The sequence below is a fragment of the uncultured Bradyrhizobium sp. genome, from assembly GCF_936928535.1.
GTDB lineage: Bacteria > Pseudomonadota > Alphaproteobacteria > Rhizobiales > Xanthobacteraceae > Bradyrhizobium.
Genome location: NZ_CAKZHY010000057.1, coordinates 1 through 56,335 on the forward strand (window position 1 = coordinate 1; position 56,335 = coordinate 56,335).

Genomic DNA, 56,335 nt, shown 5'->3' on the forward strand with positions numbered 1-56,335 from the left:
GGTTGTTTTCAGTCGCACGGGCGCTGGCCCGGCGGAACGCATCGCCGCTGCCACCGCCAGCGCGGGCACCACCGCCGGGGCGCGAGGCCTCGCGGGCGCGCTGGGCGGCCTCCGATTCGACCTTGCGGACGGCCTCTTCCAGCGACAGCCGCTCGCGCGTGATCTCGGATTCGGAGAGCGGGGGCTGCACGCTGCGCAACTGCGCGATCAACGCCGTGCGCGCCCGTTCATAGAGCGCGCGCCGGCTCTCGCCGGGAGCGGTGGGGTCCAGGGCCGCAATAGCGCGGGCGATCAGCGGATAGTAATCAGCCATTTCAACTCAACTATACCCGCGTCCTGGTAAGAGATCGTTAAGCCTCAAACGGGTTTTGCACCAGGATAGTATCCTCGCGTTCGGGGCTGGTGGAAAGCAGTGCGACCGGGCACCCGACCAATTCCTCGATCCGCCGGACATATTTGATGGCCTGGGCCGGCAGGTCAGCCCAGGACCGCGCATGGGCGGTCGGCTCCTTCCAGCCCTCGATGGTCTCATAGATCGGCTCGACCCGCGCCTGAGCGCCCTCACCGGCCGGGAAATAATCGATCTCCTTGCCGTCGAGCTTGTAGCCGACGCAGACCTCGATCGTGTCGAAGCCGTCGAGGATGTCGAGCTTGGTGAGCGCCAGGCCGGTGATGCCGCAAGTCCGCACGGTCTGGCGGACCAGCACGGCGTCGAACCAGCCGCAGCGGCGCTTGCGCCCGGTATTGACCCCGAACTCGCGGCCCCTGCGGCCGATCTCCTCGCCGATCTCGTTCAGCAGTTCGGTCGGGAACGGCCCCTGGCCGACGCGGGTCGTATACGCCTTGCAGATGCCGAGCACGTAGCCGACCGCATTCGGGCCGAGGCCCGTTCCGGTCGCGGCCTGCGCCGCCACCGTGTTGGACGAGGTGACGTAAGGGTAAGTGCCGTGGTCGACGTCCAGCAGCGCGCCCTGCGCGCCTTCGAACAGGATGCGCTTGCCGGCACGCCGCTCGGTATCGAGCAGACGCCAGACGGTCTCCGCATAAGGCAGCAGCTGCGGCGCCAGCGCGGTGAGTTCCTTCAGGATCTCCTTGCCGTCGAACTCCGGCAGGTTGAGGCCGCGCCGCAGCGCGTTGTGGTGCGCCAGGAGGCGATCGATCTTGTGCGGCAGCGTGTCGAGATCGGCGAGGTCCATCAGGCGGATCGCGCGGCGGCCAACCTTGTCCTCGTAGGCAGGGCCGATGCCGCGGCGCGTGGTGCCGATCGCGGTCGCCGAATTGGAGGACTCACGAAGCGCATCGAGCTCGCGATGCAGCGGCAGGATCAGGGTGACGTTCTCCGCAACGCGCAGATTCTCCGGGCCGACCGCAACGCCCTGGCCCCGCAACTTGGTCACCTCGTCGAGGAAGGCCTGCGCATCGAACACCACGCCGTTGCCGATCACCGCCAGCTTCGAAGGGCGCAGGACGCCCGAGGGCAACAGCGCGAGCTTGTAGGTCTCGCCGTTGATGACCAGCGTGTGGCCGGCGTTATGGCCGCCCTGGAAGCGCGCGACGATGTCCGCCTGCTCCGACAACCAGTCGACGATCTTGCCCTTTCCTTCGTCGCCCCACTGGGCGCCGACGACGACAACATTGGCCATTCGCGGATAATCCTTCGAAGAATTCTCTGTAATAGGCACGACCCAAACGGAAAACCGGGACCCAGATGTCCGGGATCATGCCTGCGCCCAGCCCAAGTCCCGGCCCGAGGCCGTTCGCATGCGAGGCAGCCCCACCGGATAAAGGAAGCAGCCTCTCTAGGCAAGCAAGAACGGGACTTTTTTCAGGCCCAATACGCGATCCAAGCCTTTGATATCCCCTAAAAATCCGCCTTGCCGGACGCCTTCTACGACGTTAGGCGCGGATGCGGCCGTCGACCACTTCGATGATGCGGTCGCAGCGCCGCGCCAGATCCATATTATGGGTGACGAGCAGGAAGCTCGTGCCGCTGTCGCGGTTGACCTGCCGCATCAGCTCGAACACGGCATCGGCCGACTTGGTGTCGAGATTGCCGGTCGGCTCGTCCGCAAGCACGAGATCCGGGTTCATGGCCAGGGCGCGCGCCACGGCCACCCGCTGCTGCTGTCCGCCCGACATGTTGTTGGCGAGGTTGCCGGCGAATTTCTCCAGCCCGACCTGCGCCAGCAGCCGGTCCGCCCGCGCCTCGATCTCCGCCGACGGAAAGCCGCGGTCGGCCAGCATCGGCATCATGACATTCTCCCGCGCGGTAAAGGCCGAGATGAGAAGATGGTACTGGAAGACGAAGCCGATGGTGTGCCCGCGCAGGTGGGTGATCTCGGCGTCGCCGAGAGCAGCGATGTCCTGGCCCTTGATCAGCAGCCGGCCCGAGGTCGGCTGGTCGAGCAGCCCGACGATGTTGAGCAGCGTGCTCTTGCCCGAGCCGGATGGTCCGATCAGCGCAAGGAACTCGCCATGGTCGAGCTTGAGGTCGATGTCGTGCAGCACCTCGGTCTCGGTCGGCAGGCCGATATTATAGGCCTTGCACACTTTCTCGAGCTTCAGGATTTCCTCAGCCACGGATCGCCACCACCGGATCGAGTTTCGCGGCCCGCACCGCCGGCGCCATCGCCGCGAGCAGGCCGGTGATCGTGGCGAGCAGCGCCGTGTAGACGAACAGGCTCCGCTCCAGGATCAGCGGAAACAATTCCGTGCCGTCCGCCTGGCGCGCCACCGCATGCCAGTAGACCAGCGCAAACGCGCCCAACGCCGCGCCGAACAGCGAGCCGACGAAGCCGAGAACACCGCCCTGCACCAAGAATACGCGGAGGATCTGGCCGCGCGACGTGCCCATCGCGCGCAGGATGCCGATCTCCTTGGAACGCTGGATCACTGAGACGATCAGCACTGCGGCGATGCCGAAGGCCACCGAAAGGCCGACAAACAGACGGATCAGGGTGTTGGTGTAAGCCTGTGCCTGCACCGCGGTGAAGAACTGCGCATTGGTCGCGATCCAGCTATCGGCCTCGACTTCGGTCGCCGCCTGGATCTGCTGGGCGATATCCTCCGCCGCATAGATGTCCTTGATCGTCATGTCGATCGTGGTGACGCCGCCGATCATGCCGAGCAGCGACTGCCCGGTTCGCAGCGCGACGAAGGTCGTGCGCTGGTTGACGCCCTTGTTGCCGAAATCGACGAGCCCGGTGATGGTCAGCACCCGATTGGCACCGCCGGCCGCCTGAAGGTTGAGCTTGTCGCCGACGGTGGCGCCGAGATTCTTGGCGAGCTCGATGCCGATGATGATGTCCTCGCTTGTCAGGCGAGCTTCGCCAACCGTGATGTAGTCCGGGACTCTGACGATGTTGAAATAGGAGTCCGGCTCGATCCCGGTGAGCGTGACGGCGCGGCTGGCATCGCCGCGCACGGCCAGCACCGAGCCGGCGATGGTCGGCGAGACTGCGGTGACCTCGGACATCGCCAGCATCTGGCTCCTGATCTTCGGCCACTGATCGATCGAAATGACCCGCTGGCTCGGACGCTGCACCACTGCGTCCTCGACCTCATGGGCTCCGTTGCGAAGCGGACGCGCGATCTGGTCGCGCGTCAGCAGCTGGATCTGCGGCTGCGAGGTCAGCACGCGCTTGATGAAATTCGCCTCGAGGCCGGCGAGCATCGCGGACATGAAGACGATGACGCCGACGCCGATCGAGATGCCGCCGATGATGAAGATGGTCTGCAGCCGGCCTTCACGCAGGAAGCGCACGGCCGCGATCCATTCGAACGGTAGCCAGCGGTTCATGGCAAGACGGGCCGCAGACGCTGGCCGGTGAGGACACCGGAGCTCTGCGGGATCGCGACGTCGCCCGCGGCAAGACCTTCGGTGATTTCGATGTGGCTGTTGCCACGCAGGCCGAGCTTCACCGGGCGCTTGGTCGCGCGCCCGTCCTTGACGCCGAGCACCCAGGGCTGCCCCGAGAGGGCGTCATGCACCGAACGCACCGGAAGCACTAGGGCGCCATCCTTCGCCGCAACCTCGATATCCACGGACACCGTCATGTCCTGACGCAGATAGTCCGGCGGATCGGCCACCGTCAGCTTCACCTCGACGGTGGCGCGCGAGATATCGACGCCGGGATTGATGTAGGTGACGGTCGCTACGAAGCGCCGGTCCGGATAGGCATCCGCCGACGCCTGCGCCTTCTGCCCCAACACCAGCTTGCCGAGATTGCGTTCGTCGATCTGCAGGACGAGTTGCAGCTCGCCGGTCGGCGCGAGCACGAACAGCGCCTTGCCCGGCTGCACGACCGTGCCGCGCTCGACGCTGCGGCTGATCAGGACGCCGTCGCGGGGGGCGGCGACCGTCGCATAGCCGAGGCGGGAGTCCGCCGTGTCGAGATTGGCGCGCGCCTGATTGAGCTGGGTCTGCGCCATCACGTAGTCGCTGCCGCCGGGGCTTGCAGTATAGACTTGGAATTCCGCCGCGCGCTTCACAGCGCGCGCGACATCCAGAGTCTTCTGCGCATCGTCGAGCGCTGCGCGCGTCGCGTAGCCGTTGTGCTCGAGCTGGGCGGTACGGTCATAAGTCTGCTGGGCATTGAGCAGCGTCGCGTCCGCCTGCGTCAGAGCTTCCTTGGCCGACGGCAGCGTCAGTTCGTCGAGCTGTCTTATCCGCGCCTCCGCCTGCGCCACCGCGCCTTGCGCTTGAACAACGGTCGCCTTCAGCTCGCGCGACTCCAGCGAGATGAGCGGCTGGCCCTTGGTGACCCTTTCGCCCTCCTGCACCAGCACCTCTTCCACCGTGCCGATGATCTGGCTACCGATCTCGACCCGATAGGGCGTCTCGACATGGCCGCTGGCCACCACCGTCTCGATCAGACGGCCGCGCTTCGCCTGGTCGACGACGACCGCCGGTCCTAGAATCATGCGCACGCTCTGCCAGGCCCCGAAGGCCAGCAGAACAAAGACCGCGAGGATGAACCATTTGTGAGCGAGGAATCCCGACCATAGCGCCGCAGCGGAAAACCGGCTTTTATGCTGCGGCAGGATGATTGTTTGCTCGACCATGAAGACACCATGCAAATCGCGCCGCGCTAGCGGGCGGATTCACGTCTCGATTTCGATTGCTGGCCCGGCAACGCCGGGGTGATTGCTTGCGACGCTAACGTGCCGTCGGGATTCGAGATTGCTTTAGGTCAATAGGTTACGACGAATTTGGAGGCATCTGGCCGCCACAAGACGCCCTGAAACCGGGAGCTTCGCTTGCTGGACAGTCCCACCCGCGCCGACACCAATTTCTGGCGTCTGTCACCCCCTGAGCTCGGCAGTCGACTGGGCTGCGGGCTCGCCGGTTTGTCGGCGGCGCAGGCCCGCGAACGTCTCGACCGTTTCGGGCCGAACACCGATGCGCCGCCGCGGATCGAGGGCGCGGCGCGCGCGATCCTGCGTCGGTTGCTCGAACCATTGTCGCTGATCCTGCTGGTGGCCGGCGTCATCTCGATGATGACCGGCGACGAGATTGGCGGCCTCATCATCGTCCTGATCCTCGCGCTCTCGATCGGCCTCGACACCATCCAGGAGGGACACGCGGTCCGCGCCGCCGAGATTCTGCGCCGCTCGGTGGCCCTGAAGGCCGAGGTCAGCCGCGACGGCGCGTTTGTCGATATCGATGTCGAGCACGTCGTGCCCGGCGATCTCTTGCGCGTCCGCGCCGGCGACATCATCCCGGCCGATGCCCTGATCCTGGAGAGCACCGCCTTCACCGCGGGTGAAGCCGCGCTCACCGGCGAGCCCTATCCGGTGCAGAAGCGCGCCGGACCATGCGCCGGCCCCGAAGACACCTCGAATGCGCTGTTCCGTGGCGCCGTGGCGCAAACCGGCGAGGCGATCGCACTCGTGGTCAGGACCGGCCGCGACACCGTGTTCGGAGCGGCGGCCTCCGCGCTCGCCGAGACGCAGGCGCCCTCTCCGTTCGAACGGGACTTGCGCGAATTCGGCCTCGTAATCGCGCGCGCCACGCTGGCACTGGTGCTGGTCGTGCTCACCATCCGCGTCGTGTTCGGCCGCCCCGTGCTCGATTCGCTCCTGTTCGCCGTCGCGCTCGCGGTCGGGCTGACGCCGGAACTGCTGCCGATGATCACGACGGTGACGCTGTCGCGCGGTGCGCTGCGCATGGCCGGCCGCAAGGTGATCGTGAAGCGGCTCGCCGCCATCCACGACCTCGGCGCCATGACCGTGCTATGCACGGACAAGACGGGCACTCTGACATCGGCCGAGATCACGCTCGCCAGAAGCCTCGATGCCGCCGGCAAGGACGATGCGCGTGCCGCGCGGCTCGGCGCCATCGCGGCCTCGCTCGGCGGCGACCGTGGCGCACTCGATGCCGCCCTCGTCGCCGGCCGACCGGAGGCTGCCCAGGGCTGGACGCTCGCCGGACGGCAGGCTTTCGATTTCTCACGCCGGCTGGGATCGGTGCTCGCCACCGGCCCCGAAGGCGCGCAACTGATCGTCAAGGGCGCGCCGGAGGCCGTGCTGGAATTGTGCACGATGGACGAACATGCATGCGAGGCGACTATCGCCCGCGTCCACGCGCTCGCGACCGAGGGCTTGCGTACGGTCGCCATCGCCTCGCGGGCGTGGAGCGGCGCGCTGCGCGAGGTCGAGACCGAGGACGAAACCGACCTCGTCTTCGAGGGTCTATGCGCCTTCGCCGATCCGCCGAAGCCGACAGCCGCGGCCGCGATCGCCCGGCTCGCGGCGGGCGGCGTGAGCCTGAAGATCCTCTCGGGTGACGATCCGGTGGTGGTGAAGCGGCTCGCTGGCCTTGTCGGGCTCAACGCCGAGCGCGTGCTGTCGGGCGCCGACATTGCCGAGCTCAGCGACGAGGCGCTTGCCGTGCAGGTGCGCTCCGCCGATGCGTTCGGCCGGCTCGCGCCGGACCAGAAATCGCGCATCGTGAAGGCGCTTCAGGCCGGCGGCGAGGTGGTCGGCTTCCTCGGCGACGGCATCAACGATGCGCCGGCGCTGAAGGTTGCCGATGTCGGCCTTTCGGTCGACGGCGCCACCGGCGTGGCGCAGGCCGCTGCGGACATGATCCTGCTGGCGTCGGATCTCGAAGTCGTCGCTGACGGCGTCGAGGAAGGCCGGCGCACCTTCGCCAACATCCTCAAATATGTCCGCATGGGCGCGAGCTCGAATTTCGGCAACATGCTGTCGATGGCGGCGGCCTCGATCGCACTGCCGTTCCTGCCGATGCTGCCGACGCAGATCCTGCTCAACAACCTGCTCTACGATCTTTCCGAGCTCGGCATCCCCTTCGACCGGGTCTCGGCGCAGGCAACGGCGAAGCCGCAGGTGTGGAGCATGTCGCGCCTGGTGCGCTTTGCCGCGATCATGGGGCCGCTGTCGTCGGTATTCGACTTTCTCACCTTTGGCGCGCTGCTCTATTTGTTCAACGCCTCGCCGGACGAATTCCGCACGGCCTGGTTCGTCGAATCGATGGCAACGCAGATCCTGGTGATCTTCGTCATCCGCACCTATGGACGGCCCTGGCGCAACTGGCCCGATCCCGTGCTTGCGGCCTCTTCGCTGATCGCCCTGTTCGCCGCGATCGCTCTGCCGTTCACGCCGCTTGGGACCTGGTTCGGCTTCGTCGCGCCCCCGCCGGCCATGATGGCCGGCATCGCGCTGCTCGTCGTCGTCTATCTCGCCTGCGCTGAGCTGCTGAAGCCGTTCGCGATCCGCACGGGACCGACGGGCTGAGGTTCCTGTTGCACCGCCCCGCGCATGATGGCGATGCGCCGCGCGCCATTGATATCGGGCTCGTTTCCGTGTCTTTGGGCAGAGCCGGGCCGGGAGCCCTGGTGCATGACGCGGGGCCATAACAATCACGATGTCCGCTACCGGCCAGACCACGAGCGCCGAAACATCCAGCCACAGCTGGATCGCCAACCAGCCTTATCTCCTGCTCAGCATCACCGCGATGTGCTGGGCGGGCAATGCGGTCGTGGGGCGGCTCGCGGCCGGCCACATCCCGCCGGTGACGCTGTCCTTCCTGCGCTGGAGCTTCGCCTTCCTGCTGGTGCTGCCGTTCGCCTGGAAACACCTCGCCCAGGACTGGCCGGCCATCCGCGACAAGCTCGGCCTCATGATCGTGATCTCGATCACCGGCATCGGCGCCTTCAATACACTGCAATATTGGGCGCTGGAGCATACCCAGGCGCTCAATACGCTGCTGTTGCAGTCAGCCGCGCCCCTGATCGTGGCGCTCTGGTCGCTGGTCATCCTCGGAATCAGGCTCACCGGCGCGCAGGCCTTCGGCGTGCTGCTCTCGATGTGCGGCGTGCTGATCATCCTGCTGCACGGCGATCTTACCACGCTGTCTAACATCGCCTTCAACAAGGGCGATTTGATCTTCATCGTCGCGCTGATCATCTTCGCGCTCTATTCGGTGCTGACGCTGAAGCGACCCCCGATCCACGGCCTGTCGTTCCTCGCCTTCACCTTCGGCGCCGGCGCGGCCTGCCTCATTCCGCTGGAGATCTGGGAGCTATCCGCGCGCCCCGTCATGAAGCTCGACGGGCCGAACCTGCTCACCCTGTTCTACGTCTCGGTGTTTCCCTCGACACTCGCCTATCTCTGCTTCAACCGCGGCGTCCGCCTGATCGGCGCCAATCGCGCCGCACCGTTCTTCCACGTCGTGCCGGTGTTCGGCTCGATCATGGCCATGGTCTTCCTCGGCGAACTGCCGCAGGCCTTCCACTTCATCGGTTTCGCCCTGGTGCTGTCGGGCGTTTTCGTGGCGTCGCGGAAGCAGGCGAGTTAGGTCTTCCTTCTTCCCTTGTGGGAGAAGGGAAAAACTGGTCGTTTGAAGGAAATGCGCTACTTCGCCCCGATCTTGCTGTAGGCCTCGCTGGTCGCAATGATGACGTGCTCGGCACAGCCGTTGACACGATGCGGATCGGCATCGCGCTCGTAGGCTTGCGACGTCATCATGTCGAGGAACGCCGCGACGGACGGATAGTAGACCAGCGCGACGAAATCCCATTCGTTGCCCGCGTGCGGGCCGAGCGCGATCGCCTTCGCCTCGCCGGTCCACAACAGCGTGCCACCACGCGCCTTGATCATGGGCACGGTGATCGCGCTGTAGCGCAAATACGCATCCCAGCCGGATCCGCCGCCGTCGCGCGAACGGGCGTGGAAACGCATCAGGTTCAGCATCACCACCGGCGCATGCTGGTCGAGCCGTTCCAGGCCCTGGATGTTCAACATATTAACCGCCAATGGCACCTCCTCAGGTCATGCCTGCATTGTAGCATTGCGGCGGCGGGACTTGTGTCAAGACGACCATCCGCGCAAGGTCATGCGCGACGCCAATGACGATTGCATCGCCCGCGCCAGCGGCCTCGAATCCGGCCAGCTGGCTCAACAACCAGCCTTATCTGCTCCTCAGCCTGAGCTCGCTGTTCTGGGCCGGCAACATCGTGATCGCGCGCCATGTCGGCGCGCATGTGCCGCCGCTGACGGTGACGACGATCCGCTGGTTCGGCGTGTTCCTGATCCTGCTGCCGTTCTCCTGGCCGCATCTGAAGCGCGACTGGCCCGCCTTGCGCAAGAGCCTGCCGCTGATGCTGTTCCTGTCGCTGGTCGGCTTCGCCTTCAACAACGCGATCTCATACTGGGCCCTGCAGTACACCGAGGCGCTGAACGCGCTGCTGATCCAGTCGGCAGGTCCCCTGTTCGTGGCGCTATGGTCGCTGGTGTTGTTTGGCGTGCGGCTCACGGCTGGGCAGCTCGCCGGCATCGCAATCTCGCTGATCGGCGTGCTGATCATCATCCTGCGCGGCGATCTGGCGGCGCTGGCGAGCATCTCGTTCAACCGGGGCGACATCATGTTCGCCTCCTCACTGGTGGCGTTCGGACTCTATTCGGCCTTCATCCCGCGGCGACCGAAGGTTCATCAGCTGTCGTTCCTGTCGTTCACCACCTGTTGCGGCGCCATCATGCTGCTGCCGGCCGCGATCTGGGAGGGTTGGAGCGGCAGGGTGCTGCATTTCGACACCGTGACGCTGATGGCGTTCAGCTACATCCTGATCTTCCCCTCGACGCTCGCCTACCTCTTCTTCAACCGCGGGGTCGCACTGATCGGGCCAAACCGCGCCGCGCCGTTCTTCCATCTTGTGCCGGTGTTCGGCTCGGCGATGGCGATCGTACTGCTCGGTGAAAGGCTCCAGCCGTTTCACCTGATCGGCTATGCGCTGGTGCTCGCCGGCGTCGTCATCGCCTCGCGCCAGGGTTCGGCGGTGAAGTAGCCCGGCGCTTCAAAAAGAAAAGGTGGGCACGGCGCTGTCGCGCCTTTGCCCACCTTACACAACTCAACGCAAAAGCTTACGCCGCACGAACCTTGGCGAGGAAGCCGTCCACCGCGCTGCGCAGCGCGCCGGACTGGTGATCCAGCTCGCGGGCGTTGGTCAGCACGTCGCCGGCCGCGGTGCCGGTCGCTTCCGCGGCCGAGGTGACGCTGCCGATATGAGCGTTGATCTCGCTCGAGCCGGCCGCGACCGACTGGATGTTGCGCGCGATCTCGCGGGTCGCTTCGCCCTGCTGCTCGATCGAGGCCGAAATGCCGGCGGTGATCTCGCTCATCTCGGCGATGGTCTGGGTGATGCCGCCGATCGCTGCGACCGCATCGCTGGTCGAGGTCTGCATCGCCGCGACCTGGGCGGAGATTTCCTCGGTCGCCTTGGCGGTCTGGTTGGCCAGCGCCTTCACCTCGGAGGCGACGACGGCGAAGCCGCGGCCGGACTCACCGGCGCGCGCCGCCTCGATGGTGGCGTTGAGCGCAAGCAAATTGGTCTGCGCCGCGATCGAGTGAATGAGCTTGACGACCTCGCCGATCTTCTCGGCACCGGTCGAGAGCTCCTGCACCGTGGCGTTGGTACGCTCGGCGTCGCTGACCGCGCGGCTCGCGACTTCGGTCGAACGCGTCACCTGGCGGGAGATTTCCGCGACCGAGCTGGACAGCTCTTCGGCCGCGGCGGCAACCGTGCCGACATTGCCGGAGGCTTTCTGCGAGGCCGCGCCGACGGTCGCTGCGCGCGAGGAAGCGTCGCTGGCGGTCGAAGTCATCGACTGCGCCGTCGACTGCATGCCGGCTGCGGCCGAGGAGACCGAGCGGACGATGCCGTTGACGCTGCGTTCGAAGTCGTTGGCGATATCTTCCATCGCGCGGCGGCGATCCGCCATGGCCCGATCCTTTGCGTCCGCTTCGCTCTTCTCGATCTCGCGGATGCGGACCGCATTGTCCTTGAAGATCTGGACGGTCGAAGCCATCGCGCCGACCTCGTCGCCACGGCCGACGCCGGGAATCTCGCCGTCGAGCTTGCCATCGGCGAGGTCCTTCATGCGGACCCCGAGTTGCGTGAGCGGACCACTGATGCTGCGGCCGAGCAGCCAGGCGACGCCCCCAGAGACGATCAGGATGGCGAGCATGGCGAGGCCGAGCGACCAGAACACCGGGCTCATCTTGGCGTCGATGTCATCAAGATAGGCGCCTGTACCGAGATACATGTCGAGGCCGGGGACCGCGACGGCGTAGCCAATCTTGCGGATCAGTCCTTCCGCACCCGGCTTGGCATATTCGTAGTGCAACAGGATCGAGCCGTTGGTCTTCGCGCCGTCCATCAGCTCCTTGGAGAGCTTGCGGCCGTTGGTCTCGACCTCCATCCGATTGGTGCCGATCTGCTTCGGATCGGGCGCGAGTTGGGTGATGCCGTCATAAGACGTGCCGAAAAGATAGCCCGAACCGTTGTCATAGGTCATCGCATTGCCGTAGCGACGAAGATCGGCCATCGCCGCGTCCTTTGTCATCTCGCCGGCATCGACACGCTTCTTCAGCGTGAGCGCATAGTTGCGCCCCATCTCGACGATGGCCTTGGCCTGATCGATGCGCGCATTGACCATCTCGCGCTTCATCAGGTAGCCGGCAAGAAATCCGGCGACGCACAGGCCGAACAAGGTGACGCCCACAAGAATGCCTAGCTTGGGGGCGATCTTCAGATTGCTCAACTTCACGAGATGGACTCCGGAGAAAAGAGATACGGGCACGCGACAGAATCGATCGAAATTGAATTAACTTTTAGGGGGAGACCTCTTAGCAAGTTCCTTACAGGCCTCCGTAGAAGCCCGTACGATGCCGGGTAAAACGGCAAATAATCGCTGAGGCGACAACCGGGAATTGTACGCACTCCCGTCGATTTCGCGTAAAAGACGTAAAGGCCCGCCCGGAAGGTGCGGGTCGCAACAAGAACCGACAAGCTAAATCGGGAGCAGAAAATGCCGAAATACAGGGTGGTGACGCCAAAGGGCGCGAGCTTCACGGTCGCCGGCAGCGACTATTCGTACGAGCGCGAGGCGCTCGATCCGATCGATGCCGAGATCATCGAGGCGCCCGCCAATGAGGCCGAGTTCATCGCCGCCGCCAAGAATGCCGACGCGATCTACGCCAAGGGCATCCCGATCAGCAAGACCATCATCGACAGCCTGCAGAACTGCAAGGTCATCACGCTGGGCTCGGTCGGCGTCGACAGTGTCGATGTGAAGGCGGCAACCGCCCGCGGCATTCCCGTCACCAACATTCCCGATACCTTCATCGAGGAAGTCGCCGACCACGCCATGATGCTGCTGCTGTCGGGGTTCCGCCGCCTGGTCGAGCAGGACAAGATGGTGCGCAGCGGCCGCTGGGCCGAGGGCCGGCCGGCGCTCCTGAAGATTCCACGACTGATGGGCCAGACGCTCGGCTTCGTCTCGTTCGGCCGCGTCGCGCGTGCGGTTGCGAAGCGCGCAGCTCCCTTCGGCCTGCGCATGATGGCCTACGATCCCTTCATCCAGGAAACGCTGATGTGGGACCACGGCGTCATCCCGGCGACGCTGAACGAGGTGCTGTCGCAGTCCGACTTCGTCTCGATGCACGCCCCTGCCCGGCCCGAAGTGCATCACATGCTCACTGAAAAGCACTTCCGGCAGATGAAGAAGGGCTCGATCTTCATCAATACCGGGCGCGGCGCCACTGTCGACGAGGAAAGCCTGATCAAGGCGCTGCAGGAGGGCTGGATCGCGCATGCCGCCCTCGACGTGCTGGAGAAGGAACCCCCTTCGCACAACAACCCGCTTCTCGGCATGGAGAACGTGACCCTAACCGCCCACGTCGCCTCGGCCTCGGCACGGTTCGACGAGGCGCGCAAGCGCCGCGTAGGCTACGAATTGTCACTGGTGCTTCAGGGCATGTGGCCGGTAAGCTGCGTGAACCCGTCGGTGCTGCAAGACACCGCGCTCCGCCGCTGGCAACCTGTCGGCATGGACCGCGGCCCGAACAGCTAAGGCGGGCGGCGCAACACGCGCCGAGAGACGGCAAGAGAACGAAACGGCCCTTCACCGGCGATCAACGCCGGGAAGGGAGACATCATAGGGAGGAACCGATGAGGAACGACATCACGCGTCGTGATGCCTTGGCGCTGGGCCTGTCTGCTGCGACGTTCGCCGCCACGGGTGCTGCAGCGCAAACTTCGAACATCAAGGCCGCCGACGTCCCCGCGCCGAAACTGCCGATCGAGAAGGGCGCGACGCTTCGCATGCTGCGGCCGGTGCGCTTCGTCCAGGCCGACGAGGACGTGTTCCGCGCCAACGCGGCAAAATTCACCAAGGAGACCGGCGTCGAGGTCAAGGTCGACTTCGTCGGCTGGGAAGACATCAACCAGCAGACCGCGGTCACGGCCAATTCCGGCGCCGGGCCCGACATCATCATCGGCTTCGGCGATGCACCGCACATCTATATCGACAAACTGATCGAGCTGACCGACGTCGCCGACTATGTCGGCAAGCGTTACGGCGGCTGGCTCACGCTGGCACAGACCTATGGCAAACGTGCCAAATCCAACAACTGGATCGGCCTGCCATTCGGCGCCTCGGGCGGTCCCCTCGTCTACCGCAAATCGATTCTGCAGTCGGTTGGCTTCGACAAGGTGCCGGATGACCACGCTGGCGTGCTCGACGTCTGCCGGAAATTGCAGAAGGCGGGCAAGCCTGCCGGCTTCGCACTCGGCAATGCCGTCGGCGACGGCAATGGCTTTGCCCAGTGGCTGCTGTGGTCGCACGGCGCGGCCCTGCTCGACCCCGAAGGCAATCTCATCATCAACAGCAAGGAAACGGTGGCGGCACTCAAATATCTGAAGGAGCTCTACCCCACCTTCATCGCCGGCACGCCCTCGTGGAACGACGTTTCCAACAATCGCGCCTATTCCTCGCAGGAAATTGCGCTGACCGCCAACGGCGTCTCACTTTACTTCTCGCTGAAGAACGATCCCGCGACCAAGCCGATCGCCGACGACACCGAGCATCAGTTCCTGCCCAAGGGTGTCGCACCGATCTCTCCGATGTCGGGGCTTACGCTGAACGCGATGGTGTTCAAGCACAGCCCGTATCCGAATGCGGCAAAGGCCTTCCTGCAATTCATGCTGGAGAAGGAGCAGTATGAACCCTGGCTCAACGCCAATTCCGGCTACTGGGCGCAGCCGCTGGCAGCCTATGCCGACGCAGCCGTTTGGACAGGCGACCCCAAGGTGGCCATCTTCAAGGATACGATGAAGAGCTCCTACTATAACGGCTATAATGGCCCGATATCGACCGCGACAGGCGCCGTTAATGCCGATTATGTGCTGGTGCAGATGTGCGCCTCGGTCGCGACCGATGCTGCAACACCGGAGCAGGCAGCCGCCGAAGCGGAGCGTCGCGCGAAGCGGTATTTCCGCCGGTAGCAAACGCAACCACGGTCAGAGCAAGGAGCGGAGAAGCAATCCAGACTTTGTCAGCAGAGAAGGATTGGATTGCTTCACTTCCGCCGTTGCTCTTCGAGCTACGGCGGACAAGTCGCTCGCAATGACGGTGGAGTGAATCTTCAACGACAGGACAACGCCCTGATGTCCGTGACCACCCTCTCGTCCCCGACGCTGACCCAGCGGCAGCCGAACTGGCTGGTGCGGCTGTTCGACTACAAGCCGTTCCTGATCGTGATGTGCCTTGCGCCCGCGATCGGGCTGCTCGCGGTATTCCTGACCTATCCGCTCGGCCTCGGCATCTGGCTCGCCTTCACCGACGCCACGATCGGTCGAAGGGGCCAGTTCATCGGCTTCGAGAACTTCCAATATCTGCTCACCGATCCCCTGTGGTGGAACGCGGTGTTCTACAGCGTGGTCTACACGGGGATCGCGACCTTCGGAAAGTTCGCGCTCGGCTTCTGGCTCGCGCTGCTGCTCAACAATCATTTTCCGTTCAAGAGCCTGTTGCGCGCCATCGTGCTGCTGCCCTGGATCGTGCCGACGGTGCTCTCGGCGCTGGCGTTCTGGTGGATCTACGATCCGCAATTCTCGATCATCTCCTATCTGCTGGTCGACGTGCTGCACTGGCGCACCAGCAATATCGATTTTCTCGGCTCGCCCTGGCCGGCGCGGTTCTCGCTGATCGCGGCCAACATCTGGCGCGGCATTCCTTTCGTCGCGATCTCGCTGCTGGCGGGGCTGCAAACCATCTCGCCCTCGCTCTACGAGGCAGCCATGCTCGACGGCGCCAGCTCCTGGCAGCGCTTCCGCTACATCACCTTTCCGATGATGATGCCGATCCTCGCCATCGTCATGACGTTCTCGATCATCTTCACCTTCACGGACTTCCAGCTGGTCTACGCCATCACCCGCGGCGGCCCGGTGAACTCGACCCACCTGCTCGCAACGCTGGCGTTCCAGCGCGGCATCGCCGGTGGCGAGCTCGGCGAAGGCGCGGCGATCGCGGTGTCGATGATCCCGTTCCTGGTGTTCGCGACGCTGTTCTCCTATTTCGGCCTGGCGCGCCGCAAATGGCAGCAGGGAGAGGCCAATGACTGATACCGTCGCGCAAGCCTCCGTCGCCAACGCCAAAGCAGCGCCCGACACCATGGCCTGGGATTCCGGGCTGCGGCGGCTGATGATGATCTATTTGCCGCTCGGCTGCTTCGTGCTGATCCTGCTGTTTCCGTTCTACTGGATGGCGATCACCTCGTTCAAACCGAATGCGGAGCTGCTGAATTACCGGGAGCACAACCCGTTCTGGATCACCTCGCCGACGCTGGTACACATCAAGCACCTCTTGTTCGACACTGCCTATCCGCGCTGGCTGTGGACCACGATGCTGGTTGCGATCGGGGCCACCACGCTGTCGCTGGTCGCCAGCACGCTTGCCGCTTACGCGATCGAGCGCCTGCGCTTCCGCGGCAGTCCCTATGTCGGCCTCGGCATCTACCTCGCCTATCTGGTGCCGCCGTCGATCCTGTTCATTCCGCTCGCAACCGTCGTGGTGCAGTTCGGCCTGTTCGATTCTCCGCTGGCGCTGATCTTGGTCTATCCGACCTTCCTGGTGCCGTTCTGCACCTGGCTCCTGATCGGCTATTTCAAGTCGATCCCCTATGAGCTCGAGGAATGCGCGCTGGTCGATGGCGCGACGCGACTGCAGATCCTGCGCCGTATCACGCTGCCGCTCGCCGTGCCCGGCCTGATCTCCGCCGGCATCTTCTCGTTCACGCTGTCCTGGAACGAGTTCATCTACGCGCTCGCCTTCATCCAGAGCGGCGCCAACAAGACCGTGCCGGTCGCGATCCTGACCGAGCTCATCACCGGAGACGTCTACCAGTGGGGCGCACTGATGGCGGGCTCGCTGCTCGGCTCGCTGCCGGTTGCGATCTTCTACTCGCTGTTCGTGGATTACTACGTGTCCTCGCTCACCGGCGCGGTAAAGGAGTAGCTCGCCGCTCACAGGCGAATCGCGATCCGATCGTGCAATCCTGATAGATCACATGGCTCATTGATCCCACCTTCCGTACTGACGGTGGGACCAACCAGTTGGCGCCGTCAATCACCGCTTAAGAAAGCGAGAATTGCATGGATACGCCAAATCTTCGCTCAATGTCGCGACGCGGTTTTTGCCTCTGTTGCGTCGGCGGCGCGACCTTCGCAGCCACCGGGGGATGGCTCAGCCCTCGACAAGCCTACGCAGAAGCGCGCGGCCTCGTCAGCCTGATCAAGGACAGCGCGGCGGCATCGCCGATCAAGGTGTACAATCTGCGTAACAACATCAGCGTGCTCGAAGGATCGGGCGGCAACATTGCCGTCCTCACCGGACCTGACGGCAAGCTGCTCGTCGATGCCGGTATCGGCGTCTCGCGCCCGCAGCTGAGCAAGACGCTTGCCGAACTTGGCAGCGAGCCGATCGCGCATCTGATCAACACGCATTGGCACTTCGACCATGCGGACGGCAATGAATGGGTGGGCGCTGCGGGCGCGAAGATCATCGCTCACGAAAACACCCGCAAGCACCTCTCCGTTGTGCAGAGGGTCGAGGACTGGGACTACAATTTCCTGCCGCTGGCGGCCAAGGCTATTCCAACGGAGGTCTTCGCCAAGGACCATCATCTCAAGGTCAACGGCGCTTCCATTGCGTTGAAATATCATGGCCCGGCGCATACGGATGGCGACATCTCGGTCATGTTCACGGAGGCCAACATCCTTCATATGGGCGACACCTTCTGGAACGGCATCTATCCCTTCATCGACCATTCGACCGGCGGCAGTATCGACGGCATGATCGCGGTCTGCGGCGCCAATCTGGCGATGGCCAACAACGACACCATCATCATCCCCGGTCACGGCAAGCCGGTCAGCAACAAGGCCGAGCTGCAGCAATTCCGCGACATGCTGGTCGCCATCAGGGATAACGTCGGCAATCTTAAGAAACAGGGAAAGACACGCGACGAGACGGTTGCCGCCAAGCCGACGGCTGCGTTCGACGCGAAGTGGGGACAGTTCCTGGTCGACCCCGGCTACTTCACCAGACTAGTCTATGAAACCGCGTGAGCGGCGGCAAGCGGTGAAGGAGTAAGTACGCGGCGGCAGTCGTGTGATGCGGAAATGCCGCGCAGTACTGGGATGCCCCGCTTTCGCGGGGCATGACAGCGAGATTGATGCGGGAGCGGGGAAGAGCCAGCATCCTAGCCCGACGGCACGATCACCATGCTCTTGTCCTTCGGCCAGCGAACGCGCCAGGCGAAGTTGATGTCGCGGACCTCGCCGGGCTTGGCGTCGAACGACCATTCCAGCACGCCGCGCTTGTCGCGGATGTCCTTTGCCGTGGGCAGCGTGGTCGCGGGCAGCATCTCGACCACGATCTCGTCATTCTCGCTGACCGGCAGCTGGTCCTCGATCGCGACGTGAATCGGGAAGTCGTGGCCGTTTCAGACAGTGGTCTTGAAGGCGCGCTCGTCGGTCTTCGATGTCGTCACGATCAGGCCGGCCGAGCCTTCGTTGCGCTTCAGCACCGCACGCTCGATCTTGACCTTGTCATCAGCGCCGAAGCCGAGCCGCACGATGTCGTCCTTGACTGATGCCGAGAGCTTGCCGCGTCCGACGAAGACGCCGTCACGGTAGATCGCGACTTTGCCTGGCAGCAACGTCGCCTCGTCGGTCTGCCTGAAGCTGGCTTCGAGGAAGGCGGTGGGGTCCTGCACCGGTGCGGCGCGCACCGACAGATCAGCAGGCACGCTCATCGAGGCGATACGCAAGCTCTTGGCGCCCTCGGCGGCGCCAAGGCTGACGCGGCCGGGAATCCTGAAGGTGGCCTGGAAGCCGCCGATTTCGGCGGCCGCCTGCTGCTCTTCGGCACGCTGGATCTGTGAGGCAATATCCTCTCTGGCCCGTCCCCCGGCAGCCTGCTGCTGGGGCTCCATCTTTCGCAACAAAGGCGCCGATGCCGGCGCGGGCATCGCCAAGTCCATCTGCGGCTTCGGCACCTGGGGATATTGCGCCACCAGCGACCCCAGCTCCGGAGCGCTGCCGCCGCGAGCGATGCGCACGGTGGAAACGCCGAGCGAGACGTCGGACCAATCCTCGCCCGTCGACTGCGTGACCTCGGCGCGCCGGACCAGCTCGAGCTGCGGCTTGCGGTCCTTGGCGCCGCTGTCGAGCCGGGCGTCGTAGAGCGGCAGCCAGCGCGCGTTGCGGACGGCATAAGTCACGCGCAGCGTCGCCTTGGTCGCGGCAGCGGAGGCGACGTCGATGCGCACCTCGAGCTTGCTCGGTGGCTTGGCCGAACGATCGGCTTCGAGTTGCGCGATCTGGCGGTCGATCTCGCGCTGCTTTCGCGTGGCATCGCGGATCGCGGAATCTGCGGCCGCGACTTCCTCGGCCACGGCGGTGAAGGCCGCGCGCCACTCGGTGATCGGCCGCGCCTCGCCTTTTTCGCCGAGGCCGGCGGGTGAGGCTTCGGCAAAGCGTTCGGCGAATTTGCGCCGGGCGGTTGCCGCATCGATCGCGCCTTGCAGATCGGCTCGCTCGTCCTTGAGCGCCTCGATGCGCTTGTCGAGCTCGGGAAGATTGACCGGCGGCGCCGCGCGCGGCGGCCGCGCGTCGATGGTGCCGATGGTGAGCTTTGCGCCGGCCTCGCCCTCGACGCGCAAGGAGGATGGATCAAGCGAGAGCGGAAAATCCTTTGCGACCAGCGTGCTATCCCCGGAGGCGAGGTCGATCGCGATCACGCGCGTGACCGTCGCGCCATCAGGATAGACGGTGACGGTGTCGATCGCCGATGTGGCGTCCACATCGGCGGCCCATGAGGGCGCGGCGAGTGCCGTGGTCACCAGGACCAGGCTCGTCGTTGCCAGACATCTTGCGGTGATGCGCATCAAACTTCTCCCTGCCGATATCGCTGCGTCGCCAGCCGGACGCTGCGAAAACATGCCACGCCATCGTGGTGAGACGCGGCAGGGAAGGAACCGGTTCGATTGGGGTTTCCATTAGGCGCCGCTGCGGCGGCACCATGGCCGCGGAACGCGTCGTCGCGCCGCGGCACAAGCTCGTCGCAAGCGCCGAGCTCAGACCTGGCTGGGTGAACCCTGGCCGAAGATGCGACGGAGCAGATCGGTCACGTTCTTGGCGCCGGCCTTCTTCAGAATGCTGGCGCGATAGCCTTCGACCGTGCGCGCACTCAGATGCATGCGGCGGGCGACCTCCTTGTTGGTGAGGCCGGCGGCCAGATGCGTGAGCACGTCATTTTCGCGCGCGGTCAGGGGCTCGCAACCAGGCAACCACCAGTGCCTGGTCGGTTCCGGCTGAGCAAACTCGTCGATTGCGGCGTCGATCCGGCCGACGATATCGTGGGTGCGGAACGGCTTCTCGATGAAGTCAGCTGCGCCGCTCTTGATGGCATCCACCGCCATGGCGATGCTGCCGTTCGCTGACGTCACCAGCACCGGCGCCATGCAATTTTCCTCGCGCAGGCGCTTGAGCACGTCGAGGCCGGAGCGATCCTGCGGCATCTCCAGCAGCACACAGGCTGGCATTCGCGCTTTTGCTTCCGACAGCAGCGAAGCGCCGTCGGCGAAGCAGATCACGTCATAGGCGCTCTCTTGAAGCGCGTCGGACAATAGTTCGCGGGCGGCGGCGTCGGTTTCAATGACAAATACCTCACCCTTGGAAAACGTGTTTCCCGGCATATCCAGATCCAGCAATGTCTTGGTCAAATGGGAAGCGACGGCCGGGGGCCTCATCGCGCCCCGCCGTCAACAGCACGGCATTCGCGCCCGCGCTTTCCCTTATGTATGTTCCATCCGGTTCCGGGATTTGACGGATCGGGACAGAAACTTTACATTTCGGGACATCTGCGGGAATGGCTGACAGGAACTGGTCGCATGACCGACCTCATTCGCAGTGCAGGCTTGAGCAGTTATCCGGAGGTCGCCCGGTCGGTCGGGCTCGACCCCAGGCAGATGATGCGCAAGGTCAGATTGCCGCTGACCATCCTGGACAAGCCCGATACGCCCATCGCTGTCCCGGCCCTGCGTCGCCTGCTCGAGATATCGGCAGCGGAGTCAGGTGCCGAAGATTTCGGCTTGCGGCTCGCCGAGCGCGGCGGCCTCACCAATTTCGGCGCAGTCGGCCTGATCGTGCGCGAACAGGCGACGGTCGGCGAGGCGATCGAAGCTTTCTCCCGCTTCATCCATGTCCACCACGATGGCATGAAGCTCAACGTTCTCAGGGAGAAGCAGACCGTGACGATCAGGCTGCATCTGCGCGGCCGGCAACCGACCGCGCCGCGCCAATCGATCGACATGGCGCTCGGCAGCATCCACCGCATCATCCAGTCGCTGTTCGGCAGCGACTGGCGGCCTCACGAGGTTCACCTGCACTACCCGCCGCCGCACGACCGCAAACGCTACCGCGACTTCTTCGGTTGCCGCGTGATCTTCAACGCGGACGAGGACGCGATCCTGATGTCGGCACACGACATGGAGCGCCGCGTTCCAAGCGCGCATCCCCTCATCGCGAGCTACTTACGCAAGCGGATCGAGGCCATCGAACACCGCCCCGCAAGCTGGGAGGAGAAGGTCGAGGAGGTCGTGCGCAGTCTGCTCGCGAGCGGCGACTGTACTGTCGAGCGCGTTGCCGCGCATCTGGCCTGCACCCGCCGCACCATCCACCGCCACCTCGCCGCATCAGGCACCAGCTTCTCGGCGATCCTCGAGGCGCAACGCGCCGATCTCGTGATCCAGCTGATCGAGGATCCCGACCGGCCGCTGGTGGATATTGCCGCACAGCTCGGCTTCTCCGCGCAAAGCGCCATGGCCCGCTGGTTTCGCGGTCGCTTCGGCTGCACCATCACGGAATGGCGGCGGGGTGTGCGGCCACAGGCACAGCCCGCCGGTGTAGCACCGGCCACCGCGGCCTAGCTCACGCGCACATCAGGCGTGCTCGAACGGGCCGACTTCGCGGATGACCTTGCAGATCTGCAAGCGGCCGCTCGCATAGAATTCCGCATGTCCTCGCTTCATCGCCTCGACATGTTCCGGATGGGTGCGCCAGACCTCGAGTGCCTCCTCCGACGCGAAGCGAAACACGGTCAGCTCCTCACCGTCGTCGGCCTTGAATGACTTGACGGAGAGAAAGCCCGGAATACTGCTGACAATGTTGTACATGCGCTCGCCGAGCCGACCATACTCCTCGAGCGACACGCCATCCCGCAGGTTCAGGCCGCCGATCACCACGACTTCGCCGATCATTTTCGATCCATTCCTCATTCGCGCTTCCACGCCAAGTAAACAGCAGACGCAGCTCGAATGATAGGTTCGGACCGATGACGGCGCTTGTTACACCGCTACCAGAACTTTCAGCGGGCTGGGGCCGGCATGCCCCTGGTGGCCAGCGCGAGCCGGGGGTTGCCCGACAGCAGCGGGCCGAATGCGACGGCAAAGCCGAGGAACGCGACGATCCAGCCGCAGGCGGCGATATGCAGCAGCACATCGCTATGCGAGGGCAACAGCACGGCAGCAACGCGCGCCAGCGCCGCAACGATGATCGCGAGATAGATGCCTTTCGTCGCAAGCGAGGCCGTCAACGCCTGCCCGGTGTGACCGAGGCTCGCGCGCGTCATCACCGCGAGCGTCATGACCCCGGCTGCCCCCGTCATCCAGGCGTGGATGCCCGCGCTCGGCGGCAGCACGCCGAAGCCGGCCAGGGCGTTGAGAAGGAAGCCCGATGGCACGAAGGCGTAGCCGATATGCAGGATCACAAGCAGCCGTTCGCGCGTGGTGCGATCGCCGGCCCAACGCGCCAGCCGTACCAGATGCAGCATACCGACCAGCGCCATCACCGCGCCAGCGATCAGGTTCAGGGGGATCAGGATCCATGCAATCAGCGCCAGCGCGCTCAATCCGATCACCACGCCGTCAAACCGTCCGAACGGCACCGGCACGCGACCGGGATTGAACTTGACCAGCCAGTTGCGGGTGAAGCTCGGAATGATGCGACCGCCGATCAGCGAGATCAGCAGCACGACCACGCTGATGCCGATTCGGATGCTGATATCGGCCGCACCGCTGAAATGCGCTTCGAGATGGAAGGCGACGTTGCCACCGAGCAGCACCAGCACGAGCCCTACGACAGGCAGATTGCGCCAATTGCCGCCCGCGATGATCTCGCGCATTGCAGCCGCGACCACCAGCGCCAGGAAGGCGGCATCGACGGCAAGTGCGAACGCCCAGCCGATCTCGGCTGACAGGGCCACCGCCGCACGTCCGGCCAGCCAGACGACCAGCAACGCACCCAGCGACGTGCCCTGGATCGGCAGCCGCCCGGTCCAGTTCGGGATCGCGGTGAACAGAAACCCGGTGATGACGGCCGGCAGGAAGCCGTAGAGCATCTCATGGACGTGCCAGTCCCGAGGCGCAAAGGCTGAAATGACCGACAGTTCACCATAAAACATGGGCAGCCAGACCAGGATCGACAGCCCGGCCTGAATGGCAGCGAACAGGAAGAAGGGCCGAAAGCTGTTCGCAAACAGCGGCCAGCCCTGAAAATCACGAGATCGAACGCCGGCCATCGCAACAACTCCAGGAGTTTCAGACTGTTGCCTGGAAAAATACTGCCGCGCAGCTGGTCCGTTCTTGCGCTATCGCAAACTGCCGGATGATTGCAGGTGCCATCACACTCTCCGATGCCAAGGAGGCGGAATGGCCAAGGTCGACACATCGCTGGTTGCGCATTTGCCGCTGTTTGCCGGTGTCAAGCCGGAGGACCTCGACGAAATTCTGCGCGAGGCCCGCTCGGTTCGCTATCCTAGAAGCAGCGCCATCTTCGAGCAGGGCGCGGAGGCACAATCCTTTTTCCTGCTGCTGCACGGCCATGTCCGTGCGGCCAAGACCACGCCGACCGGCGAGCAGATCGTGGTGCGCTATGTCGCGCCCGGCGAGACGTTTGGGCTGGCGATGGCGATCGGAGCCGCGCACTACCCGGCAACCGCGCTCGCGGTCGACGACAGCGTCGTCCTGATCTGGCCCACGGGCGCCTGGCCGCGTCTGATCGAGCGGTTTCCCGCGCTTGCCGCCAACACGATGCAGACCGTCGGCAAGCGGCTGCAGGAGAGCCACACCCGTATCCTGGAAATGTCGACCCAGCAGGTCGAGCAACGCGTCGCGCATGCGCTGCTGCGGCTCGCCAATCAATCCGGCAAGAAGCTCGACCACGGTATCGAGATCGACTTCCCGATCAGCCGCCAGGACATCGCACAGATGACCGGCACCACGCTGCACACGGTCAGCCGCATCCTCAGCGGATGGGAGAGCCAGGGTCTCGTCGAGAGCGGCCGGCAACGCATCATCCTGCGCGAGCCGCACAAGATCGTCGTGCTGGCGGAGCGGAACCCAGACAGCGGCGCTTGACGATATGGTGAGGGCGCATTCGCTTACGGCGAAAGCGCTCCCTCACCCGGGAATCCGCACACCCCTGTGCAGATTCCGATTCCTCTCACGCCGGCACGTGATCACTCAGCGCCGTCAGGAATTTGTCGCTGTCGATGCCATGCTCGCGGCAGGCGTCGTCCACGGTGTGAAAGGTCGCAATCGGACAGCCGACACAGGCCATCCTGAAGGCGAGAAACACACGGATCGTGTGCGGCGCGTTGCGCATGATATCATCGACCAGATCGTCAGATCGGAAGGGCATGGACAACTCCATTCCGAGCTGACGATAACGGGGTTGGCCGGAGGTTCTTTGTTGGAGCGCAAGCTGGCCGCTACTACACCGCCCGGCTGTGCAGCTGCCTGCCCGAATCCAGATGCGCGTCGAATGCGGCGGCGACGCTGCGGACCAGGAAGCGCGAGTCGTTCGCGACCGCCAGACGGTGGCCTTCCAACCTCACCACACCGTCCGAGATCAGCGACTTCAGCCGCGACGCCGATTGCAGCATCGTCCCCGGCTCGGTGCCATGGCGTGCGCAGATGTCGCCGAGATCGGCGCCGAACTCGCACATGATCCGTTCGATGATATCCGCACGCAGCCGATCGTCGTCCGTAAGCTCATAGCCCTTCGCGGTGGCGAGGCGACCTTCTGCGATGCTCTGCTGATAGGCGCCGATCTGCACCTCGTTCTGGACGTAGCCCTGCGGCAGATGTCCGATTGCGCTGGCGCCGAAGCCGAGCAGGACCTCGCTTTGGTCGGTGGTATAGCCCTGGAAATTGCGCCGCAACGTCCCCTGCGCGTAAGCCACGGCCATGGCATCGTCGGGTCTTGCGAAATGATCGAGGCCGATCTGCACATAGCCGGCCTCCTTCAGCGCGTTGGCGATGGCGCAGGCCTGGTCGTGGCGTGCAAGACCGTCCGGCAAATGGATCTCGTCGATCATGCGCTGGTGCTTCTTGAAATCAGGCACGTGCGCGTAGCCGAACACCGAAAAGCGGTCGGGCTCGAGCTCGAGCGAGCGGCGCACTGTGTCCAGGCAAGATGCGATGGTCTGGTGCGGCAGGCCGTAGATCAGATCGAAATTGATTCCTCCGATGCCGGCCTGCCGAAGCCTGTCGACGACGGAGGCGGTCTGCTCATAGCTCTGCACGCGGTTGATCGCGCGCTGAACGACGGGATCGAAGCTTTGCACGCCGAGGCTGGCGCGATTGACGCCGGAGCGGCGTATGGCCTCGACCATCTCTGATGTCAGGGTGCGCGGGTCGATCTCGACCGCGATCTCGGCCGAGGGCAGTACGAAGAAGGCGCGGCGCATCGCCGCCATCATCTCGGCAAAGGCCTCAGGCGCCATGATCGTCGGCGTACCACCGCCGAAATGAATGTGCTCGACATTGATGCGGCGACCGATGGTGTCCGCGACCTGCGCGATCTCGCTGAGGAGAGTGCGCTGATAGGACGCGACAAGCTCATCCCGGCGGACGATCTGGGTATGGCAGCCGCAGTACCAGCACATCTCGCGGCAGAACGGCACATGCAAATAGAGCGAAGCACTGGCGCCCGGGGGAAGCTCGGACAGCCAGCGCGAGTAGGTGCCGGCACCGATCTGCGGCGAGAAATGCGGCGCGGTCGGGTAGCTCGTGTAGCGCGGCAATCTCTCTTCGCCATAGCTCGCTGCGAGGTCGGTCCTCATATGTTACCCATTCATAAATTGATGCTGCCTGCAGTCGCAGCAACCTTGGATCGCAGAGGATGACCTGTTTTCCGCCGGTCGGCCTTGCGCTTGCTCAAAGTCCAGCTCGCCGGATCGCGACCCCAGTGACGTTCGGCGCCGCCCTTAAGGAATTCACCGGAGCCTATTCCAGCAAAAGCTTGTCGCAGCGCAAACACGCTTGCCGCAACAGGCGCACACTGCATCCGTCATCAAAACCCTTTTCAGATGAAGGATGCTTCCAAATGTTCACCCGCAGAGCCGCATTGATCAGCGCCGCCGCGACCGCCCTGATGCTGGCAGCACCCGCTTTCGCCGCCAACGATCTCAACCTGCCGCGGCAGAAGGTGGAGTTGGTTGCCCCGCCCTTCGTGCATGCGCACGAGCAGGCGACCAAGCAGGGCCCCAAGATCATGGAGTTCACGCTTACCATCGAGGAGAAGAAGGTCGTCATCGACGAGAAGGGCACCACCTTCCAGGCCATGACATTCAACGGCTCGATGCCTGGCCCGCTCATGGTCGTGCATGAGGGTGATTATGTCGAAGTGACATTGGTCAATCCCGCGACCAACTCCATGCCGCACAACATCGACTTCCACTCCGCGACCGGCGCACTCGGTGGCGCGGCGCTGACTTTGATCAACCCCGGCGAGCAGGTCGTGCTGCGCTGGAAGGCCACGCGGACCGGCGTGTTCGTCTATCATTGCGCACCGGGTGGCCCGATGATTCCCTGGCACGTCGTCTCGGGCATGAACGGTGCCGTGATGGTGCTGCCGCGCGACGGATTGAACGACGGCAAGGGCCACGCGTTGAAATACGACAAGGTCTATTATATCGGCGAGCAGGACATGTACGTGCCGCGCGACGAGAAGGGCAATTTCAAGTCCTACGACTCGCCGGGCGAAGCCTTCACCGACACCGAAGAGGTGATGAAGAAGCTCATCCCCTCCCACGTCGTGTTCAACGGCAAGGTCGGCGCTCTCACCGGCAAGAACGCGCTGACGGCGAATGTCGGCGAGAACGTCCTGATCGTTCATTCGCAGGCCAACCGCGACAGCCGTCCGCACCTGATCGGCGGCCATGGCGATTACGTCTGGGAGACCGGAAAATTCTCCAACCCGCCGGAGACGGGGCTCGAGACCTGGTTCATCCGCGGCGGCTCCGCGGGAGCGGCGATGTACAAGTTCCTGCAACCCGGCATCTACGCCTATGTCACGCATAATCTGATCGAAGCCGCCGACCTCGGCGCCACCGCGCACTTCAAGGTCGAGGGCAAGTGGAACGACGATCTGATGACCCAGGTGAAGGCGCCTGCGGACATACCGGCCGCCAACACGAACTAGAGGCGACGAGGGGCCGGCCACCACCGGCCCCTTCTTGTTTCGGGAAACGACCATGCTGATTGCATTCAAGCTCAAATTGCTGCTCGCTTGCGCCGCCGGCTTCGCTGGACCTCTGGCCATTGCGCCAATCGTGTCCGAGATGACAACGCGCGGCACGCAGGGCGAGCCTGCGATCGTCGAGATCGCCGCAGGCAGCTTCGTCTATCGCGAGGCCGGCGATTTCATCCGCGGCGGGCAGCAGGCCGAGGCGCCGCTGCACAAATTGCAATTCACGAAACCGCTGCATGTCATGCGCGAGCAGGTCTCCTCGGCGGACTACCAGCTTTGCGTACAGGATGGCGGATGCCGCGCGCTCGATCGCGGCGTCGCGATCGCGCTTGACCGTCCTGCGGTGCAGGTGAGCTGGCACGATGCACAAGCCTATGCGAGCTGGCTGTCGCGCAAGACCGGCCACCATTACCGCCTGCCCAGCGATGCCGAATGGGCCTTCGCGGCGGGCTCCCGCTTCAAGGACGACGGCGCTCCCGCAGACGCGGACAACCCGGCAAAACGCTGGATCAGCCGCTACGAGCGCGAATCCGAACGCGACCTTTCCGACACCAATGCCTATCCCTTCGGCAAGTTCGGCCTCAACGAGCGCGGCGTGTCCGATCTCGCCGGCAATGTCTGGGAGTGGACCTCGACCTGCTTCGTGCGCTCGCGCGTCGACGAGGCGGGCCATGCCGGCCGTCCGACCGTGAATTGCGGTGTACGCGTCGCCGAAGGCGCGCACCGCGCCTATGTCACCGACTTCATCCGCGACGCCCGCGCCGGCGGCTGCGCGCAGGGCGTGCCGCCCGCCAATCTCGGCTTCCGCCTGGTGCGCGAGGAGCGATCCTGGGTCGCGAACGTGTCGATGCGGTGGGCAAAGGTGTGGGCGAGATCGTAGCGAATTTGACGCGCGAATTGGAATAGCGTTGGCGAAGCCTCATACTCCGTCATTGCGAGCGCTGCGAAGCAATCCAGAAATCCCTCCGCGGAGACAGCCTGGATTGCTTCGTCGCATCAGCGCAAAATTGCTACGCAATTTTGTCGCGAGCTCCTCGCAATGACGGGTTTGGAACACACGCTCGCGTTCAATCGTCACCGTTCGTGCGGCGAGGTCAAATCTCCCGCGCGAACATCCGGAAGCCCGGCGCGCCGATCAGCGCCTCAAACGCGGGATCGCGCTTCTCTTCCGCGAAGGCAAAGCCGGCCTTGGCATAGGCGCGCTCGGCGGGCGCATTGCCGATCAGGAACGATATCGTTGCACGGCGGAAGCCCGCTGCCCTTCCCTTTGCCAGTGCGGATCCGATGAGTGCCTGCACGAGACCGCGGCCGCGATAGGCAGGATCGGTCGCGACATGCTCGATCATCCAATCCCCCTCGCCGCCCTGAACCCAACAGTCCCGGACATAGGCGCCGCGTCGGCGGATTGCCTCCAGCTCGGACGCCGTCAGCCCCGTCGCTGCGCCGACCTCTGCGATCGCAGCCCATGCCGCCGGTCCGGTGCCGGCCGCGGGCACGGCACAGAGCGCAGCGGCGGGCCGGTCATCGCATTCGGCGATCAGAAAGTTTTGGTGGTGCCACATCGATACGGCCTGCGCGGTCGCGATGCGCGCGATGAAATCGCGGCACTGCTGTTCCGGCCAGCCGAGCGCAATGTCGAACCAGCCGCGCGGCCGGTAGCCGCGCTGCGATGGCAGGATGGTTTTTGCGATGAAATCGGCGTCGTCGGGACGCGCAGACCGTATCGTCATGCGCGCCCCCTTGCGAAGACCTCAGCTGTTCTTCAGCGCCACACGAAACTCGGCTTCGGTCTTGGCCTTGACCTCGTCGAGCGTGACGCCGTCGGCGAGCTCGATCAGCGCCATGCCACCGTCACCGTGCTTGTCGATGGTGAAGACGGCGAGATCGGTGACGACCATGTCGACGACGCGCTCGCCGGTCAGCGGCAGATTGCACGTCTTCAGCAGCTTGGCGCCGTCCTTGGCAGAATGCTCCATCACCACGACGACGCGCTTGACGCCGGCGACGAGGTCCATCGCGCCGCCCATGCCCTTGACCATCTTGCCGGGGATCATCCAGTTGGCGAGATCGCCGTTCTGGGCCACCTGCATGGCGCCGAGGATCGACAAATCCATGTGGCCGCCGCGGATCATGCCGAAGGAATCGGCCGACGAGAAATAGCTCGTCGACGGCAGCTCGCTCACGGTCTGCTTGCCGGCGTTGATGAGATCGGCGTCTTCCTCGCCCTCGTAGGGGAACGGGCCCATGCCGAGCATGCCGTTCTCGCTCTGCAGGCTGACGTCCATGCCGTCGGGGATGTAGTTCGAAACCAGCGTCGGGATGCCGATGCCGAGATTGACGTAGTAGCCGTCACGCAGTTCCTTCGCGGCGCGTGCTGCCATTTGTTCGCGGGTCCAGGCCATCAGACTTCAACTCCAGTGCCGGCCGCCGGCGCACTCGCTGGGCGCGGACGGGTGTTGCGGAATTCGATGCGCTTCTTGGCGGTGCCGACGTCGATAATACGCTTCACGAAGATGCCGGGCGTGTGGATGTGATCCGGGTTGAGTTCACCGGCGGGAACCAGGTGCTCGACCTCGGCCACCGTGACCTTCGCGGCGGTCGCCATCATCGGGTTAAAGTTGCGCGCGGTCTTGCGGTAGACCAGGTTGCCGGCGGTGTCGCCCTTCCAGGCGTGCACGATGGCGAGGTCGGCGAACAGGCCGCGCTCCATCAGGTACTTCTCGCCGTCGAACTCCTTCACTTCCTTGCCCTCGGCGATCAGCGTGCCGACGCCGGTCTTGGTGTAGAACGCCGGAATACCGGCGCCGCCGGCGCGGATGCGCTCGGCCAGCGTGCCCTGCGGGTTGAATTCGAGTTCCAGCTCACCGGCCAGGAATTGCTGCGCGAACAGCTTGTTCTCGCCGACATAGGACGAGATCATCTTCTTGATCTGGCGGGTTTCCAGGAGGCGCGAGAGGCCGATGCCGTCGACGCCGGCATTGTTCGAGACGACCGTCAGACCCTTGACGCCGGAGTCGCGGATCGCATCCGACAGCGCCTCGGCGATGCCGCAGAGGCCGAAGCCCCCGGACATGATCATCATGTTGTCCTTGAGAACGCCCTCGAGCGCCGATTTGGCGTCGGGATAGACCTTGTTCATGCAAAAACCCTCGACTTAAACCTGAGAGGCGTCGCGCCCTTATTGGCGGCGATTATTAGGCGAAATCGTCCGAAGCCGTCAATGATACGGGGTTCTCCGTTCCGAAGGGCGGTGCTAGAAGCTGCCCACGCGGTGGGCAGGACCGTCCGCGGCCTTGAAAGCGACAAGAAAACCCATCAAGTTGCGGCACTTAACATAACGGGGCTTGGGCAGGATCTTGGGCGCGGGGCGCGCAGGTTTCCGGCCCCGCCTTTCCGGCTCAAACGACCAACCCGATCAGGACATGCCATTGACCATGGCCCAAGGAATGAAGCGCCTCGGGACGCCGATTGCGGCGCTGCTCGGCGTCGCGCTGATCGCCCTGATCGCGACCTCCTGGCTCATCAACCGCGACGCGCTGCGCAAGGCGGTCGAAGCGCAGATCCGCGACGTCACCGGGCTCGAGCTCAGCGTGGCGGGCAACATCGACATCTCCGTGCTGCCGGCGAGCTACATCTCCTTCCATGACGTCGGCCTCAAGGGCGGCGGCACCGCGGACCCCGCGCTCCATGTCGACGTGCTCACCGCCAACCTTCGGCTGCTGCCGCTGCTGCTGCAACGCTTCGAGATCGCCGACCTGACACTGCTGCGGCCGCATATCCATGTCGGCCTGAAGCCGGACGGCGAGAGCAACTGGACGCCCTTCATCCAGACCATTGCGCGGACGATGAAGCCCGGCGCCGACAACCAGGTCTCGTTCTCCGAGATCAGGATCCAGGACGGCGTGCTCGATTATGTGGACGTCGCCACCAATGCCACCGAGAAGTTCGAGGACATCGACCTGTCGCTGGCCTGGCCCTCGATCTCGCGCTCCTTCGCCGCGACCGGGCAGTTCGACTGGCGCGGCGAGCGCGTCGACGGCTCGATCAGCTTTGCCGATTTCGTCGCGGCGCTCTCGGGCGAGCGCTCCGGCCTGAAGGCGCGCATCGCCAGTGCGCCGCTCAAGCTCGCCTTTGACGGCAGCGTCGCCAACCGCACCAGCCCGATGATGGAGGGCACGCTCACCATCGACAGCCCGTCCTTGCGCAACGCGCTGCGCTGGACCGGCCAGCCGCAGCCCGGCAGCGGCGGATTCGGCCGCTTCGCGCTGAAGGCGCGCGCCAATGTCGTTGGCGCCTCGATCGCGCTGACCAACGTCAATGTCGAGCTCGACGGCAACACCGCCGAAGGCGTCATGACCTATGCCAATAACGGCCGGCAGACCCTGCAGGCGACGCTCGCCGCCGACGCACTCGACTTCACGCCCTATATCTCCACCTTCCGCCTGCTCGCGAGCGGCGCACGCGACTGGAACAGGCAACTGTTCGATCTCAACGGACTTTCGAGCACCGACCTCGACATGCGCCTCTCGGCGGCCAAGCTGACGGTCGGCCCGACCAGGCTCGGCCGCACCGCGATCGGCGCCAATTTGCGCAACGGCACGCTGGCGCTTTCGGTCGGCGAGGCCCAGATCTATGGCGGCATCGCCAAGGGCTCGTTCGGCATCTCGCGGTCCGACACCGTCGCCGACATCAAGGCGCAATTCCAGTTCACCGACGTCGATCTTCAGGCGTGCGCCTCCGAACTGTTCGGCCTCAACAAATTGTCCGGCCGCGGCAACGTCAACGTGTCCTTGGCCGCCTCCGGTTCGAGCCCGTTTGGCCTCGTGCAATCGCTCGACGGCACCGCCTCCGTGACCGGACACGACGGCGCCATCTCGGGCTTCAACGCCGAGCAACTCTTGAAGCGGCTGGAGCGCCGGCCTCTGTCCGGCGGCGGCAATTTCCGCAACGGCACGACCCCCTATGACAACCTCACCATCGCGGTGAAATTCGCCGACGGAATCGCCACCGCCGAGGACATCCGCATCGAGGGACCGGCGGCGAAGATCACGCTCACCGGCACCGCGTCGGTGCCGACGCGCGAATACGACATGAAGGGTGTGGCGAGCCTGAACACGACGTCCGGCTTTCAACTGCCCTTCATGGTGCAGGGGCCCTGGGACGATCCGCTGATCTTCCCCGATCCCGAGGCCCTGATCCGCCATTCGCCGGCGGCATCTCCGTTCCTCGATCTCCTGAAGCAACGCATCACCGGCGGCAAGCGGCAGGCGCCGGAGGGATCGCCGACGGCGGAAAACGCCAAAGAGGGCGCCAAGTCCAATTAACGCGGCCGAGGCAACGCGCCGTCAAGCGGCCGATTGCGTGGTCGCGATCCAGCCCTTGTCCTCGCGCACCGATGTTGCTCCGGTCCTCGTTCCGACAGGGGCGACGGAGGCGCCGCTTTGGCCGAGTTCACGGGCCAGCACCTCGCGGTCACAGGCGTTCTCCCACAGTGAAACGGTGATGGCGGCAACACAATTGCTGATCATGCTGGTCAGGGCCCGCGCTTCCGACATGAACCGGTCGATGCCAACCAGCAGCGCCACGCCGGTCACGGGCAGATCGGGCATCACGGTGAGAGTCGCGACAAGTGCGACGAAGCCGCTCCCGGTGACGCCCGCTGCCCCCTTGGACGTCAGCAACATCAATCCGAGCATGGCCGCGATCTGTCCCCATGACAGGTGAATGTCGCAAGCCTGCGCGATGAAAATGGAAGCGAGCGTGAGATAGATGGCGCTGCCGTCCAGATTGAACGAGTAGCCCATCGGCAAGACGAGCCCCGATACGCCTTTTTGGCATCCGAGCTGCTCCAGCTTGCGCAGTGCGCCAGGCAGCGCCGGCTCGGACGATGACGTGCCGAGCACGATCAACAATTCCTCTTTGAAGTAGCGGATGGTCCTCCACAGGCTGAAGCCGTTCAGCCGCGCCAACATGCCGAGGACGACGACGACGAAAACGGAGCAGGCGACATAGAAGGTCAGGATCAGCAGTCCGAGCGAGCCGATCGAACGTACGCCGTAACGTCCCACCGTGAACGCCATGGCACCGAAGGCCCCGAGCGGCGCGAGCTTCATGATGAAGCCGAACGACACAAACAGCACGTGGGAGAACGAGGCGATGGCCTTTGTCACCGCGGCCCCCTCATCGCCGGCACGGCTCAAGCCAAAAGCGATCAGGATGGCGACCAGCAGGACCGGCAGGACCTCGCCATCGGCAAACGCTCCAAAGAATGAATGTGGAATGATGTGCAGCATGAAGTCCGCAAATCCGGTCGCAGCCGCCTGCTTGGTGAATTTGGCAGCGACCGACGGATCCAGCGTACTCACCGATACATGCATGCCTGCTCCCGGCTGGATCAGGGATACAGCCGCCAGTCCGGCCAGCAGCGCGAGCGCGGTCAGCAGATAGAACAGCGCCATCGATTTCACCAGCGTGCGGCCGACCTCGCGGGAATCGCTGATGCTGTTGATGCCACTCACGATGGTGCAGAACACGATCGGTGCGATCATCATCTTGACCAGCTTGACGAAGCCGTCGCCGAACGGCTTTAGAGCGGCACCGAATTCGGGCCAGAAATGGCCCGTGGCGACGCCCAGCAAGACTCCGATCAGGACCTGGACGTAGAGAACCCGGTAGAATGGCTTCCGTGCCTCGGTGCTTCCGTGTCCACGCCAAGTTTCCTTGTGCATTCTCGCTTCTCCCATGCTTCTATTTTCTTGATCGCGGCGGAGGCGGCAGGTCTCAGGCCGCCAGCATCGAATGCGGCACGTGCGACCGGCGCGCAAAGACCTGGCCCTCGAAGATGCGCCGGGCTGTCCGCTGCACTCGGGCGATCGGCCCAGGCTCCAATCGGACGACGAGCTGGCCGGAGGGATGGGCGAGCGTGATCGCGACCGGCGGCACCAGCGGTCCGACCATCTCCGCCGCAATCGTCCCTGGCGTGACACACGCCGTCGCGAGCGCGACGGCGCCAGTGACCGCCAGCGCGCTATGGCAGTCGTGCGGCATGAAGTATCGCGTGCTCAACGTCGCCTCGCTGGTAGGCGCGATCAGAATCGGCTTCGGGATCACCATTGACCCGGGATCCGGAAAGCCCATCAGGCGTCCGGCCTCGACCCGCAGACTTTCGAGACGCCTGCGGAAGCCGCTGTCGGCGAAATCGGAAGGGGCCTCGCGGCCGGTGCATCCAAGATCTGCGGCGCGGACCAGCATGACCGGCATCGCCGCGTCGATGCAGGTTACATCGATCCCTTCGATGCGGTTGGTCGGCCGCCCCGTCGGCAGCAGGCGGCCCGTCCGTGCACCGGCGGCATTTGGAAACGACAATTCGACAGGTGCGGCCGTTCCAGGCACGCCGTCGATTCGCGCCTCACCCTCGTAAGTCACCTTCCCTCCGGGGGTGGCAACTGTCGCATCAATCAGCTTGCCGGTGTTCACATTGTGGATGCGGAGATGGGTTCGGTTTCCGCTGGCGGCGACGAGCCCTGCTTCGATCGCGAACGGCCCCACGGCCGCCAGCATGTTCCCGCAGTTCGGCGACGTGTCGACGATCCCTTCACGAACACGAACCTGGGCAAACAGGTAGTCGACATCGGCCCCGGGTACTGTTGCCGGGCCAACGATCGCGACCTTGTTGATAACCGCATTGCCGCCACCGATTCCGTCGATTCCAAGATCGTGTCCGCCTCCCATCACGGACAACAGGACCGCATCGCGCAATGCGGGATCAGCCGGAAGATCGCGGCTCAGAAAGAACGGCCCGCGCGACGTCCCGCCGCGCATGACCACACAGGGAATGGCAATCTGATCGTTCATGGCTGTTCCGTTCGGCGAGATTCTTGGCTCGAACCGAACATCCTCTCTTGCAACTCTTCTGTAAAATGCAAATATCTGAAGTATTAATGCGTATATTGGTATAATTTCGGGATGGGGCCATGAACGCGGAACTGCTCGACCTCAGGGCATTCATCAGCGTCGCGGAGACGGGAAGCTTCGTGCGCACCGCCAAGGCGCTGAACCTGTCTCAGCCGGCGCTCAGCCGACGCATTCAGAAGCTCGAAGAAAGTCTCGGAGCGCCGCTGTTCGAACGCTCGACGCGTCATGTCAATCTCACCATGACTGGCCGGGACCTGCTGCCGAAGGTGCGCCGCCTCATCGACGAGTTCGAGACGTCGGTGCTCGCGATCCACGATATCGGCGCGCGAAGTTCGGGCCTGGTCTCGGTGGCTGCGGTGCCGACGGCGGTGTTCTATTTCCTGCCGCGCGCGATCGGCCGGTTCGCCGACGCGTACCCTCGCATTCGCATTCGGATTCTGGACATCGGTGCCAACGAAGGATTGGAGGCGGTCGCACGCGGCGAGGTCGACTTCGGCATCAATTTCATCGGGGCTTCGCATGCCGAGATCGAATTCGAGAAACTGGTCGAGGATCCCTTCGTGCTGGCTTGCCGTCATGACCATCCACTGGCATCGCGCAAGCAAGTCAGCTGGTCGGAAATCGTGCCGCACCGGGTCATCACCGTCGGTCGCAACAGCGGCAATCGCGCATTGATCGACAATGCGCTGGCGCGACAGGGGTTGCAGCTAAACTGGTCCTACGAGGTCGCACATCTCTCCGGCTCGCTTGGCTTGGTCGAAGCGGGCCTCGGCATCGCCGTGCTCCCGAAACTGGCGACGCCCGCTGCCGGCCATCCGATCATTCACACCATCCGTCTGGTCGAGCCGGAAGTGTCGCGGACGATCGGCATCGTGCGCAGACGCGAGGCGACATTATCCCCTCATGCCAGCCAATTTCTGAAGATGCTTCTGGAGGCATGGCGCGCTCCTCCCGTGACCGGCGGGCAAGGCAAGCCGCGCACGTCCCGCTTGAAGTAGGTGCCACTGGCGACGAGCAGGTGTGCGGAACTGCATGGCCCACAGAAACGCCCGAGGCGAATTGATCAGCCGGAATCGATGCGGCGATTGGATCGATACGAGCGTTAAGCATCTCCGAGAGCCCTGCAACCCTCGACCTAGGTCTGACAACATGCCGCTAGATCGGATAGCGCCCATGCGCTAGTGTTTTATACGACCGGTTAAAAACTCCGGCCGTTTGAGGGAGAAAAACGTGAGATCCAAGGTTATTGGCGCAGTGTCACTGGCGGTCGCTGCGGTTGGGCTGTTCGCCGCCACTGCACCCACCTTTGCGCAGCAAAAGACGATTACGGTCTGGTGGGGCAAGGGCTTCTACCGCTCCGAAGACGACGCGCTGCTCGAGACGATCAAGAAGTTCGAGGCCAAGACCGGCATCAAGGTCGAATTGTCGCAGTACGCGATCCAGGACATGATTCCGAAGACGGTCGCCGCGCTCGACGCCGGCACCGTGCCAGACGTCGCCTATTCCGACACTTATGACGTGCAGGCGCAGGGCAAGTGGGCCTTCGAGGGCAAGCTCGAGGACCTCACCGACGTCATGAAGCCGATCGAGGACCGGTTCGCGCCGAACACGCTGGAGGCCTCGAAGCTCTATGACGACGTCGCCAAGAAGAAGGCGTACTACGGCTTTCCGCTGAAGCAGCAGAGCATGCATGTCCAGATCTGGAATGACATGCTGGAGAAGGCCGGCTTCAAGCAAAGCGACATCCCGACCGACTGGACCGGCTACTGGTCGTTCTGGTGCGACAAGGTGCAGCCGGCGATCCGCAAGGCGACCGGCCAGCGTATCTATGCCGTCGGCCAGCCGATGGGCGTGGAATCCACCGACGCCTTCCAGTCGTTCTACACCTTCATGGACGCCTATCACGTCAAGCTGGTCGACGACGACGGCAAGCTTCTGGTCGACGACCCCAAGGTCCGCGACGGCCTGATCAAGGCGATGAAGGACTATACCGACACCTACATCAAGGGCTGCACGCCGCCGTCCTCGACGACCTGGAAGGATCCGGACAACAACGTCGCCTTCCACAACAAGACCATCGTGATGACCCACAACTTCACGATCTCGATCGCGGCGAAATGGTACGAGGACTCGCAGAACCAGGCGCTGACGCAAGAGCAGCGCGACGCCGGCAAGAAGGCCTATGAGCAGGACATCATCACGGCGTCCTTCCCGAAGGCCCCGGATGGTTCGACCATCCGCTACCGCTCCGACGTCAAGACCGGGCTGATCTTCAAAGCGGCCAAGAACAAGGACGAGGCCAAGCAGTTCATCAGCTTCCTGCTGCAGGAAGAGAACGTCCGCCCGTATATCGAGGGTGCGCTCGGCCGCTGGTTCCCGGTCACCAAGGCCAGCCAGCAAAGCCCGTTCTGGCAGGCTGACAAGCACCGCAAGGCCGTGTACGCGCAGTTCACCGGCGGCACCGCGCCGTTCGACTTCACCAAGAACTGGAAGTTCACGATCCTCAACAACGAGAACGTCTGGGCCAAGGCGATGAACCGCGTCGTTTCGGAGAAGGTCCCGGTGGACAAGGCCGTCGACGAGATGATCGCCCGCATCAAGCAGGTCGCGGGCTAAACCTTGCTTTCCCTCTCCCCGCCTCGCGGGGAGAGGTGTAAGAACAACACCGGCCGCGTTTCGCGGCCGGCTTCTCTTTGAAGAGTCCGAAAAGAATGGCGATTACGCTCTCTGGCGATCAGGCGATACCCGCCCCACCCCTATCGTCGCGGCTGACCACGGCACAGGTCTGGGGCATCGTGCTGCTCGTCCCCTATATCCTCGTTTTTCTCGCCTTCGTCGTCTATCCCGTCTGTTACGGGCTGTGGCTGGCGCGGGCGCCGTCGAACTATGTCGCGCTCTACAACGACCCGATCTTCGCGCGCGCCGCGGTCAATACGCTGATCTTCCTGGTCATCGGCATCAACATCAAGATGCTGATCGCGCTGTTCCTGTCCGGCTTCTTCGCCCAGCAGCGCACCTGGATCAAATGGCTTTCGGTGATCTTCATCCTGCCCTGGGCGGTGCCGTCGATCCCGACCATCCTGTCGGTGCGGTTCATGCTCAACCCCGAATGGGGTATGATCAACCACTATATCTTCGCCTTCACCGGCGATGACGGCCCGAACTGGCTGAACGACCCGACCGTGGCGCTGACCATGGCGATCGGCGTGCACATCTGGAAGTCGCTGCCGTTCTGGACGCTGATCCTGATCACCGGTCGCCTTGCGATCGCGCAGGACCTGTTCGAGGCCGCCGAAGTCGACGGCGCGAACTGGTGGCAGAAATTCCGCTTCATCACCTGGCCGTCGATGCAGACGCTCTACATCACCTGCACGCTGCTTTCGATGATCTGGACGCTGGGCGATTTCAACAGCGTCTATCTGCTCACCGGCGGTGGTCCGGCCGACCTCACGCATGTGCTGTCGACGCTCGGCATTCGCTATCTCCGGCTCGACCAGCTCTCGCTCGCGATGGCCTCCATCGTCTGCGCGATGCCGTTCGTCCTGCCGCTCGTGTACTTCATGATGAAACGGTTGTCGCGATGAAGCTTCCCTCTCTCCGTGACGTCGCGACGGAAGCGCGGCTGCTCCTGATCGGCATTCCCGTCTTCCTGTGGACGATGATCCCGATCTATCACATGTTCCTGTTCGCGATCTCCCCGAAGGAGGACGCGTTCTCGGGCAAGCTGTGGCCCGACCATCCGACGCTGCACAACTTCGAGATCGTCTTCAAGCAGCAGCACTATTTCCTGCGCGACTTCTACGTCCAGTTCTGGAATTCGACGGTGATCGCAGCCGCCGTCGGCGTGCTGACGCTGTTCGTCGCCACGGCCGCGGCGTTCTCGATCTCGCGGCTGAAAGTGCCGGGTGGACGCATGGTGCTCAACCTCGCGCTGTTCACCTATTTCATCCCCGCGGCGTTCCTTGCCGTGCCGATGTACCGCACCATGGGCAATTACGGCCTGCTCAACAATCGCTGGTCCCTGATCCTGGCGATGGTGACGATCGCATCGCCTTACGCGATCTGGGTGCTGAAGCAAGCCTCGGACAAGCTGCCGGTCGAACTGGATGAGGCCGCGGTAATGGACGGCGCCACGACACTGCAGATATTCCGCCTGGTCTATTTGCCGCTGATGATGCCCTCGCTGGTCGCGATCGGCACCTATGCAGTGCTGCTCGCCTGGAACGAATATCTCTACGCGTTCCTGCTGCTCTCCAACGACCAGGACATCACCCTCCCCGTCGCGCTCGGCAACTTCCTTGCCGCCGACGATTCGCCGTGGGAGCTGCTGATGACTACCGGCTTCATCTACGCGCTGCCGCCGGCTGCGGTGTACTACGCCTTCCGCCGCTACATGGTGGGCGGGCTCACGGCGGGTGCGGTGAAGTCCTAAACATCTTCGGCGCTCTTGCGTCGATAGGCGAGCAGCAGCGCGATCATCGATCCGAAGAAGTAGCCGGCGGTCGCGCCCGAGATGGCGCGGCCGACGATGATTGCCAGCGCTCGGTCGCCTGCGTCGATGGCGGAGATCACGCTCACCGTGTACTGCAGGGTGAACACGACGAGATTGCGAATCAGGGCGAATGCGCTGCCTGGGCGGATGATCTCTCCAGTCTTGTGATCGACATCGAACGGACGCGGTGTCAGCACACCGAGCGGCAACAGCGAGCGCGGCGGCGATCCACGCGACGAGCGGCCATTGGTTGTCCTGGTGTCCGAAACCGATCCTCGAAACGCCCCAGGTGACGAAGACGATCGGGACGATCAACGCACGCCAGATCGGCGCCTTGCGCGGCTGCATGGACTTGATGCCTTGCCAGACCAGATAGGCCAGCAAGATCCAGACCCAGGGCGGCGTATGGATCAGGATTTGATAGGCGAACATCATGACCCATCCCCTTCTAAAGCGGCGCAGCGCTCTCGCCCCGCGAGCTCGACAATTTTGACGCGAGCGAGGCGATGACAATGACGACCGCGATCAGGGCAATCACCAGCGTGCAGATTGCGTTGATCTCCGGCTTCACACCGAGCCGAACCTCGGAATAGATCCGGATCGGCAGCGTCGCCGAGCCAGGGCCGGTGGTGAAGCTTGCTATCACGAGGTCGTCGAGCGAGAGCGTGAAGGCGAGCATCCATCCAGCGACGATCGCGGGCGCAATCAGCGGCAGCGTCACCGACAGAAAGGCGGGGACGGGCGCGCAGCCAAGGTCCATGGCCGCCTCCTCGAGCGAACGGTCGAGCGAGCCGAGGCGCGACTGCACGACGACGGCGACGAAGCACATCGTCAGCGTGGTGTGGGCGATCGTCACCGTCCAGAAGCCGCGCTCGGCGTTCAGCGCCACGAACAGCAGCAGCAGCGACAGTCCCGTGATCACCTCCGGCATCACCAGCGGCGCATACAGCATACCGGAGAGCAGCGTGCGGCCGCGAAAACGCTCGCCGCGCGACAGCGCCACCGCGGCCAGCGTACCGATCAGCGTGGCGATGGTCGCAGAGGCGGCCGCAACCCGCAGGCTCATCCAGGACGCCTCGATCATGGCGCGGTCGGCGAAGAACTCGCGATACCAGCGTAATGACCAGCCGCCCCACACCGTCACCAGCCGCGAGGCGTTGAAGGAGTAGATGACGAGGATGAGGATCGGCAGATAGAGAAAGGCGAGCCCCAGCGCCAGCGAGGCGATGTTGAAGCGGGACAGGCGAGCGGTCTTGGGCATGTCACTGCTCCTCGAGCTGCCGACGCTGCAGCCGCTCGTAGAGCAGAAGCGGCAGCAGCAGCACCACGAGCAGCGTGATCGCGGCGGCGGATGCGACCGGCCAGTCCTTGTTGGTGAAGAACTCAAGCCACAGCGTCTGGCCGATCATCAGCGAGTTGGAGCCGGCGAGAAGATCCGGGATCACGAACTCGCCGACGATGGGGATGAAGCAGAGCAGCACGCCTGCGCCGACGCCCGGCAGCGACAGCGGGAAGGTCACGAGCCAGAACACCTGCCAGGGCGGCGCGCCGAGATCGGAGGCCGCCTCCTCCAGCGCCCGCTCCATCTTGGCGAGCGTGGCGTAGAGCGGCAGGATCATGAACGGCAAATAGGAATAGACGATGCCGACATACATCGCGGTGTCGGTGGAGAGCCACACCACAGGCGCGCTGACCAGGTGCAGCGCCAGCAGGATTTGGTTGAGCAGGCCGTCATGCTGCAGGATGTTGATCCAGGCATAGATGCGGATCAGGAACGAAGTCCAGAACGGCACGATCACCAGCACCATCGCCACCGCCTGCCAGCGCTTCGGCAGCCGCGCCATGCCATAGGCAATGGGATAGCCGATCAGCAGCAGCAATGCGGTCGCCGTTACGGCAACGGTCAGGCTGCGCAGATAAGCGAACACATAAAGATCGTCGGAGCCGATCAGCTTGAAATTGTCGAGCGAGAGCGCGGCAAAAGCCGAGCGGATCGCCGTCCACCCCGCCGTGAGGTCGAACACCGGCTCGTAAGGCGGCTGCGCGATCGCGGTCTGCGACAGGCTGATCTTCAGCACGAAGCCGAACGGCACCAGGAAGAACAGCAGCATCCAGACATAGGGGGCGATCGCGGCAAACCGCGCCGGCCGCGCGAAAATCCGGCGCGCGCTCATGACGGCAGCACCATGCAGTCGTCGGGCGTGAACCAGGCGACGACATGCTGGCTCAGACTATAGGCATCAACATCGAGGCGCGCAGTGTTGGCGACCGAGGCCTGCAGCATTCCACCCGTATCGAGCTTCACCTTGTAGGTGGTGGTGCCACCGAGATAGCAGACATCAGCGATCACGCCGTCAAGCCGGTTGATCGCCGTTTCATGACCGGCCTCGGCCACGGGACCACGACGCGACAGCTTGACCTTCTCGGGGCGGATCGCAACCGAGAACTTCCCTTCGCCGACCGGTTCACGCGGCTCGGCTACCACCAGCGCGCCGGCATCGCGCGTGCCAATGACCAGTCGATGACCGTCGCGCAATCTGGACTCGGCGTCGAACAGGTTGATGTCGCCGACGAACTCCGCGATCCAGCGCGAACGCGGCGCCTCGTAGAGCTCACGTGGGCTCGCGACCTGAGCGAGCTTGCCCGATTTCATCACGCCGATTCTGTCAGCCATCGTCATCGCCTCCTCCTGGTCGTGGGTGACGATGATGAACGTCATGCCGAGCCGGCGCTGCAGCTCCATCAGCTCGACTTGCGTGCTCTCGCGCAACTTCTTGTCGAGGGCTGCGAGCGGCTCGTCGAGCAGCAGCAATTGCGGCCGCCGCGCCAGCGCGCGGGCCAGCGCGACGCGCTGGCGCTGGCCACCGGAGAGCTGGTCGGGCTTACGCTTCTCGAGCCCCTCGAGCTTCACCAGCGCAACCATCTCCGCGACGCGCGTTGCGATGTCGGCACGCGCCATATTGGCGCGCTTGAGGCCGAAGGCGATGTTGTCGCGCACTGAAAGATGCGGGAACAGCGCGTAGTTCTGGAACATCATGTTGATCGGCCGCTGATGCGGCAGTGCCTGCGCGATGTCCTTGCCGCCGAGCAGGATGCGTCCTTCGTCCGGGGCCTCGAAGCCCGCGAGCATGCGCAGCAGCGTGGTCTTGCCGCAGCCGCTTGGTCCGAGCAGCGCAAAGAACTCGCCGGCCTTGATCTCGAGCGACACGCCGTCGACCGCGCGGAACGTCCCGAACGTCTTGGCCACGCCCACGATGCGCAGCAGCGGCTCGCCCGCGGCCGGATGCGCATCTGCGCCAGCGACATCTGTTCCGGGCAACTCGTCAGTCATGGTCCCTGCCAACCCCAATGCCGCCGCACGCTAGCGGCGGATCGGCCTTTGCTCAACCGGTTCGAGGTGGGTTCGCCATGAATGCAGCCAGCGCATCGCGATCTGCCGCGGGCATGGTCAACCCCAATTTGGAGCGGCGCCAGAGAATGTCCTCCGGAAAGCGCGCCCATTCCCGGGCCATGAGGTAGCGCACTTCGGCACCGGTCAGGTCGGGACCGAAGGCAGGACCGAGCTCATCGCGCGCCTTCGCCTCGCCCAGCACATCAGGCAATCGTGAGCCGTAGGCGGCAACCATGCGGCGGGCCTGCGGCTCCTCCAGAAAGCGCCAGCGGTGGCGCGCGAGATCGACTTCGGTCTCGAACCGATCCCAGGCGAAATCGCCGCCAGGCAATGCCGCACCTGACGTCCAGGGCCGCGACATCGGATAGAACGGCGTCAGCCGCGTCACTGCCCGCTCGGCGCGAAAGCGCGAGGTCGTGATGTCACCGCCGAACATCGTGAGCAGCGGTGCCTTACGCCGGCGCGCGTGGAACAACGTCGTGCCGTCGCCGCGCCGGGCGGACACAGGCGACAGGTTGACGCCGGTGACCGAGCGCACCACGTCCGTCGGACCAACCCGCTCGCGGAAATAGCGGCTCACGGCCTCGCAGAGATAGCTGACGTCAGCGCCCGACATCGCGACGATGGCGGGATCGCCGGTGAAATCATGCGTGACGGTGCCGACCAGCGTGAAGTCGCGCTCGAACGGGCTGGCGAAAATCAGCCGGCCGTCATTGTTCTGGAACACATAGACGTTGTCGGACTCGAACAGCCTCGGCACGATGATCTGGCTCATCTGCACGGCTGCCCTGGCCGCTTGCTGCTGCCGCAGCACGGTCTCGGCGACCAGCGACGTCCAGGCGCCGGTGGCGTTGGCCAGCGCGCGGGCCGTGATCGTGCGGCGATGACCGCGATCGACGATAGCGAGCCGCCAGGTATCGGTCCTGTCGGCCCGCACACAACGCGCCCCCGTCCGGATCGCGGCGCCGCGTTCGGCGGCATCCAGCGCCGTGAGCACCACCAGGCGCGAATCGTCGACGACGCAATCGGTGTATGCGAACGCAATGCCGAACGGCCGTTTCAGCGCGTCGCCGACCGGATGATGCGTGATGTCGAGCGTCGTCGAGGCCGGAAGGCCGCCACGGTTCGTGAGGGCGTCATAAACATACAGGCCCGCCCGCAACAGCCAGGGCGGACGCTCGTCGGAATGGGCCGGGATCACAAAGCTCATCGGCCGCACCAGATGCGGCGCGATCCGCAGCCAGATCGCCCGCTCGGCCAATGCCCGGCGGACGCGCCAGAAGCCCCGCCGCTCCAGCACCGACAGATCGCCATGAATCAGCCGGGGGGTCGCCGATGAGGCTGCACCGCCGAGATCACCCTGCTCGATCAGGATCACCCGCAGCCCGCGGCCGGCGGCATCGCGAGCGAGGCTGACACCGTTCAGGCCGCCACCGATGATCGCGAGGTCGTAATCCGCCATGAAACCGTCTGGAGGGAGCGAGGTAAGCGCTCAACATCACTAGCCGGTCTTGAGCGCAAGCTCCATGGTCTCGCCGCGGCCGACGAGGTCGGCATATTTTCCGATCGGCATCGGCTTGCCGAGCAGATAGCCCTGCACGCCGTCGCAGCCCTCCTTGGCGAGGAAAGCGAGCTGGTCGATCGTCTCGACGCCCTCGGCGATGATGGACATTTCGAGGCCGTGGCCGAGATCGATCACGGCGCGAACGATGGCCGCCGATTGCGGGTTGCGCCCGAGATTCATGATGAAGGCGCGATCGATCTTGATCTTGTCGAACGGGAAGGCCTGGAGATAGCTCAGCGAGGAATAGCCGCTGCCGAAATCGTCCATGGAGATGCGGACGCCCAGCGCCTTCAGGCGGCGCAGCAGCGCCAGGCCGCGATCAAAGTCCTCGATCAGCACGCCTTCGGTGATTTCCAGCTCGAGCCGGCCGGGCGAAAGCCCCGTCTCGATCAGGATCGAATGGACGAGGCCAACCACGTCACCGTGCATGAACTGCGCCGGCGACAGATTGACCGCGACCTGCATTGGCTTCGGCCACGAGGCGGCCTCGCGGCAGACCTCGCGCAGGATCCATTCGCCCATCTCGACGATCAGGCCGCTTTCTTCCGCGATCGGGATGAATTCGGCCGGCGAAACCTGGCCACGGACCGGATGCTGCCAGCGCGCCAACGCCTCGAAGCCGATGATCTCGCTCTCGGCGACGCTGTTGCGGGCGATGCCCTGCGGCTGGAAGGCAAGCGAAAGCTCGCCGTTCTTGATCGCCTTCGACAGGTCCTGGTGCAGCACGCGGCGGTCGCGGATCTGCTGGTCCATCTCGGGCTGGTAGAGGCTGATCGTACCGCGCGATTTCTGCTTGGCGCGGAACAGGGCCGCGCCGGCATTGGCGAGCAGCGAGGCACCATCGGGGCCATTGTGCGGGAAGACCGACATGCCGGTGGTGATGCCTGCGCGAACCGCGCGGCCGTCGATGTGGAATTCCGGCGCGAGCGCCTCGCCAAGCCGCTGCGCCAGCGCCAGGCCCGCGTCGGGCTGCTTGCCGTCGATGATCAGGCCGAATTCGTCGCCGGACAAGCGCGCCACCAGGCCGCCGCGTGCGGTGTCCTGGAGCCGCTGGGCCACCTCGATCAGCAGCTTGTCGCCAAGCGCGTGGCCGAACACGTCGTTGACTTCCTTGAGGCCGTCGAGATCGACGCAAAGCACCGCGAATTCCTCGTCGGTCCCTTCGCAGGCCTCGATCATCTGGGTCAGCGCCTGAAGGAAGGCAGCCCGGTTCGGCAAATCGGTGAGGCCGTCGTGATAGGCCATGTGCGCCATCCGCGACTCGATCTGCCGGCGGTTGGTGACATCCTCGTGGGTCTTGATCAGATATTGCGGCTCACCGGAATCGTTGAGCACCGTGGCACGCCGGGTCAGGAACAGCCGCAGGCCGTCCTTGGTGGAGATCGGATGCTCCTCGGTGATCATGCCGCGTTTCTTGATCGCGGCCTCGTCGCGCGCGATGATCAGCTTGGCTTCCTTGGCATTGAAGATGTCGGAGGCGGTCAGGCCGGTGGCTTCCTCGCGCCGGCGGTTCAGGATCGTCTCGGCGCTGCGGTTGGCCAGCAAATAGCGGCCATCCTTCACCTGCTCCACGATCAACGCGACCGGAATATTGTCGACCACGAGTTCGAGGAACTTCTTGGTGCTCTCCAGCTCCATCGACAGCGATTGCCGATCGGTGATGTCTTCGAACACGATCAGCAGGAATTGCGGCTTGTTGCTCTCGTTGCGGACCACGATCCGGATCGAGGCCACCATGCGCCGGGCCTGCTTGACCTCGACCTCGAATTCGTTGCGATATTGACCCTCCGGCGCCAGCAGCGCCGCCCGGTCGGTCGTCTCGATGCTATCAGCCGATTTCGGACCGAACAGCTCGCGCGCGTTCTTGCCGACGACCTGGTCCCGCGAAAAGCCCCAGAAGCGCTCATAGGCACGGTTGGCGAAGATGTAGCGCCCGTCCTCGATGTTCTTCGCGGCGACGCAGGCCGGAACGTTGTCCAGCACCGTTTCCAGGAACTGCTTGGTGGAGGCGAGTTGCCGCGACAATGCGCGCTGCTCGCTGACGTCCAGATGGGTCGCCACCGAACCGCCATTGGGCAGCACGAAGTACTTGACCAGGATGGCACGGCCATCGGGCAGTTCAGTGATCAGGCCGTTGGAGCTTGCCGCCTTCTCGTAGAACTCGTCGTCGGTGACGCCAAGAACCCCGCGCTTGCGCCGCAAGCCGAGGATGTCGTAGCCGGTCATGCCGGTCCACAGGTCCGAGCGTGCAAGGCCGTAGATCTCGAGATAGCGGTCGTTGCAGAAGATGACGCGCCGCTGCGCATCCGTCATCACCACGCCCTGGTTGAGATTGTTCATGGCGGAGGAGATGAAGGCATTGCGCCGCAGCTGCGAACGCTTGCTCCTGCGCAGCGCGGAATGAATCCACAGCGCGATGGCCGCCATGAACGCGCAGACGACAACGCCGCCGATCAGGGCTTCCCAGACCAGATTGGGGTCGAAATCGCCAAGCTGGCTCAGCGGAATGTAGCTGTCGGCATAGGCACGCGAAGGCGCGACCGCGCTGGTCAGGCACACGAGCGCCTGCACAGCAATCGGAAGCATGCTGCCTTCCCGCCAGTTCTTCTCAGCCATCAGCCACCCGCGATTTCAACTGCGGATTGTCTGGCTTCACGGGTTTGGATCGGGTAAACGCCTGTAGACCCAACAGAAAAATGTGACGTGAAATACGGCAATTGCCCTGACATGATAAATGCTTCCTTAATGGACGACGCCCACGCAGCGCGTTTCCCAGGCAAACCGGGACCATCGGCACCTTCAGCGGGACTCCTAAATCACCATGGATAGGGTCGACTGCGTCGTCATCGGAGCCGGCGTCGTCGGGCTCGCGGTGGCAAGGCGGCTTGCACAGGCCGGGCGCGAGGTGATCGTCCTCGAGGAGGCCGAGGCCATCGGCACCGTCACCTCCTCACGTAACAGCGAAGTGATCCATGCCGGGATCTACTACCGCGCCGGCAGCTGGATGGCGCGCATGTGCGTCAGCGGCAAGCATGCGCTCTATCGCTATTGCGGCGAGCGCGGCATTCCGCACAAGAATTGTGGCAAGCTCATCGTCGCGACCAACGCGAAGGAAACCGAGAAGCTGCAGGCGATCAAGGCGCATGCCGAGGCCAATGGCGTGCTCGACATGCAGCTGCTCTCAGGGGAGGCCGCGCGCGCGCTCGAACCGGCGCTGGCGTGCGATGCCGCCCTGCTGTCGCCGTCAACAGGCATCATCGACAGCCATGCCTATATGCTCTCGCTGCGCGGCGAGGCCGAGGAGGCGGGCGCGGCCTTTGCGTTTCACACGCCGCTGCTCCGCGCCAAGGCGGAGGCAGGCGTGATCGAGATCGAAGCCGGCGGCGAAGCGCCGATGACCTTGCAATGCGACCTGCTGGTCAATGCCGCAGGATTGTCGGCGACATCAGTGGCGCGCCATATCGATGGCATGCCGATCGACCGGATTCCGCCGGCCTATCTCGCCAAGGGCAATTATTTCAGCTGCAACGCGCGTGCACCGTTCTCGCGTCTGATCTATCCGGTGCCCGAACCCGGCGGCCTCGGCGTGCATCTGACGCTGGACATGGCAGGACAGGCGCGCTTCGGCCCCGATGTCGAATGGATCGAGGCCATCGACTATGAGGTCGATCCGTCGCGCGCCGAGCGATTCTATCCCGCGATCCGCAAATACTGGCCGACGCTGCCCGATGGCGCGCTGATGCCGAGCTATTCGGGCATCCGCCCGAAGATCGTGCCGCCGGCGGTGGCAACGCAGGATTTTCTGATGCAGGGTCCGCGCGATCACGGCGTCGCAGGGTTGATCAATCTGTTCGGCATCGAATCGCCGGGACTGACGTCGTCGCTCGCAATCGCGGACCACGTCGCGGAGCTGGCCGAAATCTAACGCGCTGCGCGACGATCATCGCGCAGGTGCGCACCTTACAGCAGGGACGAGCGCAAAGGCTTTCATCCCTGCCTGAAAGGATACGATCAAACTCTACGCTGTTACGGGGGTTACTAGTGAAGCGTGTCGCCGGTCTGCTTCAGTCGTTCAATCTGGTCCTTGACCATCAACTTGCGGCGCTTCAACTCAACAATTTGCAGGTCGTCTGTTGAAAGGTGCACGAGAGCTTCGTGCAATTCGTTTTCGAGAGTTTTGTGCTTCCGTTCCAATTCAACCAGATGTGCCTGAATTGTCATTCGAAACCTCCTCGGTAGGGGTGAACCTTGGATTCGATCCGGACGCAGAAGTGTACATCACCGATTCGTTCTGTCGATGGGTATCCGTCGTCGCACCGTCATTTTTGAAACTTCATATGTAATGAAGCGTGAGTAAGGAACCGCGCGTCGAAAAATCCATGATATCAATGCGCTTGCGCCACCGACTTGCGAATCGTCGAAATATCTTGCGGGAGAGCGGTGCGGGAGGGTGGTAGATCGCTTGCGATCACGCCGCGCAAGGACGATAATTTCCACAAGGCATCCACAGCCTTAAATCTTAAGCCTATCGGTTTTTCGGCCACCGCAGACATGACCCATGAAGACGAGCGTGAGCTCGAAGCCGAACTCACCCGGTTGCAGCAGGAACACCGAGATCTGGACGCGGCGATCGATGCACTGCATCAATCGCCTGCCCCTGACCTATTGCGGTTACAGCGGTTGAAGAAACGCAAGCTGTTGTTGCGCGACCGTATCGCCTTCATCGAAGACCAGATCACACCCGACATCATCGCCTGACCCCGCGAGCTGTCGTTGAACGACCGCGCGTGAATCCGCTTGACTCAAAAAGAACAAAAGAGGAACATAAATCCTATCCCCGACGCCCCCGATGAACGCCCAGGCCCAACCCGCAAGGACACCGCAGATGTCAGTCCCCGCCCCTCTCGACAACAGCCATTATGAACAGGCCTGCGACCAGGCGATCGCGATGTGCGACGGCAATCTGCGCAGCACCATCAAAGCGCTGATCATGGCCAACGAATATCTGGAAGTGGAGCTGGAAGAATTACAGGCCGCTGTAGCCGCCGGCTGCATTCCGGAAACGTCGCGCAGCAAGATGCGGAGCAAGAGCAGCGCCGCCTGAACTCACCATTGGAGTGCAACGCCATGTCTGATGTGACCTACTACGTTGCAATGCCCTTTTTGATCGATGCCGACGGATCGCCTGTCGCCGGCACCGCCGAGGAATGCCAGAGCTCGACGGCTGCGCTGCGGCGCGCCGAGGCCCTGGCGCGCGGCACCGGCCATATCGGCGCGGTCGCGTTCAGCCGCAGCGGCGATCCCATGACCGGTGAATTCGGCGATGCCACGCTGCTGCGCAAATTCGGCAACGTGCCGGAAGATCTCGCAACATTGTAGAGTCAGCTGTTCACAAGCCTGATCCGCGGCTCGTGCCGCCGGTGCGCCTTGCGCACATACATGGCGGCATCAGCCTCCTCCAGCGCGCGCGCAGCGTGGGACTGCGCACCGAGCAGCGCGACGCCCGCCGAGGCACCCGCCGTCACGTGCTGACCGCGAAAGGTGAACGACAAATCGTCGATTGCCTGCTCGAAGATCACGGCCTTCGCCTTGGCGTCAGTCTCGCTGAGATTCCACAACAGCAAGGCGAACTCGTCGCCACCGAGACGGCCAACCACATCGGACGCGCGGATCTGCCGGGTCAAATTGTTTGCGATCGCCTTGAGCACCTCATCGCCGGCCGCGTGGCCGAAGGAATCGTTGATTGGCTTCAGCCGGTCGACGTCGAGCACAATCAGCGCACCGCTGGCGCGGTAGCGCTTCATGTAGGCGACGGCGCGCTGGAGTTCGCGCTCGAAGCCGCGCCGGTTGGGAATATCGAGCAGAAAATCGGTATCGGCCGCAGCCTCGAGCTCGGCGACGCGCCGGAGCGCCTGCGCCAGCTTGGTCCGCAGGTTGCGGATGGTCGCCTTGCTGGCGTCCTTGCTCGTTGCCTTGCCAGTTTCCTTGGTTGTTGCCTTGGCAGCGCCGGCAGGGGACGAGCGGCGCGGCGCCGCCGCCCGCTTGGGTACGACTTTCGTTCGGCCCCCGCTGGTATTCCGGCCCTTTTTGGCCTTCGCAGCGGTCGCCCTTTTTGGTTTCTTCATGGGCATCCTGCTCAATGAAGGCTTGCGGGGATTCACCAAGACAGGATAGTCCATTCCCTTCTCCTTGCCACCGCCTTGCGAGCCGCCGGCCGGAACCGTTAATCTGGCCTATCTTTCTGTTTTCCGAGCACAATTGACGTCATGACCGCGCCGATCGCCATCATCATGGGAAGCCAGTCGGACTGGGAGACGATGCGGCATGCTGCCGACACGCTTGCAGCGCTTGGCGTCGCCTCCGACACCCGCATCGTTTCGGCTCACCGCACCCCGGACCGGCTGTTTGCCTTCGCCAAGGGCGCCAAGGCTGAAGGCTTCAAGGTCATCATCGCCGGCGCCGGCGGTGCCGCGCATTTGCCCGGCATGGCCGCGGCGCTGACGGAATTGCCGGTATTCGGCGTTCCGGTCGAGTCCAGGACGCTGAAGGGCATCGATTCGCTCTATTCGATCGTTCAGATGCCCGCCGGCATTCCGGTCGGCACCCTCGCGATCGGCAAGGCCGGCGCGATCAACGCGGCGCTGCTCGCAGCCTCCGTCCTGGCGCTGTCCGATCCTGATCTGTCCGACCGCCTCGCCGCCTGGCGCAAGGCGCAGACCCAGGCGGTTGCCGAGCGCCCGGAGGACAAGGCGTGACCGACGCAAGGCAGGTGAAGCTGAAGCCCGGCGACACCATCGGAATCCTCGGCGGCGGACAACTCGGTCGAATGCTGGCCATGGCGGCGGCACGGCTCGGCCTGCGCTGCCAGGTGTTCTCGCCCGATCCGGATTCGCCCGCCTTTGACGTCGTGCTGAACGCGACCTGCGCCGAATATGCCGACGTCGAGGCGCTTGAGCTGTTCGCCCACGATGTCAACGTCATCACCTACGAATTCGAGAACGTTCCATCCGCCGCTGCCATGGTGCTGGATTCGCGCCGCCCGGTGCTACCGAACCGCAAGATCCTCGAGACCACCCAGGACCGGCTTGCCGAGAAGGACTTCGTGACGAAGCTCGGCATCGGCACCGCCGCCTATGCCGACGTCACCTCGGTCGCGTCGTTACGCGAGGCGATTGCGAAGATCGGCCTGCCGGCCGTGCTGAAGACCCGCCGCTTCGGCTATGACGGCAAGGGTCAGGCGATCATCCGCGAGGGTGACGACATCGCCAAGGTCTGGACCAGCCTCGCCACCAAATCGGCGATCCTGGAAGCCTTCATCCCCTATGAGCGCGAGATCTCCGTGATCGCGGCGCGCTCGGCCGCAGGCCAGGTCGAATGCTTCGACGTCACCGAAAACGAGCATCGCGACCACATTCTGAAGATCTCGCGGGCGCCTGCGCCGATCCCGGATGCGCTCGCCGAGGAGGCGCGCAGCATCGCCGGCAAGATCGCAACGGCGCTCGACTATGTCGGCGTGCTCGCGGTCGAGATGTTCGTCCTCGCCAACGGCGGCGGATCGAAGGTGCTGGTCAACGAGATCGCCCCGCGGGTGCACAATTCCGGCCACTGGACGCTCGACGGCGCGTCGGTCTCCCAGTTCGAGCAGCACATCCGCGCCATCGCCGGCTGGCCGCTCGGCAAGCCGGTGCGCCACGGTGAGGTCGTCACCATGACCAACCTGATCGGCGACGAAATCAATGATTACGAGAAGTGGCTGAGCGTGCCCGGTGCGACTGTCCACATTTACGGCAAGGGCGCTCCGCGCCCCGGCCGCAAGATGGGCCACGTCACTGAAGTTCGCCCTTCGAAGAGCAAGTGAGGGATCGCAGCAAAAAGCTGCGATCCCACTCTTGGATCACGCCGTCTTCACACCCGCGACGACGCCCGCGGGCTCCTCGCTGAGCCAGCGATAGATCACCCCGCCCAGCGCACCGCCGATCAAGGGCGCGACCCAGAATAGCCAGAGCTGCGACAGCGCCCAGCCGCCGACGAACAGGGCCGGGCCCGTGCTTCGCGCCGGGTTCACGGACGTGTTGGTGACGGGGATGCTGACAAGATGGATCATCACCAGCGCAAGCCCGATCGCGAGCGGCGCGAAACCCGCCGGCGCGCGGCCATGGGTCGCGCCCATGATGACGAACAGGAACATCATCGTCATCACAACCTCGGTGACGAAGCACACGACCATGCTGTACTGGCCGGGCGAATGCGCGTCGTAACCGTTGGAGGCAAAGCCCTTGGTGATGTCGAATCCGGGCGCACCGCTGGCGATCACGTAGAGCAACTCGGCGGCGATGATGGCGCCGCAGACCTGCGCAATCACGTAAGGCAGGATCTGGCCTGCCGGAAAGCGTCCGCCGGCGGCAAGGCCGACCGTGACAGCCGGGTTGAGATGGCAGCCCGAGATGTGGCCGATGGCATAGGCCATGGTGACGACGCTGAGGCCAAAGGCCAGGGACACGCCGACCAGGCCGATACCGACCTGCGGAAAACCTGCGGCGATCACCGCGCTGCCGCAACCTGCGAATGTGAGCCAGAACGTGCCGATCGCCTCGGCAGCGTATTTCTTCATATCCATGTGGCGTCTCCCCTGATTGCAAAGATTCTCGGAACTATGTCCGTTGCGGCCCCTCTTGGCGCCAAATTTCCCAAATCGGGGCTGCAAGAGAGCATTTTCGTCGCATTTAATGGCTGAACTTGGCCCTAAATCCCGCTTGGCTGGTGGACATCAAAGGTTTTGTCTGATACATCCGCGCCCTCAAGGTTAAGGGCTTGCGCTTTTTGCCATCCCTTCGTCTTACCAGAATTCAAATCCGATCCACTGAAGAGGATGCCGCGTGCAGGTTCTCGTTCGCGATAACAATGTCGACCAAGCCCTCAAGGCGCTGAAGAAGAAGATGCAGCGCGAGGGCATTTTCCGCGAGATGAAGCTCCGCGGACACTACGAGAAGCCCTCCGAGAAGAAGGCTCGTGAAAAGGCCGAAGCCGTGCGCCGCGCGCGCAAGCTGGCCCGCAAGAAGCTGCAGCGCGAAGGCCTGCTGCCGATGAAGCCGAAGCCGGTGTTTGGCGCTGGCCCCGGTGGTGAGCGTGGTGGCCGTGGCGGCCCCGGTGCAGGTCCGCGCGGACCGCGCTGATCTTGCCTAGATTGCAGGACTGAATTTTCGATGACGCGGGCTCTTGGCCCGCGTCATTGTTTTATGAGCGGTGCCTTGCTGGGACGAGGCACTACAGATGCGGCGCTAAAGCGCGATGCGATCAGGATTGTTTGTCATCGCGCTTTAGGTTGTTGTTTGAGCATGATCTCCGCGCGAACGCATTCCGCGTTTGTCGCGACAGGAAAACTCCTGCAAACTTTTCCGGATCATGCTCTAGCGCGAGCGAACCGTAGATGGCCTTCCCTTTTCCCCAGCCCGGCATGGCGCGGCGACGCCAGATCTGGCGCAAGCCGCTTGCGCTGGCCTTGATGGGGATCGGCTTGTGCGGCTGCTCCTTCGATCTGGGCTCACTGGGGCCGGAGAAGGACAAGCCGCAGGAAGCCCCCCAGGCAGCGGCAGCGCCGGATAGCAGCGCGGTCAGCGCCGCCAACGTCGCCGAAGCCCAGACCCACACGACAAAAGCCCAGGCCCTGGCAAAATCCGGCGAGACGCAGGCCGCGCTGGACGAGTTCAACCGCGCCGTCGCACTCGATCCCTATAATGCGCAGGCGCTTTACGGCCGCGCCCTGCTCTATCAGGGCAATAATGAGCACGACTTCGCGATCGCCGATTTCGGTGCGGCCAGCGGGCTCAATCCGCAGAAGGCCGAACCGCTGCTCGGCCGTGCCGTCAGCTATCTCGCCATCGGCAAGGTCAAGGAAGCCGCAGCCGATCTCGACGAGGCTTCCGAAGCCGATCCGCACAATGCCCAGGTCTGGACGACACGGGGACAGGCCTATGAGCGGCTGGGCGACAAGGCCAAGGCGGCCGCGTCCTACAACAAGGCGGTCGCGTTGCGCCCACGCGACGACGCCGCCCGCAGCGGCTTGGCCCGCGTCGGCGGCTAGCGTAAGGCCGGCGGCGCTGGCGCCGTCTTAATCGGGGGTGGCGCCCTTCGGCAGCACCGCGTGGAACATCGACTTCATGCCCGACAGCATTTCGTCGGCCACATTGGTCTTGGGACGCGGCATTGGCGCGCCGGCGTCGGCGCGCAGATCGAGCGGCGGGGCGATCACCGGGACCGGGATATCGGCCGGCGGGGTCAGCCGATTCGGATCGTCGTTGCCGACCGAACCGTTGCCGACCGACGCCGTGTAGGGCGGATTGGCCTGCGACGCGGCGCCATAGGCATCGGGCGACGGCGTCGACACATTGATCGGCGGCGGCAAGGGGCGGACCGTAGTTGGCACCGCAGTCACGATGCGCGGAGCCTCCGGCGTGCGGGAGGCTTCCTGCACGGCCGGCTCCGACACCTTCTCAGGCGTCTTTACCTCAGAAGGCTTCACCTCAGCAGGCTTGACCTCAGCCTTGGCCTCGGCAGGCTTGGTTTCCGAAGCTTTGGCCTCGGCGGCCTTCTCGGCAGCTTTGCCCTCGGGCGATTTGCGCAGGCGCTCGATGGCAGCCCGGGCGAGATCGTTGGCGTCGGGGGACGCGCCGGGAGCGACCGGCGACGAATTGGCCTCGACCACCGGCGCAGCGGCGGGGGCTGCCGGGGTGGATTTGGCAACAGCCTTCTCATGCGGCGAAGCCCGGCCGTGCGAAGTGGTATCGTCCTTGGCCTCGGCAGGTTTGGCCTCGACAGCCGCCTTGTCGGAAACGCTCTTCTCGGAAACGCCCTTGGCCTTCACGCCGGGGCCCGGGAGGTTGGCCAATTCGGCGGGCTTCTTGCCGGCATCTGCAGGTGCCGAGACTGCGGCTGGCGTATCCGCCGCCGGCCTGGCGTTGATGTAGTGGTTAACGATGTAGGCCCCGATGATCGTCGCGAGCACCGAGGGGAAAATATCCATCGAAATTTTAGCGAGGTATTTCAGCATTTCTCGGCCACTCCCCGCGCGATCAGATGCGGGAACTTTGGGGCATTGTAAGGGATCAACTGCGACGGATCGATGGCAAAGGTTACGCGTGCCTTACGCCTTCAGCTCGATCTCAAGGAACACGATCTCGGTTGAGGTTTCGTTAAGTACGTCGTGTTGGACGCCGGCTTTTCGGAAGTAAGATTTTCCCGCCGAAAGCTGCGCCTTGGAACGCTCCCCGCCCGGCGCCACGATGGTCATTTCGCCGGCCACGACGGGAACAATCACATAGTCCATTCCGTGGGTGTGATGCCCGGTCGCGCTATCAGGGGCAAGCCGCCATTCGGTCACCCGGACCTCGTCATTGTCGATCTGAACCTCGGACCTGGCGGCAAGCATCTCAACCCCCTCTGGGACGAATCGGCTCACGGCACGAACACCATGAATACGTAGACTGCAAATACCACCATATGGACCAGCCCGAACAGGACATTGGTCCTGCCGGTGCCGAAGGTCAGCATGCTCAGCAAGAATGTCAGGAACAGCAGCG

Annotated in this window: 53 protein-coding genes and 3 pseudogenes (1 of these 56 cut by a window edge); 25 read left to right on the forward strand and 31 right to left on the reverse strand. The window is 64.1% G+C overall.

Translation table 11 applies throughout. The features are described 5' to 3' along the window. The 5 genes and pseudogenes from Q0687_RS08220 to Q0687_RS08240 form a co-directional block, all read right to left on the reverse strand. Nucleotides 1–313 (reverse strand): annotated as a pseudogene (locus Q0687_RS08220) (hypothetical protein); the annotation flags it as partial. A gap of 37 nt (nt 314–350) precedes the next feature. Further along, nucleotides 351–1,643 (reverse strand): adenylosuccinate synthase, encoded by a 1,293-nt coding sequence (locus Q0687_RS08225; RefSeq protein WP_298874320.1) that lies wholly within the window; start codon nt 1,641–1,643, stop codon nt 351–353. A gap of 253 nt (nt 1,644–1,896) precedes the next feature. Then, nucleotides 1,897–2,580 carry an ABC transporter ATP-binding protein gene (locus tag Q0687_RS08230; protein WP_298874322.1) on the reverse strand — a complete coding sequence of 228 codons (684 nt, stop codon included), beginning with the start codon at nt 2,578–2,580 and terminating at the stop codon, nt 1,897–1,899. Beyond that, nucleotides 2,573–3,799 carry an FtsX-like permease family protein gene (locus Q0687_RS08235; protein ID WP_298874324.1) on the reverse strand — a complete coding sequence of 409 codons (1,227 nt, stop codon included), beginning with the start codon at nt 3,797–3,799 and terminating at the stop codon, nt 2,573–2,575. The genes Q0687_RS08230 and Q0687_RS08235 overlap by 8 nt, the downstream gene beginning before the upstream one ends. Beyond that, nucleotides 3,796–5,064 (reverse strand): efflux RND transporter periplasmic adaptor subunit, encoded by a 1,269-nt coding sequence (locus Q0687_RS08240; RefSeq protein ID WP_298874328.1) that lies wholly within the window; start codon nt 5,062–5,064, stop codon nt 3,796–3,798. The genes Q0687_RS08235 and Q0687_RS08240 overlap by 4 nt, the downstream gene beginning before the upstream one ends. Before the next feature lie 195 nt (nt 5,065–5,259). On the opposite strand from Q0687_RS08240, the gene mgtA reads away from it, so the two are divergent. Then, entirely contained in the window at nt 5,260–7,758 is a 2,499-nt protein-coding gene (gene mgtA / locus Q0687_RS08245; protein ID WP_298874331.1) for a magnesium-translocating P-type ATPase, read from the forward strand. A gap of 130 nt (nt 7,759–7,888) precedes the next feature. Continuing rightward, on the forward strand, nt 7,889–8,821 hold the full coding sequence (locus tag Q0687_RS08250; protein WP_298874334.1) for a DMT family transporter: 933 nt from the start codon (nt 7,889–7,891) through the stop codon (nt 8,819–8,821). A gap of 56 nt (nt 8,822–8,877) precedes the next feature. Here Q0687_RS08250 and Q0687_RS08255 read toward each other — a convergent pair whose 3' ends face one another. Beyond that, a complete protein-coding gene (locus Q0687_RS08255) occupies nt 8,878–9,267 on the reverse strand; it encodes a DUF1330 domain-containing protein (RefSeq protein WP_298874337.1) in 390 nt (129 codons plus the stop codon). Nucleotides 9,268–9,371: 104 nt separating this feature from the next. Here Q0687_RS08255 and Q0687_RS08260 point away from each other — a divergent pair, with 104 nt between their 5' ends. Further along, nucleotides 9,372–10,307: a DMT family transporter gene (locus Q0687_RS08260; protein WP_298874340.1), complete on the forward strand. Its 936-nt coding sequence runs from the start codon at nt 9,372–9,374 to the stop codon at nt 10,305–10,307. A gap of 76 nt (nt 10,308–10,383) precedes the next feature. On the opposite strand, the gene Q0687_RS08265 is transcribed toward Q0687_RS08260, so the two are convergent. Then, a complete protein-coding gene (locus Q0687_RS08265) occupies nt 10,384–12,069 on the reverse strand; it encodes a methyl-accepting chemotaxis protein (protein ID WP_298874342.1) in 1,686 nt (561 codons plus the stop codon). Nucleotides 12,070–12,330: 261 nt separating this feature from the next. On the opposite strand from Q0687_RS08265, the gene Q0687_RS08270 reads away from it, so the two are divergent. The 5 genes from Q0687_RS08270 (at nt 12,331) to Q0687_RS08290 (ending at nt 17,927) form a co-directional block, all read left to right on the forward strand. Beyond that, the gene (locus tag Q0687_RS08270; RefSeq protein ID WP_298874344.1) at nt 12,331–13,374 is read left to right on the forward strand and encodes a C-terminal binding protein; all 1,044 of its coding nucleotides are present in this window, start codon (nt 12,331–12,333) and stop codon (nt 13,372–13,374) included. A 98-nt stretch (nt 13,375–13,472) separates the two neighbouring features. Continuing rightward, entirely contained in the window at nt 13,473–14,807 is a 1,335-nt protein-coding gene (locus Q0687_RS08275) for an extracellular solute-binding protein (protein WP_298874347.1), read from the forward strand. 162 nt (nt 14,808–14,969) lie between these two features. After that, nucleotides 14,970–15,926, forward strand: coding sequence for a sugar ABC transporter permease (locus tag Q0687_RS08280; protein ID WP_298874350.1), 957 nt, complete (start codon nt 14,970–14,972; stop codon nt 15,924–15,926). 49 nt (nt 15,927–15,975) lie between these two features. Further along, nucleotides 15,976–16,818: a carbohydrate ABC transporter permease gene (locus tag Q0687_RS08285; RefSeq protein WP_298874518.1), complete on the forward strand. Its 843-nt coding sequence runs from the start codon at nt 15,976–15,978 to the stop codon at nt 16,816–16,818. A gap of 137 nt (nt 16,819–16,955) precedes the next feature. Further along, the gene (locus Q0687_RS08290) at nt 16,956–17,927 is read left to right on the forward strand and encodes an MBL fold metallo-hydrolase (protein WP_298874352.1); all 972 of its coding nucleotides are present in this window, start codon (nt 16,956–16,958) and stop codon (nt 17,925–17,927) included. A 134-nt stretch (nt 17,928–18,061) separates the two neighbouring features. On the opposite strand, the pseudogene Q0687_RS08295 reads toward Q0687_RS08290, so the two are convergent. Together Q0687_RS08295 and Q0687_RS08300 are read right to left on the reverse strand one after the other, a co-directional pair. Beyond that, a pseudogene (locus tag Q0687_RS08295) lies at nt 18,062–19,750 on the reverse strand (mucoidy inhibitor MuiA family protein). Nucleotides 19,751–19,939: 189 nt separating this feature from the next. Then, a complete protein-coding gene (locus tag Q0687_RS08300) occupies nt 19,940–20,560 on the reverse strand; it encodes a response regulator (RefSeq protein ID WP_298874355.1) in 621 nt (206 codons plus the stop codon). Between the two features lie 195 nt (nt 20,561–20,755). Between Q0687_RS08300 and Q0687_RS08305 the strand changes: the two genes are divergently transcribed. Continuing rightward, nucleotides 20,756–21,793 (forward strand): AraC family transcriptional regulator, encoded by a 1,038-nt coding sequence (locus Q0687_RS08305; protein ID WP_298874357.1) that lies wholly within the window; start codon nt 20,756–20,758, stop codon nt 21,791–21,793. Nucleotides 21,794–21,805: 12 nt separating this feature from the next. On the opposite strand, the gene Q0687_RS08310 is transcribed toward Q0687_RS08305, so the two are convergent. Together Q0687_RS08310 and Q0687_RS08315 are read right to left on the reverse strand one after the other, a co-directional pair. Continuing rightward, nucleotides 21,806–22,123 carry an antibiotic biosynthesis monooxygenase gene (locus Q0687_RS08310; RefSeq protein WP_298874358.1) on the reverse strand — a complete coding sequence of 106 codons (318 nt, stop codon included), beginning with the start codon at nt 22,121–22,123 and terminating at the stop codon, nt 21,806–21,808. A 107-nt stretch (nt 22,124–22,230) separates the two neighbouring features. Further along, the gene (locus Q0687_RS08315) at nt 22,231–23,442 is read right to left on the reverse strand and encodes an NnrS family protein (protein ID WP_298874360.1); all 1,212 of its coding nucleotides are present in this window, start codon (nt 23,440–23,442) and stop codon (nt 22,231–22,233) included. A 130-nt stretch (nt 23,443–23,572) separates the two neighbouring features. On the opposite strand from Q0687_RS08315, the gene Q0687_RS08320 reads away from it, so the two are divergent. Then, entirely contained in the window at nt 23,573–24,280 is a 708-nt protein-coding gene (locus tag Q0687_RS08320; protein ID WP_298874362.1) for a Crp/Fnr family transcriptional regulator, read from the forward strand. Between the two features lie 85 nt (nt 24,281–24,365). On the opposite strand, the gene Q0687_RS08325 is transcribed toward Q0687_RS08320, so the two are convergent. Together Q0687_RS08325 and hemN are read right to left on the reverse strand one after the other, a co-directional pair. Continuing rightward, nucleotides 24,366–24,563, reverse strand: a complete 198-nt coding sequence (locus Q0687_RS08325; protein ID WP_298874365.1) for a DUF1858 domain-containing protein — start codon at nt 24,561–24,563, stop codon at nt 24,366–24,368. A 73-nt stretch (nt 24,564–24,636) separates the two neighbouring features. Beyond that, nucleotides 24,637–25,989: an oxygen-independent coproporphyrinogen III oxidase gene (hemN, locus tag Q0687_RS08330; RefSeq protein WP_298874366.1), complete on the reverse strand. Its 1,353-nt coding sequence runs from the start codon at nt 25,987–25,989 to the stop codon at nt 24,637–24,639. Nucleotides 25,990–26,252: 263 nt separating this feature from the next. On the opposite strand from hemN, the gene nirK reads away from it, so the two are divergent. Then, nucleotides 26,253–27,350: a copper-containing nitrite reductase gene (gene nirK / locus Q0687_RS08335; protein WP_298874369.1), complete on the forward strand. Its 1,098-nt coding sequence runs from the start codon at nt 26,253–26,255 to the stop codon at nt 27,348–27,350. A gap of 52 nt (nt 27,351–27,402) precedes the next feature. After that, entirely contained in the window at nt 27,403–28,278 is an 876-nt protein-coding gene (locus Q0687_RS08340) for an SUMF1/EgtB/PvdO family nonheme iron enzyme (protein WP_298874372.1), read from the forward strand. A gap of 214 nt (nt 28,279–28,492) precedes the next feature. On the opposite strand, the gene Q0687_RS08345 is transcribed toward Q0687_RS08340, so the two are convergent. The 3 genes from Q0687_RS08345 to Q0687_RS08355 are packed head-to-tail and all read right to left on the reverse strand — an operon-like array spanning nt 28,493 to nt 30,537. Then, nucleotides 28,493–29,128, reverse strand: a complete 636-nt coding sequence (locus Q0687_RS08345; RefSeq protein ID WP_298874375.1) for a GNAT family N-acetyltransferase — start codon at nt 29,126–29,128, stop codon at nt 28,493–28,495. Nucleotides 29,129–29,149: 21 nt separating this feature from the next. Beyond that, nucleotides 29,150–29,800 carry a CoA transferase subunit B gene (locus Q0687_RS08350; RefSeq protein WP_298874378.1) on the reverse strand — a complete coding sequence of 217 codons (651 nt, stop codon included), beginning with the start codon at nt 29,798–29,800 and terminating at the stop codon, nt 29,150–29,152. Beyond that, nucleotides 29,800–30,537, reverse strand: coding sequence for a CoA transferase subunit A (locus Q0687_RS08355; protein WP_298874381.1), 738 nt, complete (start codon nt 30,535–30,537; stop codon nt 29,800–29,802). The genes Q0687_RS08350 and Q0687_RS08355 overlap by 1 nt, the downstream gene beginning before the upstream one ends. 295 nt (nt 30,538–30,832) lie before the next feature. Between Q0687_RS08355 and Q0687_RS08360 the strand changes: the two genes are divergently transcribed. After that, a complete protein-coding gene (locus Q0687_RS08360) occupies nt 30,833–32,722 on the forward strand; it encodes an AsmA family protein (protein ID WP_298874383.1) in 1,890 nt (629 codons plus the stop codon). 21 nt (nt 32,723–32,743) lie between these two features. On the opposite strand, the gene dctA is transcribed toward Q0687_RS08360, so the two are convergent. Then, complete coding sequence (gene dctA / locus Q0687_RS08365; RefSeq protein ID WP_298874386.1) at nt 32,744–34,126, reverse strand: C4-dicarboxylate transporter DctA; 1,383 nt, start codon at nt 34,124–34,126, stop codon at nt 32,744–32,746. 52 nt (nt 34,127–34,178) lie between these two features. Continuing rightward, the gene (locus tag Q0687_RS08370) at nt 34,179–35,252 is read right to left on the reverse strand and encodes a 4-oxalomesaconate tautomerase (RefSeq protein WP_298874389.1); all 1,074 of its coding nucleotides are present in this window, start codon (nt 35,250–35,252) and stop codon (nt 34,179–34,181) included. Nucleotides 35,253–35,371: 119 nt separating this feature from the next. Between Q0687_RS08370 and Q0687_RS08375 the strand changes: the two genes are divergently transcribed. The 4 genes from Q0687_RS08375 to Q0687_RS08390 all read left to right on the forward strand — a co-directional run bounded on the left by Q0687_RS08375 (nt 35,372) and on the right by Q0687_RS08390 (nt 39,744). Then, complete coding sequence (locus Q0687_RS08375; protein ID WP_298874392.1) at nt 35,372–36,310, forward strand: LysR family transcriptional regulator; 939 nt, start codon at nt 35,372–35,374, stop codon at nt 36,308–36,310. 232 nt (nt 36,311–36,542) lie between these two features. Next, nucleotides 36,543–37,928 (forward strand): ABC transporter substrate-binding protein, encoded by a 1,386-nt coding sequence (locus tag Q0687_RS08380; RefSeq protein ID WP_298874395.1) that lies wholly within the window; start codon nt 36,543–36,545, stop codon nt 37,926–37,928. 95 nt (nt 37,929–38,023) lie between these two features. Further along, nucleotides 38,024–38,896 carry a sugar ABC transporter permease gene (locus Q0687_RS08385; RefSeq protein ID WP_298874398.1) on the forward strand — a complete coding sequence of 291 codons (873 nt, stop codon included), beginning with the start codon at nt 38,024–38,026 and terminating at the stop codon, nt 38,894–38,896. Continuing rightward, complete coding sequence (locus tag Q0687_RS08390; RefSeq protein ID WP_298874401.1) at nt 38,893–39,744, forward strand: carbohydrate ABC transporter permease; 852 nt, start codon at nt 38,893–38,895, stop codon at nt 39,742–39,744. Before Q0687_RS08385 ends, Q0687_RS08390 begins: the two co-directional genes overlap by 4 nt. On the opposite strand, the gene Q0687_RS08395 is transcribed toward Q0687_RS08390, so the two are convergent. The 7 genes and pseudogenes from Q0687_RS08395 to Q0687_RS08420 all read right to left on the reverse strand — a co-directional run bounded on the left by Q0687_RS08395 (nt 39,741) and on the right by Q0687_RS08420 (nt 47,375). Further along, entirely contained in the window at nt 39,741–40,013 is a 273-nt protein-coding gene (locus Q0687_RS08395) for a hypothetical protein (protein ID WP_298874404.1), read from the reverse strand. The genes Q0687_RS08390 and Q0687_RS08395 overlap by 4 nt on opposite strands. 52 nt (nt 40,014–40,065) lie before the next feature. Beyond that, nucleotides 40,066–40,239 (reverse strand): annotated as a pseudogene (locus Q0687_RS35800) (DUF6622 family protein); the annotation flags it as partial. A gap of 13 nt (nt 40,240–40,252) precedes the next feature. After that, nucleotides 40,253–41,065 (reverse strand): ABC transporter permease subunit, encoded by an 813-nt coding sequence (locus Q0687_RS08400; protein WP_298874407.1) that lies wholly within the window; start codon nt 41,063–41,065, stop codon nt 40,253–40,255. Nucleotide 41,066: 1 nt separating this feature from the next. Then, a complete protein-coding gene (locus tag Q0687_RS08405; protein ID WP_298874410.1) occupies nt 41,067–41,978 on the reverse strand; it encodes an ABC transporter permease subunit in 912 nt (303 codons plus the stop codon). After that, entirely contained in the window at nt 41,975–43,135 is a 1,161-nt protein-coding gene (locus Q0687_RS08410) for an ABC transporter ATP-binding protein (RefSeq protein ID WP_298874413.1), read from the reverse strand. Before Q0687_RS08410 ends, Q0687_RS08405 begins: the two co-directional genes overlap by 4 nt. Nucleotides 43,136–43,187: 52 nt before the next feature. After that, nucleotides 43,188–44,657 (reverse strand): glycerol-3-phosphate dehydrogenase, encoded by a 1,470-nt coding sequence (locus Q0687_RS08415; protein WP_298874415.1) that lies wholly within the window; start codon nt 44,655–44,657, stop codon nt 43,188–43,190. Between the two features lie 39 nt (nt 44,658–44,696). Beyond that, nucleotides 44,697–47,375 carry an EAL domain-containing protein gene (locus Q0687_RS08420; RefSeq protein WP_298874417.1) on the reverse strand — a complete coding sequence of 893 codons (2,679 nt, stop codon included), beginning with the start codon at nt 47,373–47,375 and terminating at the stop codon, nt 44,697–44,699. 205 nt (nt 47,376–47,580) lie between these two features. Between Q0687_RS08420 and Q0687_RS08425 the strand changes: the two genes are divergently transcribed. Next, a complete protein-coding gene (locus Q0687_RS08425) occupies nt 47,581–48,684 on the forward strand; it encodes an NAD(P)/FAD-dependent oxidoreductase (protein ID WP_298874418.1) in 1,104 nt (367 codons plus the stop codon). 113 nt (nt 48,685–48,797) lie between these two features. Here the strand turns inward: Q0687_RS08425 and Q0687_RS08430 are convergent, their stop codons facing one another. Next, nucleotides 48,798–48,980, reverse strand: coding sequence for a DUF465 domain-containing protein (locus tag Q0687_RS08430; RefSeq protein WP_057757317.1), 183 nt, complete (start codon nt 48,978–48,980; stop codon nt 48,798–48,800). Nucleotides 48,981–49,310: 330 nt separating this feature from the next. Here Q0687_RS08430 and Q0687_RS08435 point away from each other — a divergent pair, with 330 nt between their 5' ends. The 3 genes from Q0687_RS08435 to Q0687_RS08445 all read left to right on the forward strand — a co-directional run bounded on the left by Q0687_RS08435 (nt 49,311) and on the right by Q0687_RS08445 (nt 50,138). Further along, nucleotides 49,311–49,517 (forward strand): DUF465 domain-containing protein, encoded by a 207-nt coding sequence (locus tag Q0687_RS08435; protein WP_018641547.1) that lies wholly within the window; start codon nt 49,311–49,313, stop codon nt 49,515–49,517. A 127-nt stretch (nt 49,518–49,644) separates the two neighbouring features. Further along, nucleotides 49,645–49,863, forward strand: coding sequence for a hypothetical protein (locus tag Q0687_RS08440; protein WP_298874528.1), 219 nt, complete (start codon nt 49,645–49,647; stop codon nt 49,861–49,863). 23 nt (nt 49,864–49,886) lie between these two features. Beyond that, nucleotides 49,887–50,138, forward strand: a complete 252-nt coding sequence (locus Q0687_RS08445) for a hypothetical protein (protein WP_237862926.1) — start codon at nt 49,887–49,889, stop codon at nt 50,136–50,138. Between the two features lie 2 nt (nt 50,139–50,140). Here the strand turns inward: Q0687_RS08445 and Q0687_RS08450 are convergent, their stop codons facing one another. Further along, a complete protein-coding gene (locus Q0687_RS08450; protein ID WP_298874427.1) occupies nt 50,141–50,884 on the reverse strand; it encodes a GGDEF domain-containing protein in 744 nt (247 codons plus the stop codon). Nucleotides 50,885–51,025: 141 nt separating this feature from the next. On the opposite strand from Q0687_RS08450, the gene purE reads away from it, so the two are divergent. Together purE and Q0687_RS08460 are read left to right on the forward strand one after the other, a co-directional pair. Beyond that, nucleotides 51,026–51,514 carry a 5-(carboxyamino)imidazole ribonucleotide mutase gene (purE, locus tag Q0687_RS08455; RefSeq protein WP_298874430.1) on the forward strand — a complete coding sequence of 163 codons (489 nt, stop codon included), beginning with the start codon at nt 51,026–51,028 and terminating at the stop codon, nt 51,512–51,514. After that, a complete protein-coding gene (locus tag Q0687_RS08460; RefSeq protein WP_298874433.1) occupies nt 51,511–52,617 on the forward strand; it encodes a 5-(carboxyamino)imidazole ribonucleotide synthase in 1,107 nt (368 codons plus the stop codon). Before purE ends, Q0687_RS08460 begins: the two co-directional genes overlap by 4 nt. A gap of 36 nt (nt 52,618–52,653) precedes the next feature. Here the strand turns inward: Q0687_RS08460 and aqpZ are convergent, their stop codons facing one another. Next, nucleotides 52,654–53,376: an aquaporin Z gene (gene aqpZ, locus Q0687_RS08465; protein WP_298874436.1), complete on the reverse strand. Its 723-nt coding sequence runs from the start codon at nt 53,374–53,376 to the stop codon at nt 52,654–52,656. 259 nt (nt 53,377–53,635) lie between these two features. Between aqpZ and rpsU the strand changes: the two genes are divergently transcribed. Further along, nucleotides 53,636–53,932 (forward strand): 30S ribosomal protein S21, encoded by a 297-nt coding sequence (gene rpsU, locus Q0687_RS08470; protein WP_027545547.1) that lies wholly within the window; start codon nt 53,636–53,638, stop codon nt 53,930–53,932. A gap of 254 nt (nt 53,933–54,186) precedes the next feature. Beyond that, the gene (locus Q0687_RS08475) at nt 54,187–54,840 is read left to right on the forward strand and encodes a tetratricopeptide repeat protein (protein ID WP_298874450.1); all 654 of its coding nucleotides are present in this window, start codon (nt 54,187–54,189) and stop codon (nt 54,838–54,840) included. A 27-nt stretch (nt 54,841–54,867) separates the two neighbouring features. Here Q0687_RS08475 and Q0687_RS08480 read toward each other — a convergent pair whose 3' ends face one another. From Q0687_RS08480 to Q0687_RS08490, 3 genes are all read right to left on the reverse strand, one after another. Beyond that, nucleotides 54,868–55,806 (reverse strand): hypothetical protein, encoded by a 939-nt coding sequence (locus tag Q0687_RS08480; RefSeq protein ID WP_298874453.1) that lies wholly within the window; start codon nt 55,804–55,806, stop codon nt 54,868–54,870. Between the two features lie 93 nt (nt 55,807–55,899). Beyond that, the gene (locus Q0687_RS08485) at nt 55,900–56,184 is read right to left on the reverse strand and encodes a cupin domain-containing protein (RefSeq protein ID WP_298874457.1); all 285 of its coding nucleotides are present in this window, start codon (nt 56,182–56,184) and stop codon (nt 55,900–55,902) included. A 26-nt stretch (nt 56,185–56,210) separates the two neighbouring features. Then, on the reverse strand, nt 56,211–56,335 hold the final stretch of the coding sequence (locus tag Q0687_RS08490; RefSeq protein WP_298874460.1) for an ionic transporter y4hA. The gene runs 973 nt beyond the window's last position; only the last 125 of its 1,098 coding nucleotides appear in the window; its start codon lies beyond the right edge, outside the window; its stop codon occupies nt 56,211–56,213.

Bases quoted from the DNA above. Each gene is read 5' to 3' on its own strand.
- Q0687_RS08225 (WP_298874320.1), bottom strand. From the start codon at position 1,643: ATGGCCAATGTTGTCGTCGTCGGCGCCCAGTGGGGCGACGAAGGAAAG.
- Q0687_RS08235 (WP_298874324.1), bottom strand. From the start codon at position 3,799: ATGAACCGCTGGCTACCGTTCGAATGGATCGCGGCCGTGCGCTTCCTG.
- Q0687_RS08240 (WP_298874328.1), bottom strand. From the start codon at position 5,064: ATGGTCGAGCAAACAATCATCCTGCCGCAGCATAAAAGCCGGTTTTCC.
- Q0687_RS08250 (WP_298874334.1), top strand. From the start codon at position 7,889: ATGTCCGCTACCGGCCAGACCACGAGCGCCGAAACATCCAGCCACAGC.
- Q0687_RS08255 (WP_298874337.1), bottom strand. From the start codon at position 9,267: ATGTTGAACATCCAGGGCCTGGAACGGCTCGACCAGCATGCGCCGGTG.
- Q0687_RS08260 (WP_298874340.1), top strand. From the start codon at position 9,372: ATGACGATTGCATCGCCCGCGCCAGCGGCCTCGAATCCGGCCAGCTGG.
- Q0687_RS08270 (WP_298874344.1), top strand. From the start codon at position 12,331: ATGCCGAAATACAGGGTGGTGACGCCAAAGGGCGCGAGCTTCACGGTC.
- Q0687_RS08275 (WP_298874347.1), top strand. From the start codon at position 13,473: ATGAGGAACGACATCACGCGTCGTGATGCCTTGGCGCTGGGCCTGTCT.
- Q0687_RS08280 (WP_298874350.1), top strand. From the start codon at position 14,970: ATGTCCGTGACCACCCTCTCGTCCCCGACGCTGACCCAGCGGCAGCCG.
- Q0687_RS08285 (WP_298874518.1), top strand. From the start codon at position 15,976: ATGGCCTGGGATTCCGGGCTGCGGCGGCTGATGATGATCTATTTGCCG.
- Q0687_RS08290 (WP_298874352.1), top strand. From the start codon at position 16,956: ATGGATACGCCAAATCTTCGCTCAATGTCGCGACGCGGTTTTTGCCTC.
- Q0687_RS08300 (WP_298874355.1), bottom strand. From the start codon at position 20,560: ATGCCGGGAAACACGTTTTCCAAGGGTGAGGTATTTGTCATTGAAACC.
- Q0687_RS08305 (WP_298874357.1), top strand. From the start codon at position 20,756: ATGACCGACCTCATTCGCAGTGCAGGCTTGAGCAGTTATCCGGAGGTC.
- Q0687_RS08310 (WP_298874358.1), bottom strand. From the start codon at position 22,123: ATGATCGGCGAAGTCGTGGTGATCGGCGGCCTGAACCTGCGGGATGGC.
- Q0687_RS08315 (WP_298874360.1), bottom strand. From the start codon at position 23,442: ATGGCCGGCGTTCGATCTCGTGATTTTCAGGGCTGGCCGCTGTTTGCG.
- Q0687_RS08320 (WP_298874362.1), top strand. From the start codon at position 23,573: ATGGCCAAGGTCGACACATCGCTGGTTGCGCATTTGCCGCTGTTTGCC.
- Q0687_RS08325 (WP_298874365.1), bottom strand. From the start codon at position 24,563: ATGCCCTTCCGATCTGACGATCTGGTCGATGATATCATGCGCAACGCG.
- hemN (WP_298874366.1), bottom strand. From the start codon at position 25,989: ATGAGGACCGACCTCGCAGCGAGCTATGGCGAAGAGAGATTGCCGCGC.
- nirK (WP_298874369.1), top strand. From the start codon at position 26,253: ATGTTCACCCGCAGAGCCGCATTGATCAGCGCCGCCGCGACCGCCCTG.
- Q0687_RS08340 (WP_298874372.1), top strand. From the start codon at position 27,403: ATGCTGATTGCATTCAAGCTCAAATTGCTGCTCGCTTGCGCCGCCGGC.
- Q0687_RS08345 (WP_298874375.1), bottom strand. From the start codon at position 29,128: ATGACGATACGGTCTGCGCGTCCCGACGACGCCGATTTCATCGCAAAA.
- Q0687_RS08350 (WP_298874378.1), bottom strand. From the start codon at position 29,800: ATGGCCTGGACCCGCGAACAAATGGCAGCACGCGCCGCGAAGGAACTG.
- Q0687_RS08355 (WP_298874381.1), bottom strand. From the start codon at position 30,537: ATGAACAAGGTCTATCCCGACGCCAAATCGGCGCTCGAGGGCGTTCTC.
- Q0687_RS08360 (WP_298874383.1), top strand. From the start codon at position 30,833: ATGGCCCAAGGAATGAAGCGCCTCGGGACGCCGATTGCGGCGCTGCTC.
- dctA (WP_298874386.1), bottom strand. From the start codon at position 34,126: ATGCACAAGGAAACTTGGCGTGGACACGGAAGCACCGAGGCACGGAAG.
- Q0687_RS08370 (WP_298874389.1), bottom strand. From the start codon at position 35,252: ATGAACGATCAGATTGCCATTCCCTGTGTGGTCATGCGCGGCGGGACG.
- Q0687_RS08375 (WP_298874392.1), top strand. From the start codon at position 35,372: ATGAACGCGGAACTGCTCGACCTCAGGGCATTCATCAGCGTCGCGGAG.
- Q0687_RS08385 (WP_298874398.1), top strand. From the start codon at position 38,024: ATGGCGATTACGCTCTCTGGCGATCAGGCGATACCCGCCCCACCCCTA.
- Q0687_RS08390 (WP_298874401.1), top strand. From the start codon at position 38,893: ATGAAGCTTCCCTCTCTCCGTGACGTCGCGACGGAAGCGCGGCTGCTC.
- Q0687_RS08400 (WP_298874407.1), bottom strand. From the start codon at position 41,065: ATGCCCAAGACCGCTCGCCTGTCCCGCTTCAACATCGCCTCGCTGGCG.
- Q0687_RS08405 (WP_298874410.1), bottom strand. From the start codon at position 41,978: ATGAGCGCGCGCCGGATTTTCGCGCGGCCGGCGCGGTTTGCCGCGATC.
- Q0687_RS08410 (WP_298874413.1), bottom strand. From the start codon at position 43,135: ATGACTGACGAGTTGCCCGGAACAGATGTCGCTGGCGCAGATGCGCAT.
- Q0687_RS08415 (WP_298874415.1), bottom strand. From the start codon at position 44,657: ATGGCGGATTACGACCTCGCGATCATCGGTGGCGGCCTGAACGGTGTC.
- Q0687_RS08420 (WP_298874417.1), bottom strand. From the start codon at position 47,375: ATGGCTGAGAAGAACTGGCGGGAAGGCAGCATGCTTCCGATTGCTGTG.
- Q0687_RS08425 (WP_298874418.1), top strand. From the start codon at position 47,581: ATGGATAGGGTCGACTGCGTCGTCATCGGAGCCGGCGTCGTCGGGCTC.
- Q0687_RS08430 (WP_057757317.1), bottom strand. From the start codon at position 48,980: ATGACAATTCAGGCACATCTGGTTGAATTGGAACGGAAGCACAAAACT.
- Q0687_RS08435 (WP_018641547.1), top strand. From the start codon at position 49,311: ATGACCCATGAAGACGAGCGTGAGCTCGAAGCCGAACTCACCCGGTTG.
- Q0687_RS08440 (WP_298874528.1), top strand. From the start codon at position 49,645: ATGTCAGTCCCCGCCCCTCTCGACAACAGCCATTATGAACAGGCCTGC.
- Q0687_RS08445 (WP_237862926.1), top strand. From the start codon at position 49,887: ATGTCTGATGTGACCTACTACGTTGCAATGCCCTTTTTGATCGATGCC.
- Q0687_RS08450 (WP_298874427.1), bottom strand. From the start codon at position 50,884: ATGAAGAAACCAAAAAGGGCGACCGCTGCGAAGGCCAAAAAGGGCCGG.
- purE (WP_298874430.1), top strand. From the start codon at position 51,026: ATGACCGCGCCGATCGCCATCATCATGGGAAGCCAGTCGGACTGGGAG.
- aqpZ (WP_298874436.1), bottom strand. From the start codon at position 53,376: ATGGATATGAAGAAATACGCTGCCGAGGCGATCGGCACGTTCTGGCTC.
- Q0687_RS08475 (WP_298874450.1), top strand. From the start codon at position 54,187: ATGGCCTTCCCTTTTCCCCAGCCCGGCATGGCGCGGCGACGCCAGATC.
- Q0687_RS08480 (WP_298874453.1), bottom strand. From the start codon at position 55,806: ATGCTGAAATACCTCGCTAAAATTTCGATGGATATTTTCCCCTCGGTG.
- Q0687_RS08485 (WP_298874457.1), bottom strand. From the start codon at position 56,184: ATGCTTGCCGCCAGGTCCGAGGTTCAGATCGACAATGACGAGGTCCGG.